The sequence below is a fragment of the Hamadaea sp. NPDC051192 genome (assembly GCF_040682475.1).
GTDB lineage: Bacteria > Actinomycetota > Actinomycetes > Mycobacteriales > Micromonosporaceae > Hamadaea > Hamadaea flava.
In genome coordinates, this window is record NZ_JBFBAZ010000032.1 from 1 (window position 1) to 57,671 (window position 57,671).

Consider the following 57,671-nt stretch of genomic DNA (forward strand, 5'->3'; position numbering starts at 1 on the left):
CCTGGCGGCTCGGCGGCGAGCCGGGTGACGGTCGCGCCGGCCGCCGCCAGCTCGGCCAGCCGCGCCTGGGCGTCGGCGAGCGGGCCGAGGTCCGCGCCGAGCGGGAGAAACGGCTCGCCCGACTCATAGCGAAATGCCCCATCCTGGGAGTGAATCGCCCCGCGCGCCGTCGGATCGGGGTCGACGTCCAACCCCAGCGGCGGACTCAGCTCCCGTCCGTGACTGGCCACCACCTGCCAGTGACCCGGCAGCGGCGGCGCGAACCGCACCCGCCACCCGGCCTCGTGGGGAAAGGCCGGCACCGCGGTGCTCAGTCCGGCGGGGCCGGTCACCGTCATGATCGGCTCTTCTTCCCCCATCTGGTACGCGGGACGCACCCCGTCCAGGGTGAACTCGGTCGGCCGGTGCACCGCGGTCTGCGCAGGCCCGGCGAGGATCAAGGTCACGGCGCAAACGATTTCATCGATCCACTGCAGCGGCAACCGCCGTTCGGAGGGTCCGCCTGTAGTGTCTGTGGCGTGGAGCTGCGTGATCAGGCTGAATCGGTCCTGCGTGAGCTGGTCGGCCCAGCAGGCAGTGGTGCTCCTCATGGGGGGCGCGCGGTCGGGGCGGCAGCCGGGGCGACGTTGCGGGAAGATCAGTGGACGGCGATCGAAGCTCTCGTCGTACGCCATCAGCGCGTGCTCTGTGTGCAGCGCACGGGCTGGGGCAAGTCCGCCGTGTACTTCATCGCCACCGCCCTGCTCCGGCGTACCGGGAGCGGGCCGACGGTGATCGTGTCGCCGCTGCTGGCGCTGATGCGCAACCAGGTCGCCGCGGCGGAGCGGGCGGGCATCCGCGCCCGGACGATCAACTCGGCGAATCTGGAGGAATGGGACCAGATCACCGACGAGATCCGGGCCGGGGCGGTCGACGTGCTGCTGATCAGCCCGGAACGGCTCAACAATCCGGACTTCCGGGACGGGGTGCTGCCGAAGCTGGCCGCCACGACCGGCCTGCTCGTCATCGACGAGGCGCACTGCGTCTCCGACTGGGGTCACGACTTCCGGCCCGACTACCGGCGGCTGCGTACGCTGCTCGGCGAGCTGCCCGGCGGCGTTCCGGTGCTGGCGACGACGGCCACCGCCAACGGCCGGGTCTGCGCCGACGTGGCCGAGCAGCTCGGCGCGGACGTGCTCGTGCTGCGCGGTCCGCTCGGCCGGGATTCCCTGCGGCTGTCGGTCATGTCGCTGCCGTCGGCGGCCCACCGGTTGGGCTGGCTCGCCGATCACCTCGACGGCCTGGCCGGCTCGGGCATCGTCTACACGCTGACCGTCGCCGGAGCGAGCGAGACCGCCGAGTTCCTGCGGTCGCGCGGCTACTCCGCCGCCGTCTACACCGGACAGGCCGAGGACGCCGAACGCCGGCAGGCCGAGCAGGACCTCCTCGACAACAAGGTCAAGGCGCTGGTGGCGACATCCGCGCTGGGCATGGGCTTCGACAAGCCCGATCTCGGGTTCGTCGTGCACCTGGGCGCGCCCGCCTCGCCGATCGCGTACTACCAGCAGGTCGGCCGGGCCGGACGCGCGGTGGAGTCGGCGGACGTCGTGCTGATGCCGGGCAAGGAGGACACCGCGATCTGGCGATACTTCGCCTCGCTCGCCTTCCCGCCCGAGGAACAGGTACGCCGCGTGCTCGACGTCCTCGATCAGGCCGGCCGACCGCTGTCGACGCAGGCGCTCGAACCGCTCGTCGACCTTCGGCGTACGCGGCTGGAGATGATGCTCAAGGTCCTCGACGTCGACGGCGCAGTCCGCCGCGTACGCGGTGGGTGGTGTGCGACCGGTGAGAAGTGGTCCTACGACACCACCCGGCTGGGTCGCGTGGCCGACGCCCGGGAGTCCGAACAGCGGGCCATGCTGGCGTACGCCTCCACTTCGGACTGCCGGATGCACTTCCTGCGGCAGCAGCTCGACGATCCCGCTGCCGCGCCCTGTGGACGCTGCGACACCTGCGCCGGGGAGTTCCTGGCGTCCTCGGTCAGCGAAGAGGCGCTCGCGGCGGCGACGGCGTACCTGCATCGGCCGGGCGTCACGATCGAGCCCCGGCGGCAATGGCCGACCGGGCTGGCCGCCATCGGCCTCGACCTGTCCGGCCGCGTACCCCCCGACGAGCAGGCCTCGGCCGGCCGGGCCATCGGCCGGCTGTCCGACCTCGGCTGGGGGCCCCGGCTGCGGTCGCTCCTCGACGCCGGGGACGGACCGGTCCCGGACGACGTCCTGAAGGCGCTCGTGGAGGTGCTGAAGGACTGGGCCAAGGGCGACGATCCCTGGCCGGTACGCCCAGCCGGCGTGGTCGGCATCGGCTCCCGCCGCCGCCCTAAGCTCGTCGCGTCGGCCGCGGCCCGGATCGCCGAGATCGGCCGCCTGCCGTTGCTCGGTCTCACGACTCCGCTCGGCCCGCTGTCCCCGGTGGCGGGCGGCAACAGCGCGCAACGGCTGCGCCTGGTCCACGGCTCGATCGAGATCGGCGCGGACCTCGCCTCCGCATTGTCTACTGTCGACGGACCCATCCTGCTGGTGGACGACGTCGTCGACAGCGGCTGGACGGCGACGCTGGTCGCCCGCGAGCTACGCCAGGCCGGCGCGTCCGCGGTCTACCCCCTCGCCCTCGCCCTCAACGCCTGACCCGTCCTCAGGTGCGGATCACGGTTACGCAGCTGATCCCGGCCGGTTTCAGCCTGCGTAACCGTGATCCGCAGCCAACGGAGGCAAGGCGGCTCACCAGGTCTGGGAGCCGGCCTGCTGGCGTGTGGTGGCGTTGACCCGGTTGTAGAAGTTGGTGGTGGCGATCCACAGCACCAGCGCGGCCAGCTCCTGCTCACCGTAGTGCTTCGCGGCCGCCTCCCACACGTCGTCCGGAACGGCGTCGGCCCGGTCGGCGAGGCGGGTCATCGACTCGCTGAGCGCCAGGGCGGCCCGTTCGGCGTCGGTGAAGTACGGCATCTCGCGCCAGGCGGCGACACCGTGGAGACGCTCGTCGGTCTCGCCGGCCTTCTTCGCGCTCTTCACGCCGTAGTCCACGCAGAAGCCGCAGCCGTTGATCTGGCTGGCCCGCAAGTGGATCAGCTCCAGCACCGAGCCGGGTACGCCGGTCGCCTGGACCGACTGGCTCAGCGCGTACACGGCCTTCAGCGCACCGGGAACGACGGAGACGGGGTTGGTCATCCGAGCCTGCATTGTTTCTCTCCTTCACAACGGTTCGTCATTGCACTGACGGGTGCGAAGGAGCGGATGTGACAGCTGTGGCAGCCGTCACACGAAGCGGGCCGACAAGACGAAACGGCGCCCGGGGGCAAGCCCGGACGCCGTTCGCGGAACAGGTGAAGCAGGTGCGGTGCGTCAGGAGGTGACGCGGATCTTGATCGACGTGCCGCTCTCCGAGAGCACGCGGATCTTGACCCCCGCCGCCGGCAGGACGACGCCGTGGTTCGGCAGTTCGGCGTACCAGTAGGTCTTGGTGTCGTCGAACAGCGGCTGCGCCGCCTGGCCACGGACGTAGTTCGCCACGCCGTTGATGTGCAGCGTGAACGAGTCCGCCCGAGTCAGGCTGAACGGCGCGTCGTAGACCTGGACGCGAGCCCGCCACGGAACCCCGTTGAGGTTGTACAGGGGAACCGGGTGCGAGTCGATGTACAGGTTCCGGCCGGAGCCGGGGTGGGCGAAGGTGTCGTTGTCGGCGTACGACGTGTCCCAGTAGGAGATGAGCAGACCCTGCTGGTACGCGTAGTGGTCGACCTTGTCCGGCTGCGTGTTCAGGTAGCCGAAGTAGTACGGCCCGGTCTTGAGGTACTTGTCGTAGGAGACGTAAGACCGGTGCCCGGCGATGTAGTAGTTGTCGAAGAACGCCGAGATGGACGTCCCGACGGCGGAGAAGTTCGCCGCGGTCCAGCCGTTGTCGCCGCTCTCCGCACCGTCACTGAAGATCGCCGAACCGTTCGCCGTGATGGCGACCTCGTCCACGAAGATGCCGTTCGGCACCGCCGAGTCGTTGCCGGCCACCGCGCCGTCCGTGGCGTAGCGGATCCGCAGCGAGACCGTCTTGCCGGCGTACGCCGACAGGTCGAAGGTCGCCGGGGTCCACGCCGCCTGCGTGCCGTCGATACCGTTGCCCTCGGCCGCGTTGGCGATGCTGCCGGGGATGGCCTTCCAGCCGGTGCCGTCGTCGACCTCCACGTACGCGTAGTCACACGCGTCCGGGCCGCAGTCTTCGATGTCGTACCGAGCCTGGAAGGACAGCGAGGCCGTGCCGGCCGGCAGAGTCACCTGCCGGGCCAAGGAGGCCGCGTAGTCGTCACCGGAACCGCTCCACCACTGCTTCGATCCAGCGGCGGGAGCGCCCAACGCGGTGAGGACTTCCTTCTTCGGGAGTACGACCACGAGGCCTTGAGCCTTGTCCGAGTTGTACTCCTGCGGGCCGAGCGTCAGCGTCTTGTTCCCGCCGACTCCGGCTCCCGCCACCACCGTCTCGTAGTCCAGCCAGCCCAGCTGCAGCTTGTTCCAGGCTCCGAGGTCGCCGGCGCGGTCGCCGATGAACTGCTCGCCCTTGGCGCCGAGTCGGCTCTGCGCCATGAGCGTCCAGTGCTCGTTGTTGTTGTCCCCGCCGTAGATGTTGTTGTAGTCGTCCGGCAGGCCGAGGTCGTGACCGAACTCGTGGAAGAACACGCTCCGGCCGCCGTTCTCCGGCTGGATCGTGTAGTCGCCGATCCACAGACCCGAGGTGCCGATCTGGGTGCCGCCGAGGAGGTTCCCCGACGGGCCCTGCGAGCCCGCGAGGTTGGTGTACGCGTACCAGCGGTGGCTCCAGATGGCGTCCTCACCCTGCTGCGGGTCGCCGTCGGCCTGGTCGCCGCCGGCGTGGACGATCTGGAAGTGGTCCATGTACCCGTCGGGCTCGTTGAAGTTGCCGTCGCCGTCGAAGTCGTAACGGTCCCACTTGTCGAACGTCGCCAGTTCCGCCTTGATCTCGGCATCGGTGCGGCCGAGGGCGACCTGGTCGGCGTACCACTGGTTGGCCGCGTCCTTGATCAGCGCCCACGTGTTCGAGCAGACGTTGCTGGCGCACGGGTAGCCGTTGGACCGGCCGTAGCGCGCCTCGTTGTACTGGACCTTGACCCAGTCCGTGACCGTTCCGTCCACGCTGTACCGCCCGGACGACTGCGTCTCGTAGTAGGTCTTGAGCGACTCGACACCCTTGCCGGTGCCGAAGTACATCTCCTGGTAGTGCTCCCGGTTGTAGTCGGGCTGCCACACGGTCGAGTTGTCGGCCGCGCGGTCCGGTTCTGGGATCGAGTTGACCAGAGGACCCTCGAACGTCGCCGGACCTGCGGTGTTGGCGTCCGTGTCCTGGTCGGGGTAGCTGGGGTGCCGCTGGTCGCCGAACTCGGCCAGGATCACGAAGACCCGGTCGGTCGTCTCGCGGGCCAGCTCCACGTACTGGTCCTTCTTACCTTTCCCAGAGGACGTGCTGCGGGAGCCGGCGGCCGTCTGTCCGACCTTGACGACCGTGCTCGCGCCGCGTTGCTCAGCCTTCCGCTCGCCGTTCAGAACGGCGGTGAGGCCTTGCTCGCGCAGCTCCCTTCGCTTGTCCTCCAAGGGGTTGGGCAGCTCGTCTGCGCCCGGCGCACTGTCACCGGTCGCTTCCGTGCTGACGGGGGAAGCCGGCTGAGGCGCCGCCAACGCAGCCGAACCCAGCGTGGTGCCGAGTCCGGATGCCAGCGACAAGCCGAGCAACCCCGCGACGATTCTGCGCATGTCCACCTCCGGTAGGGGAGTCGCCCGCCACCGTTCGGATGATCCGGTGTCGAGCGTGGGGGTACGCCTCTCGATCGGAGAGCCGACATGCAAGCTAATCCAGATATCCGGAAATCGGAATACCAGGTTCATCGATAACTATTAGCCGAGCGTACGGTTTCGGTTACCGTACGAGGGCGTACGCCTCCCGCAGGTCGCCCCCGGCATAGACATGCGTTGCGAGTGTGCGCACATGGTGGTCACCGTTGACAGCCACCCGCACGGGCACCGCCGCGAACAGCGCACTGTCCGATTTGGAGTCTCCATACGCGACACAGTCGTCCCTGGTCAGACCGTATCGGGCAGCCAGCTCATCGGCGATCGTCACCTTCGACTGGGGGTTCAGCACACCGCACACGTCGAGGGTGGTCCCGGCCGGGAACGGCACGTCCGGGAAGACCGCCGCGCGTACCTCGTGCACGCCCCAGGAACTCAGCCGGCGGACGAAGAAACTCGGCGACAAAGATATGACAGCGCAGTGCTCACCGCGCTCGGTGATCTCGGTCCAGACGTCGCGGATGCCCGCCAGCCACGGCGCCCGGGCGAAGGCGTCGGCCACCACGGCCTCCGTCAACGCCGACCACATCGCGTACGCCTGGCGCGCGTACTCGGCCGAATCGACCACGCCGGTGGCGAACTGGCCGTCCAGCGATCGAAACTCGTCCACCTTGCCGATGACCTTGGCCAGCTCGATGTTGGCCGAGGAGTCGCGGATCAGCGTGCCGTCCATGTCGAACAGATGCAGCCGGCTCATCGCGCCCTCCCTTCGAATCTCGCCTGCTCAGGGGGCCTTTCTGCGAGCAGGGGAGATGAAGGATAGCGCTGAGGGCGGTCCCCCGCCAGGAAAACCGCCCTCGAAACGCCTAAATCCGGGTGAACTATTCGCCCTGGTCTCGCCGCGAATGCTCAGCCAGGAACTTCTCCAGCTCGGCGCCGAGCTCGTCGGCGGTCGGCAGCGGCACCGGATCGGTCAGCAGGCTGACGTCCCGGCCGCGGGTGAACGCGTCGTACTGCTCCTCCAGCGCCTTCACGACCGCCGCCGCCTGCGGGTTGCTGACCAGCTGGCGTTCGATCTCGGCGCGTACGCGTTCGCCGGCCTCCCGCAGCTCGTCGGCGGGCAGCAGCAGCCCGGTCGCCCGGGAGACCGAGGTCAGCAGCAGCTCGGCCGCCGGCGGGTACTCCCCCTCGGCCAGATAGTGCGGAACGTGCGCGGCGAACCCGATCGCGTCCAGCCCGATCTGGCCCAGCCGGAACTCCAGCAGGTTCGTCACACTCGCCGGTACGCGTACCCGATCGATCCACGGCTCGTAACCCGCGATCAGCTCCGCGCGCGTGCCGTGCGCGGTGACCCCCGCCGGCCGCGTATGCGGCACGGACATGGGAATGGCGTGGATGCCGACGGTGACGCGGACGTTGAGCCGATCGATGAGCATCCTCAGCGCGGCGATGAACCGCTCCCACTGCATGTCCGGCTCCGGGCCGGTGAGCAGCAGAAACGGGGTGCCGTCATGGTCGCGCAGGGCGTGCAGCTCCAACCGGGGATCGTCGTAGGTCTCCCAGTGGTCGGCGGCGAAGTCCATCAGCGGGCGGCGCGCCCGATAGTCGAGCAGCTGGTCGATGTCGAACGAGGCGACCACCGACTGGCCCGGCAGCGCGGGCTCCAGCACGTCCAGCAGATGCTCACGGGCCAACCGGCCGGCCCCGCCGGCGTCGATGAACCCGCTCAGGGCGTGCAGCAGCACCGGCCGCCCGAGGTCAGCCGCCTCGGGCCCGGTCAGCTCGGGCGCCAGCTCGAAGAGTTCCTGCGGGTCTCGCACAGTCGTAAACCTCTCACGGTCCGCACACGTACAAAGCGCACAACGCGTGCGCTTCGTGATCCATTCCCGCCGCGGAGCGCGTATGCGAGCCGCCGGGAATGTGGTCGATGACGCCCCCGCACCCCCGATCACATCACACGGCGGCGAGCCGCCCTCGGGCCAGTCCATGATCAGGTTCAGTTTGACGTCGCTATGGCGACATGGAAGTGACCATGATCATGCCCCCCCGAGATGAGCGGCGAGCAGAAGCGGGTCACGAAAGGCGGGAGCGGGCGATGGCCGTCGCCGCTTCACGCGGAGGAACGCCGTCCGCGGCCGCGTGCGCGAGGACCGACCGGGTCAGCGTCCCGAGCACGGAGGAGATCTTGGCGTACGCCGCTCCGGCGGTCGGCGCGATGTCGCCGAACAGCGTCCACCACCACCACGCGTTGGTGGCGACGTTGGCCACGAAGTCGGGCAGCACGACGACGCCGCGAGCGTGCAGGGCGGCGGCAGCGGCGGGGGTGGTGGCGACGTTGGCCGCCTCGACCACCAACCGAGCTTGCACAGCGGAGGCGTTCGAGGAGTCGATGGCGTACGAGACGGCGGCGGGGACGAGGATGTCACAGGGCACGTCCAGCCAAGAGTCCGCCGAGACGACGTCGCCGGGCGCCAGGGCGGAGCGGTCGATCCTGCCGAAGCCGTCTCGATGGCGCAGCAGGTGCTCCACGTCGAGGCCGGACGGGTTGACGACGAGCCCGTCCGCGTCGGCGATCCCGACTACGAGCACTCCGGCTCGCGCCAGGAAGCGGGCGGTCGCCCCGCCCATCGAGCCGAACCCTTGAATCACCGCGCGCGGGGTGGACAAGCCAGCGGGCAGGGCGGTCAGGGCGCAGGTCGCGACCCCGTAGCCGCCGACGAGGTCGGCCAGGCTGATCCCGTCGACGTCGACGGCGAAGCCCGCCTTGACCTGCGCCAGCCCCGCTTCCGGGTCGGGCAGGAGCTGGAGAGCCGCCTCGATGGTGGACCGCAGTCCGATCTCCCCCGCCAGCTCGTCCAGCATGTCCTGGCGTACGCCGAGGTCTTCGCCGGTGGACCAGATCGTCTCCAGCAGCGGGCGCATCGCCTGGAGGTAGCGACGCAGCACGCCGCGCGCGTCCGGGTGGTGGGGCGAGCAGTCGATGCCGCCCTTGCCGCCGCCGAAGGGCTGGTAGCGGTCGCCGGGGACGCGGACGACCGCCTCTTTCAGGGTCATCCCCTGGGCCAGGTCGCGTACCTCGTCGAGGGTGCAGCCCGCGCGCATGCGCAGGCCGCCGCTGGACACGCCTTGGCGCAGCGCGTCCACGACCAGGTAGCCGCGGACGCCGGTGACCTCGTCGGTCCAGGTGACTTCCAGATAGGACACTAGGGGGCCTCTTCCTCCACCACGAGCAGGGTCGGCCCGGGGTGTTCCAGGCTCGCCTTGACCAGGCTGCGCAGCTCATCGGGCGTGCGCACGGCGAACCCTGCCCCGCCGAGCGCGGTCGCGAGCGCGATCAGGTCGGGCACCGGCAGGTCGACGCCGATCGGGTCGATCGACGCCGCGCGCATCTCGGCGCGGATCTCGCCGTATCCCCCGTTGACGAAGACGACGATCGGCAGGGCGACGCCTTCGGCCGCGGCGGTCGCGATCTCCTGACAGCTGAACATCAGGCCGCCGTCGCCGCACAGCGCCACGACCGGCCGGCGCGGCCGCGCCACCTTCGCGCCGATCGCCGCAGGCAACGCGTACCCCAGGGTGCCGAAGCCCGTGGGGAAGCCGAACGCGCCGGGCTCGTGCACCGGCAGGTTGCCCAACGCGCCGTAATACCCCGCCATCGCGTTGTCCGCGAGCACCAGCGCGCGCTTGGGCAAAGCTCCGGCCAGCGCGTCCATCCACGCCGTCCAGCGCGCGCCCTCGGCGCGGGCTTCCGCTCGAATCTTCGCTTGTACGCCGGAAGCAGCGGCCTCCACGGTGATCCCGTCGGCGGCTTTCAGCAGTGGCAGCAGGTCTTCGAGGGCGGCCGTGGCGTCGCCGCAGATCGGCAGGGCCGGGCGGGCGTTGATGAGCAGTTGGGTGGGATCGAGGTCGATCCGGATGACCTCCCCGCGCGGGGCGGGCGGCTCGTGCCAGAAGTCGCTGGGCGCCATCTCCGTCCCGACTGCGAGCAGCACGTCGCGCTCGGCCAGCCATTCGCCGGCGGCCGGCAGATGCGCGGCGGCGCCCAGGCTGAGCGGATGGTTCTCCGGCATGACGCCCTTGCCGTTGGCCGTCGTCAGCACTCCACAGTGGAGGAGTTCGGCGATCGCGATCACCTGAGCGGCGGCGCCCCGTGCGCCGCCGCCGGCCAGGATGCCGGGCCGCTGGGCGCCGTTGAGCAGCGTCGCCGCCCGGACGATCTGGGCTTCGTCGGCCCGGCGGCGCGCGATCCGCAACGGCGGCGCGATGCTGACCGGAGCGCTCTCGGCGAGCAGGTCGAGCGGGATCTCCAGATGGACCGGCCGAGGTCGCTCGGCGGCGAAGTCGGCGAAGATCTGGGCGACCGCCTCGGTCAGCTCGGCGTGGCTGCTCACCCGGTGCGAGTACCGCACGATGTTGGCCAGCGCCGCTCGCTGGTCGCGCATCTCGTGCAGCAACCCGGTCCCGCGCTGGGGGTGGCGTAGCGGCATGCCGGGCGACACGGCCAGCACCGGCACCGAGTCCGAGTACGCCTGCGCCAGCGCCGCCGTGATGTTGAGCAGCGCCGGTCCGGTCGTGACCAGCGCGACGCCGGGGCGACCCGAGGTCCGGGCGTACCCGTCGGCGGCGTATCCGGCTCCCTGCTCGTGGCGGGTGGTGACGTGCCGGATCTTCGAGCCCGCCAGATGCCGGTAGATCTCCAGGTTATGGGTGCCGGGGATGCCGAACACGGTGTCCACTTTGTGCGCGGCGAGGCTGGCCACCAGTGTTTCCGCACCGGTCAGCTGGGCACCGCCAGGCTGGCTCAGGCTATGAGTCATGAAACATTTTCTCCATGACAGTCCAGCGCCACAGCCCCCGATGATGTGACGAGTACCGGGTTGAGTTCCAGCGCGGCGAGCCCGGCCGTCCGGCAGATCGCCTGGGAGACCGCCTCGATCACGCTGGTCACCCCGGTCACATCGACGGCCGGTCGCCCGCGATGCCCGGCGAGCAGCGGGAACAACCGCAGTTCGCGCAGCATGTCGCCGGCCCGATACGCGTCGACGGGGGCGAGCGCGACAGCGGAATCCTGGAGCACCTCGGTGAGCAGCCCGCCCGCGCCGACCACGACGACCGGGCCGAAGCAGGCATCGATCCGAGCGCCGACCAGGAGCTCGATGCCCTCGGCGAGATCATGCTGCCGTTCGACGGCGTACGCGGAACTGGCGGGCAGCCGGCCGAACGCGGCGGTCACCGCAGCCGCGGTGCGCAGTCCGAGGACGACGCCGCCGTCGTCGGACTTGTGCGCCCGGCCCAACGCCTTGAGCACCACCGGATAGCCGATGCGCTCGGCCGCCGCGACCGCCTCGGCGGCGTCGCGTACCGGTTCGGCGTCGGCGAAGGCGACCTCGGGCAGGAGTGCCCGACCGGCGAAGTACCAGTCGCCCGGCGGCACCGCGTCCACTCCGGACGACGCTGCATCCACCGCGGACACCAACGGCGGTACGCCTCGCGCCGGGGTCGCCGCGTGGGCGAGCGCCCCGATCGCGTGCTCGACGGCTGGCCAGACCGGAATGCCGGCCGCCGCCAGCCGCCGTACGCTGGCCGACGGCCCGCTCGGCGGGAACCCGGCGAAGCTGTGCACCACCACCGGGACACCTCCGTCGGCGGCACCGTCGCTGATCTCGCCCGCCACCGCGAGTTCGGTCTCGGCCATGGCCGGATCGTCCGCGCTGTAGCCGCCGAAATAGCCGGTGAGCAGCACACAGTCCACGTCTCCGGTGGCTGCCAGGTCGCCGGCAGCCCGGGAGTACGCGGACATGTCCCGTTCGCCGGCGCCGGCCAGATCCACCGGCGGACGTGGGACGGCCAGCCCGGCGGCGATCGCCAGATCGGCGGCGAGGATGCCATGCCCGCCGCCGTCGCCGACGATCCCGACGCGGTTGCCCCGAAGCCTCGGGACGACCCGGCACGCCTCGATCAACTCCGTCGGCGTACGCACCAGCCGGATTCCGGCGTCCCGGCAGGCGGCCGCCAGAACGGCGTGATCGCCCGCGAGCGCGCCGGTGTGCGTACTGGCAGCGGCCGCACCGACGGCAGACCGACCGGCGGCCAGGAGCGCCACCGGGATTCCACTGTCGACGATCGTGGCGGCCCGGTCGATCAGCGTCCGGCCGTCGGTGAAGTCTTCGAGGTAGAGCGCGATCGCCCGCGCGCCGCCGTGTTCGGGCAGCAGATCAGCCGTACGCAGGCCGGCGCAGTCGCCCAGCGAGGCGAACCTCCGGAACCCGAGCCCGGATCGGCGCGCGATCACGCCGAGTTCCAGCGCCAGATTGCCGCTCTGGGAGAACAGCGTGACGTCGCCCGGCGGCAGCTCACCCCACAGGAGGCTCAGGCCGCTTCGTGAGTCGTAGACGCCGAGACAGTTGGGACCGAGCAGGGTCGCGCCCTGATCGCGTACCAGTTGGGCGACCTGATGGGACTCGGAGCGAGACAGGCCGGCGGTGATCCCGACGACGGATCGCGCGCCCGCGGCCAGGGCGACGTCGACGGCGGCCGCGAAGCCGACGGCAGGCACCGCGATGACCGCGAGGTCGATCGGCCGCTCCGGCGCGGGCGTGAACGCGACGGTATGCAGACGGCCGGGGCGGGGATTGACCAGCTGGACGTCCACACCGGACCGCAGCGCGCCCTCGGCGAGGTGACGGCCCCAGGACCCCGGCCGGTCGGAGGCGCCGAAGACCGCGATCGAGTCGGGGGCGAAGAGGGGGTTCACGGCAGGAACCTCGAAATGATCAAACGCTGGATGTCGGAGGTGCCCTCCTCGATCTCCTCCAGCTTGGCGTCGCGCATCCACTTCTCGGCCAGGAATTCTCGCGAGTAGCCCCACCCGCCGAGTGTCTGCACCGCCGCCCAGGAGCAGAACATGGCCGTCTCACTGGCGGTCAGCTTGGCCATGGCCGACTCCGCGGCGCACGGCAGCCCGGCGTCGAGGCGTTTGGCCGCACGCCAGGTGAGCAGCCGCGACGCCTCGATCTTGGCGGCCATGTCGGCGAGCCGGAAGGCGACCGCCTGGTGCTCGATGATCGGCTTGCCGAACTGGACCCGGTCGCGGGCGTAGCTCGTGGCCAGGTCCAGGCAGGCCCGCGCGAGCCCGGTGGCCGACGCGGCGAGGACGGTCCGTGAGATCTCGAAGGTACGCATCAAGCCGTGGAACCCGCGGCCCTCGTCGCCGAGCCGGTCCTCCTCGGGCACGAAGACGCCGTCGAGGAAGATCTCGGTGTTGGTGATCGCCCGCTGGCCCATCTTCCGCATCGGCGGTCCGAAGGTCAGCCCGTCCTTCGTGAGCAGGAACGCGGTCACGCCTTTCGAACGGCGGCCGGGATCGACGGTGGCGAAGATCACGTAGTACTCCGCGACGCCGCCGTTGGAGATCCACGCCTTCTGGCCGGTCAACCGGTAGCCGCCGCTGGTCCGTTCCGCGCGGGTGGTGATCGCGGCCGAGTCGGAGCCGACGCCGGGCTCGGTCACCGCCAGCGCCGTCATCGGCGGGTTCGGCCCGGTGAGCGGGCGCAGCCAGCGTTCCTTCTGCGCCTCGGTGCCCAGTTCGAGGACCGGGTCGGCGAAGAACCCGTTCGAGGTCAGCAGGTTGCCGATCGCGGCGTCGGCCGCACCCAGCTCCTCCTGCACGAGGCATTGCGTGAACACGTCGGTCGCGCCGCCTCCGCCGTACGCGGTGGGCAGCATGAAGTCCGTGATCCCAGCTGCGGCGGCCGTTCGCCACAGCGCCCAGGGCGTGACCGTGTCGGCCTCGTCGATCTCGCGGGCCACCGGCCTGATCTCGCGTACGCCGAACTCCCGGCAGAGGTCGAGGAGCGCCCGCTGCTCGTCGGTCAGCGGAACGAGTTCGGTCGGGAGATCCACGGCGGCCCCTTACTGATCGGTGAGTCAGTAGACCCGCTGGCCGCGACGCTGTCAACGCCGGTCGCCGGATACTCTCCATGACGTGCTGTTTCGGACCTGGGAAGCGTCGGCGGAGTCCTCCGTCGTGCGCCAGGGCGACCACATACTCGTCTCCTCGCACGCCCTCGTCCGCCAGGTGCTCGCCGATCCGGAGACCTTCGCGCCCGACAACGCGCTCGACGCGGTGACCTCGATCCCGGTCGCGGCTTTACGCGTACTGGCCGGGCACGGTTTCCGGCTCCCGCCGACGCTGGCCAACAACGGCACCCCGTCGCATCCGGCCGTCCGAGCCCTGGCGGAACAGGCGCTCCATCCGCATCGAGTGGCCGCGCAGGCCGACTGGCTGACCGGGATCGTCCGGCGACGGGTGGCCGCCCTGGCGACCCGGCTGCGGTCCGGCGAGACCGTCGACCTGTACGCCGACCTGACCTCGGACCTGCCGCTCCTGGTGCTCGGCCGGCTGGTCGACCTCCCCGACGACGACGTACGCGTGGTGAAGGAGTTCTCCCGGGCCGCCCTCGAACTGTTCTGGGCGCCCGTCGACCTCGACCGGCAGCTAGCCTTGGCCGAGACGGTCGGGCACTACCACGCCGTCCTCCGTAAGCACGCCGAGCAGGGCGAAGGCATGATCGCCGGGCTGCGCGCCCTCGGCGACCCCGATCTCGTCGTGGGTGCGCTGTTCTTCCTGCTCGTCGCGGGGCAGGAGACGACGTCGCAGTTCCTGACGCTGCTGCTGCACCGGCTCTCGACCGAGCCGGCCATCGTGACCGGGCTCGCGCGCGGAACCGTCAGCGTCGACGACGTCGTCGAGGAAGGGCTGCGCCTGGTGCCGCCGATCACCACCTGGCGGCGGGTCGCGACGCGTCCGGTCTCGCTGGGCGGCGTCGAGGTGGCGGCCGGGGCCTCGATCCTGCTCTGGCTGGCCGAAGCCGGGCGCGACCCGTCGGTGACCCCGCATCCGCAGGACTTCGTCCCCGGCCAGCGTGGCTCCCGGCGGCACCTCGCCTTCGGCGCGGGCGCGCATCGCTGCGTCGGCGCTCAGCTCTCCCGCATGGAGGCGGCCGTGGTCGTCGCCGAGGCCGCCGCCCTCGTCCGCGAGATCGACGTCGTCCGAGCGCCGTGGTGCCCCGACAACCTCAGCTTCCGGATGCCGGACGCCTTCCAGATCCGGCGATCATGACGGCGCCCACGGCCCCATGACGAACCGCCCGTCCACAGTGAACGGATACGGGTTGGGCAGACAGCCGTCGAGCGCGATCGTCTGGATCTGCATGACCGGCGCGAGCTGACCGGCGCCGGGGCACAGCATGTGGTCGAAGCCGAGGAAGTGCCCCATCTCGTGGCTGATCACCATCTGCCGGTACGCCGCCATGTCTCGGAAGTCGACCGCACCGTACAGCCAGCGACCCAAGTTGATCAGGATGTTCTTGCCATAGCGGCACGAGTAGACGCCCTCGGTGTCGACCCCCGCCGAGGCGCAGAGCCGATCGACGGTGTCGGGCGTCGCCAGCCGGACGCGTACGCCGTAGGACCCGTCGCTGACCCGCTGGAAGGACCAGGACTCGTTGCTCATCCCCTCGTCCGCGTCGGTGACCGGATGCGCGGCCGAGGCGATCCAGCCGCGCGGGTCGGCGAGGACTCCGTCGACGGCGGCGGCGAAGCTCGCCACGGTCCACGGCGACACGGTGCCCCAAGAGATGCCCTGCTCCAGCTCGACCTGGTACTTCACCAGCGTCTCGCCGCCGCCCACGATCCCCGTGCTGCCGGTGGCGATGGCGAAGGTGCCCGCGCCGTGCTGAGGCACCTCGAACTTGGGCGCCTGCGGCACGACGACGCCACGCTCCGACTTCGCCGGAAGCGTCGTCGACAGGATCTTGGCAGGACTGTGCCGAGGCAACGGGGTCGTCGTCCGCGTCGGAGTCACCCCGGGGGTCTCGGTCGCCGCACCGCCCAACGGGAGCTTCTCGGTGGCGGTCCTGCCGGCGCTCGTCGTCGCGACGGCGCTCGGCTCGGCGCCACCCGGCCCGCCGGCCAGCTCATCGGGTGCTGCCGGTTTGCAGCCTGCGAGCGCGGTCACGCAGACCAGCGCGGTCACCACTGGTACCCAGAATCGCCGCATCGCGTCCTCCCCGAACCAGATCCGCGGAGGTTACCACCATGCGAAAGCGGGAGGCGACCGATGACTCGGTCGCCTCCCGCTCGTGCCGTCGTGATGCCGCAGCGATGAAGGTCGCTAGTTGAGGGCTCCGGACAGGGCCACCACGATGGGACCCAGCAACGGCAGCACCACATTCGACAACGCGTACACGATGGTGTAACTCATCAACGGCGTGGCGTTGCCCGCCGCCTGCTGGACCGCCGTGGCGGCCGGGGTGGAGCACTGCTGACCGGCGACTGCGCCCAAGGTGAGCGGCGCGGGCAGCTTCATCAGCTTCCAGGCCACGAGCAGCGAGATCGAGGCCGGGATCAGGGTGACCAGGATGCCCGAGATCGGCAGCGCGAACCCGAACTTCTTGATCAGGTCGATCGCCTCCGGACCCGAGGACAGGCCCACCGCGCAGATGAACGTGGCCAGCCCGAGATCCTTCACGACCTGCGCCGCCGCCGGGGCGTACTGCCCGCGCTTCGGGTTCTTGGCCCGCAGCCAGCCGAACAGCAGACCGGACAGCAGACAGCCGCCGCCGGTACCGAGCGAGAGCGGGATGTCGCCGAGCGGCACCTCGATCTTGCCGATGAGCATGCCCAGGATGATGCCGATCGAGATGAAGACGATGTCCATCTTGACCGTCGGGTCGATCTTGAAGCCCACGCGCGGCACGAACTTGTTCAGGTCGCTCTTCATGCCCGTGAACTTGAGCGTGTCGCCGGTGTTGATCTGAGTGCCGTTCTGCACCGGCAGGTTGTGGTCCATCCGGGTGATGCCGGTGAGGAAGATGCCGTGCCGCTCCTTCTCCGGGATGTCCGCCCGGAGGTCGCCCAGCGACTTCCCGCCGTAGCCGGGCGCGGTGAGGATGGCCTCCTGGACGTCGAGGTCGACGTTGAAGCCGCTCACGCTGGCCCGCTCCGGCCCGATGATCTGGTCCGCGTCCAGCAGGCCTTCCCTGCGGCCGTTGAACAGCACCAGGTCGCCCGAGGCGAGCCGGGTGTCCGGTTGGACCGCGACCGCCTCGCCCTGCCGCTGGATGCGCTCCACGACCACGCCCCGGCCGAGGACGCCCTCGACTTGGCCGACGGTCTGCCCGGCCGCCATCGTCACCTCGTGCGCCCGGCCCACCACGTCCGGCAGCGCCGGAGTGGCGCCCTCCTCCTCCGAGCCGCCGCCCAGCTTCTTCCAGAGCTTGTCGGCCTCGTCGCGGAGGTTGATCCGCATGATCGCCGGCGCGATCTGGCTGGTCAGCAGCACGATCGTGATCAGGCCCATGATGTAGGAGATCGAGTACGCCGTACCGACGTTGGCCTGCAACGTGCTGATCTGATCGGCTGGTAGATCGAGTTTCCCGATCGCGTCGGTGGCCGTACCGACGACCGCCGACTCCGTCGCGCCGCCGGCGAGCAGGCCGGCCGCGGTGCCCTGGTCGAGTCCGAGGATGACGGTCGCCAGGCTCACCACCACCAAGATGGTGACCACCTCGATGAGCGTGAAGACGCCGTACTTCAGGCTGGCCTTGTTGAGGCTGGCGAAGAAGGACGGGCCGCTCATGTAGCCCAGAGTGAAGATGAACATGGCGAAGGCGATGTTCTTCACCTGGCTGTTGAGCGTCACGCCGAGCATGCCCACGAAGATCGCGACGATCAGCGTACCGGCGACGCCGCCGAGCGAGATCTTCCAGAACTTGATCTTCCCGATCGCGAAGCCGAGCGCCAGGCAGACGAAGAGCACCAGCCCGTCGACCGACTTGAAGAGATCGGTCAGCCAGTCCTTCACCGCTTCGACCCGGCCTTGGCCGGAGCCTTCTTGGCTGTGGTCTTCCGGGCCGTCGACTTCTTAGCCGTCGTCTTCTTGGCCGGAGCCTTCTTCGCCGTCGCCGTCGCGGCCTTCTTCGCGGGCGCCTTGGCGACGGCCTTCTTCACCGGGGCCCGCTTCGCCGCCGCCTTCTTGGTGGCCGCGGCCTTCGTAGCGGTGGACTTCGTGGCTGCGGCCTTCGTGGCTGAAGCCTTGGTGGCTGCCGCCTTGGTGGCTACGGCCTTCTTGGTGCCGACGGCCTTTCGGGCGGGCGTGCCCGCCGAGGTCTTCTCGAACTCGGCGTAGTAGTCCTCCATGATCTCCCGGAGCCACTTGCCGATGTCCTGATAGGACTCGTAACGCAGGTTCGCCAGGCTCACCCGGACGCTCCACTCCGGACCGTCGAAGCCGCCGCCGTTGAGCAGGACGACCGAACCCTTCTCGGCCAGCCGGAAGACCGGGTCAACCGGCTCGAAGTTCTGCGCCAGCCAGCTCGCGAACTCCGGGCTCACATACCGCTCGGCGTAGTTCATCAGGTCCAGCTCGACGTAGTAGTGCGCCGCGTGCGGGTCCTTGGGCAGCTGCACGCCCATCCCCTTGACCAGCGCGTGCATCCGCCGGGCGATGATGGTCTGGCAGGTCTCCTGGTAGGTGCGCTGCTCGTCCAGCAGGTCGAACAGGGCGAACAGCCCCATCTGGATCTGCTGCGGCAGGGAGAGCCCGGCCGTGTGGTTCAGCGCGACCTGCCGGGAGTCGGCCACGAGCCGGTCGATGAACTTGAGCTTCTCCGGCTCCAGCGTGATCGAGGAGTAGCGCTCGTTCAGCTGCGCCTTGCGCTTGGCGGGCAGCTTCGCCAGCTTGCCTTCGAAGATGTTGTCCCGGTTGACCGCGATGACGCCGAGCCGCCAGCCCGTGCAGCCGAAGTACTTGCTGAACGAGTACACCCCGATGGTGTTCTTCGGCACCGTCGACATCAGCGACTCGAAGCCGTCGACGAAGGTGCCGTAGACGTCGTCGGTGATGACCGTCAGGCCCGGGTTCGAGGTCTCGGTGATCCGCTTGATGTGCGCCCGCGACTCCGGCGACAACGCGACCGACGGCGGATTCGACGGGTTCACCAGGAACAGCGCCTTGACCTTCGGGTCGGCCAGCTTGTCCAGCTCGCTCGGGTCGTACTGCCAGGTGTGGAAGCCCTCGGAGTCGAACCGGGACGCCTTCAGCTCGACGACGTTGAACTGGTAGCGCTCCAGATGCGGGATCTCCAGATAGGGCGTGAAGATCGGCGTCATGATCGCGATCGTGTCGCCCTTGTTCAGGATTCCGTTGATCAGCGCCGAGTCGAACAGGTAGCACATCGCCGCCGTGCCACCCTCGACGGCGTACAGGTCGAAGGGCTGCTTCGGCGCCTTGCCGCCGCACATCGCCTGCACCAGGTACGCGTGGACGACCTTCTCCATGTGGGTCAGCATCCGGTCCGGCTCCGGATAGTGGTCGCCGATCACGCCGTCGGCCAGCTCCCAGGCGTACGCGTCCGGGTCGAACTTGAGCTTCTTGACGCCGTAGTCGAAGCTGCGCTGAAGCAGCGAGGCGCCCGGCTCGTTCCGGTTGGCCTGCAGGAAGGCCCGGTAACGCTGGGCGATCCCGGCCTTGGCCGGCATGCCGCCGACGCCGTCCCACTCGTCCCAGTCCCGCCGGGACTCCTCGATGCCGAACCTGCCCAGCAGGAAGAAGGCCTCCCGGGGTTCGGTCGCGATCCAGTTCGGGTTGCCCCGGCCGGCGTTGAGCATGGTGACCGCTTCGAGCTTCACGTTGTCGTTCGCCAGCTCGATCAGCGAGTTCTTCAGCTCGAACGGGCTGAGCGACTCCAGTCGCTTCTGTTCGGCCCTCGACGTAGCCATTTCTCTTCCCCCCGTTGTGCGTTGCCAGATGCTGTTGCCAGCTGCTTTGCCAGATGGTGTTGCCGGCTGCTGCTGCCGGTTAGGACAGCAGGGCGACGATGACCGCGCCCCAGATCGTGAGCAGGGTGTTGCCGATCGCGTACGGGACCGTGTAACCGAGCACCGGCACTCGGCTCTTCGCCGTGTCGCAGACCGCCCCGATCGACGCCGTCGTGGTGAACGTGCCGGCCGTCGAACCGAGGTTCGTGGCAGTGGGCCACTTGTAGAGCCACTTGCCGAGGAACAGCGTCAGGAACATCGGCAGCAGGGTCACGACGAGACCGGCGAAGAGCAGCCCCAGTCCCTCGCTCTTGACCCCGGAGATGAAGTCCGGGCCGGACTGGATGCCGACGATGCCGACGAACATGCACAGGCCGCCGGTGTCCATCAGCCACTCCGCGGCCGGCGGGAACCGGCCGAAGGTCGGGTTCCGCGAGCGCAGCCAGCCGAAGATCAGGCCCATGATGAGCGCGCCGCCGCTGGTGGTCAGGCCGATCTTCGCGCCCGCGATGGCCACCGTCGGGATGCCGATCAGGCCGCCGAGGAAGATGCCGAGACCGACATAGGAGTAGTCGGTCTCGTCACTGCTCCGGTTGGGCTTGCCGAGCACCGGCACGGCCTGCTCGACCAGTTCTTTCGGGCCCTCGACGGTCAGCTCGTCGCCCTTGTGCAGGACGGTCGTCAGGCCGAACGGGATCTCGACGCCGGCCCGCACGATCTTCTTGACGAAGAGGTTGCGCGCCTCGTCCTCCTGCGCCAGCTCGGCGAGCGTACGCCGCTCGAGCTTCTTGTTGATCAGGACGACCGAGAGCGTCTCGACGTCGTAACCGAGCAGCTCGGGGTCGTCGACCTCGGTGCCGACCGCGTTCATCTCGCCGTGGATGAAGTCGCTGTGGTTCGCCGTGACGGTGACGACGTCGCCCGCCCGCAGGACGGTGTCGGGTGTGGTGAAGGCCAGCTCGTCCCCGCGCCGGTAGCGCTGGAGATAGATCCGGCGGCCCCGGCTCTTGGCCAGCGCCTCCTCCGCCTTGACGGTACTGCCGTCGAGTTCCGAGCCCTCGGACACCCGGAAGGTCCGCCGCACCACCTGCCGGTACGCGGGCTGGCTGTCGGGGTCCTTGAACGTGCCGAGCTTCTTCTCCAGCTCGGCGCACTCGGCCGCGAGGTCCTTCGTGCCCAGCATCCGCGGCGCCAACTGCGACAGGAAGTACGCCGCAGCCGCCGTCCCGAAGAGGTAGCAGACGGCGTACCCGACCGGGATCTGGTTGACGAAGGTCTGCTTCTGATCGTCGGGGATGCTCGACGAGCCGTTGATCGCGTCGGTCGCGACGCCGATGACCGCCGACTGCGTCAGCCCGCCGGCCAGCAGTCCAGCGCCCCAGCCGGGGCCGTAGCCCATGATCTTCGCCATGACGTAGGCGACGATCAGGCCGAACACGCAGCCGATCACCGCGATCACCAGCTGCGGTACGCCGTCCTTCTTCAACGCCGCGAAGAACTGCGGCCCGACCCGATAGCCGAGGGCGAACAGGAAGGCGATGAAGGCCACCGTTTTGACGAGGTCGGGGATCTGGATGTCCAGCTGCCCGACCAGGACACCGGCGAGCAGCGTACCGGTGACCGAGCCGAGGGTGATGCCCTTGACCTTCAGGCGGCCGATGGCGAAGCCCAGGGCGAGGGTCAGGAAGATCGCAAGCTCGGGATGAGCTTGCATCGACTCCTTGAACCAATGCCACATACCAGGCAAATTACGGCAAATGCCCTACCCGGAGGAGGTGATTCGAAAAGATCAGTAATCGTCCTCGGCGAGCAGCCGGGGATCGTCGCAACTGCCGTAGAGCGTCTCCGTCAGCCACCCGGCCGCGCTGCGCCGGAACACGCCCGGTTCCATCGAACCGGCCCCGTCTGGAAGCAGGCCGTGCAGGTCACCGGGCAGATCGTCGAGGTTGGTCAGATGCACCAGCTCGACCTCGGCCGGCCACGCGCCCAGCACCACCAGACCGGCGACACCCCGCCGCTCGAGCGCCTCCAAGGTGAGCGCCGTGTGGTTCAGCGTCCCGAGTCCGGCGCGCGCCACGACGACGGCCGGGGCGCCCAGGTTCACCGCGAGGTCGGCGACCGTCCACGCGCCGCCGCCGGGAATGTCGGCGAGCCGGGGACCCATCGGGACCAGCAGCCCGCCCGCGCCCTCGACCAGGACGAGATCGTGCTCGGCCGCCTGCCGCTTGACCTCGTCCAGCACGGTGTAGAGGTCGAGCGGCGGCAACTGTGCGACGCGGGCCGCCGCGAGCGGGGCGAGCGGATCGGGGTACGACGCCAGCGTCCGAGTGGTGGCCGGACCCGCCAGGCGGCGAATCACCTCCTCGTCGGGGACCTCCCCGTAGGCCGGGTCGACGCCGGTCTGGCCGGGTTTGACGACGGCCACCCGCAGTCCGCTCGCGGTGGCACAGGCGGCGATGGCGGCCGTCACGACGGTCTTGCCGACTCCGGTGTCCGTCCCGGTGACGATGACCGGACCGGTGACGGGGGTGGTGAGGGGGGTGTTCATGGTGCTGCCTCTACGACTTTCTCCAGCGCTTGCTCGAAGGCCGCCCGGGGCACCCCGACGTTGATCGTCAAGCGCAGCCGGGACACATGGTCCGGAGTGGACGGTGGCCGGAAGCACCCTACCGCCACCCCGGTCCGCCGGCACTCGGCGGCCCAGGTCGCCGCCAGTTCGGCCGACGGCGCCTCCACCGACACGATGCCCCCGGCCGGTCCGCTCACTCGGGCCGGGGGTGCGGACGCAGGATCGGCCGACGCAGCCGCTGGGCGTACGCGGAAGCCGGCGTCGGCCAGCCGGCGGTGTGCGTACAAGCTGCGCGAACGGAGCTCGACCCGCAGCTCGGGCGAGGTGATCGCGAGGCGGGCGGCCACGCGGACGCCGGCGGCGACGGCCGGCGGGAGCGCGGTGTCGAAGATGAAGGTGCGGCCGGTGTCGATCAGATGCCGGACCAGCGCGGACGGTCCGGCGACCACGCCACCCGCGCCGCCGAGGGCCTTGGAGAGGGTGGCGGTGATCACCACGTCGTCGGCGCCCGCGAGCCCGGCGGTGGAGTCCTCGACCACCCCGAGGCCGTGCGCGTCGTCGATGAGCAGCAGCGCGTGATGCGCGCGCGCGACGTCGTGCAGCTCCCGCAGCGGCGCGAGGTCCCCGTCGACGGAGAACACCGACTCGGTGAGCACCACTGCCTTCCTGTGCTCGCCGAGCAGGCTCGCCAGATGGTCCGGGTCGGCGTGCCGATAGGTGACCGTCCGCGCCCCGGCCAACCGGCAGCCGTCGATGAGGCTGGCGTGCACGTGCTCGTCCGCGATCAGCACCGTCTGCGGTGTGACGAGGGCCCGGACGACGCCGAGATTCGCAAGATAACCGGATGAATACACCAAGGCGTCGGCGGCGCCGATCCAGGCGGCCAGCTCCTGCTCCAGCTCCGTGTGCAGCTCGGTGGTGCCGCGGACCAGTCGCGAACCGGTCGCACCCAGCCCGTACGCGTCGAGCGCCGCGCTCGCGGCGGCGATCACCTGCGGGTGACGGGACAGCCCGAGATAGTCGTTGCCGGCGAGGTCCACCATCGGCTCGGCGGCCGGGCGGGGACGCAGCTCGCGCCGCAGGCCGGCCCGGTCCCGCAGCTCGGCCTTACGCGCGAGGGTGGCCTGCCAGTCGGACACTGCGCGGGTCCCCTTCCAGGTGAGCGTTGGTTAAGGCACCTTGTAGGGTACGGCCATGACCGACATCCCCAGTGACATCCTCGTACGCGCGCGAGAGCAGGTTCTCGAGCGGGGCGTCGGCCTCGACGAGACCGACGTGCTGGAGATCCTGCGGCTGCCGGACGAGCGCATCGCCGACGCCCTGCAGCTCGCGCACGAGGTACGCGTGCGCTGGTGCGGGCCGGAGGTCGAAGTCGAAGGCATCGTCTCGCTGAAGACCGGCGGGTGCCCGGAGGACTGCCACTTCTGCTCCCAGTCGGGGCTGTTCTCCTCCCCGGTGCGCGCCGTCTGGCTGGACATCCCGTCACTGGTCGAGGCGGCCCGGCAGACCGCCGCCACCGGCGCCACGGAGTTCTGCATCGTGGCCGCCGTCCGCGGCCCCGACACCCGGCTCATGACGCAGATGCGCGAGGGCGTGAAGGCGATCAAGGAAGCCGTCGACATCAACGTCGCGGCCAGCCTCGGCATGCTCAGCCAGGAGCAGGTCGACGAGCTGGTCGAGATGGGCGTGCACCGCTACAACCACAACCTGGAGACCTGCCGGACGTACTTCCCGAACGTGGTCACCACCCACTCGTGGGAAGAGCGCTGGGGCACCCTCAAGATGGTCCGCGACTCGGGCATGGAGGTCTGCTGCGGCGGCATCCTCGGCCTCGGCGAGACCGTCGAGCAGCGCGCGGAGTTCGCGGTCCAGCTCGCCGAACTGGACCCGCACGAGGTCCCGCTGAACTTCCTGAACCCCCGCCCCGGCACGCCCCTGGAGGACCAGCCGGTCCTCGACCCCAAGGACGCCTTGCGCGCCATCGCCGCCTTCCGGCTCGCGATGCCGCGGACGATCATCCGGTACGCGGGCGGCCGCGAGATCACCCTGGGCGACCTGGGTACGCGCGACGGCCTGCTCGGCGGGGTGAACGCGGTGATCGTCGGCAACTACCTGACGACGCTCGGCCGGCCGGCGACCCAGGACCTGGAGCTGCTCGCCGAACTGAAGATGCCGGTCAAGGCGCTGTCGGCGACGCTATGACCCCCTTTTGCGGTCGATGCGGTCAGCCCGCCGTCGCAGATCACGGGGGGTGCGCGACGGCGTTGGAGCTGGAGCCGCCGCGATACTGCGCCGAGTGCGGTCGCCGGATGAAGGTGCAGGTGGTCCCGACCGGCTGGTCGGCGACCTGCGTCGAGCACGGGGAGCGGTCCGGCGCCTCTTCCTAACGCGAGGGTTACTCACTAGTATCCGCGCATGCCCGTCCCTGACCTGCCCGATGTCGTCCTCTGGTCGATCCCGGCGTTCATCCTCCTGACCCTGCTCGAGGCGATCTCGTACCGGCTGCACCCGGACGACGACGAGCTGGGGTACGCCGCCAAGGACACCGCCACCAGCCTGTCCATGGGATTGGGCAGCCTCGGGTTCGACCTGCTCTGGGGCATCGTCCCGGCGTTGGCGTACTCGGCGATCAACCTGGTGACCCCGCTGCACGTCCCGATCACCTGGCAGTGGGTGCTGGTCTGCCTGCTCGCCCAGGACTTCTTCTACTACTGGTCGCACCGCAGTCACCACGTGATCCGCGTCCTGTGGGCGTCGCACGTCGTGCACCATTCGAGCCGCCGCTTCAACCTCTCCACCGCGCTCCGGCAGCCGTGGACCGGGTTCACGAGCTGGCTGTTCTACCTGCCGATGATCGCGTTGGGCGTACACCCGGCGGTGCTGGCCTTCTGCAGCTCCGTCAACCTCGTCTACCAGTTCTGGATCCACACCGAGCGGATCGACAAGCTGCCCCGGCCCCTGGAGTTCCTCCTCAACACGCCGTCGCACCACCGTGTGCACCACGCTTCGCAGGGCGGCTATCTCGACCGGAACTTCGGCGGCATCCTGATCGTCTGGGACCGGCTGTTCGGCTCGTTCGCCCCCGAGATCGAACGGCCCGTCTACGGGCTGACCAAGAACATCGGCACCTACAACCCGCTGCGCGTCGCCTTCCACGAGTACGCCTCGATCGGCCGGGATCTGCGCGCCGCGCGTACCTGGCGGGAGCGGCTCGGCCGGATCTTCGGCGGACCGGGCTGGGAACCGGCGGCGCCCGCCGAGTCCGAGGGGGCCGGCAAGTGATCCTCGCGCTGTACGCCGTCCTCGCGGTGACACACATCGTCGTCTCCGCCTTCGACGTCACCTGGGCGGAATGGGCCACCAAGCCGCTGCTCATGCCGCTCCTGGCGCTCTACGTCGTGCTGCGCCGGGGACCGCGGCTCGTCGTCGCCGCCCTGCTGCTGTCGGCGGCCGGGGACGTGGCGCTCCAGTTCTCCGGGCCCGACGTCCTCTTCCTCGTCGGCATGGGATTCTTCGGGGCCGCGCACGTCTGCTACATCGCGTACTTCGTGCGGCGGGGGACCTTCGCCGGGAAGACGTGGATCGCCGGCGTCTACGCCGTCGTGTGGATCGGCTTGATCGCCTGGCTGTGGCCCGATCTCGGGGGGTTGCAGATCCCGGTGGCCGCCTACTCGCTGCTGTTGTTCACAACCGGAGCGACCTCCGCCCGGCTGGGCCTGCGGGCCGGACTCGGCGGGGCGTTCTTCGTCTTGTCCGACACCCTCATCGCCATGGGCCTGGCCGATCACGACCTGCCGGGGCCGGACGTCTGGGTGATGGTCACCTATGCGTTAGCGCAGGTCCTGCTCGCAACGGCGGCAACCCGGACAGACCAGTCGCACAAGGTGTCCGCCATGGACAACTCATCGTAACCCTTAAATGACCGGATGAGCCCGGCCCCCGGTTATCGCGACGCCCCCCTCACTCAGTTCCACAACGAGCCAACGGATCCGGACGAGGCGGAAGACTTCCTGCGACAGCTGTACGCCGAACAACCCAGGCTCGGCGTGGACGCGCGACTCGTCGCCGCCCGCGTCGAGCAGGTACGCGAACAGATCGACGCGCTCGGCACGTACGCGCACACCCGGACGGAACTGGTCCACGGGGCCCGGATGGCGTGGCGCAACTCGAGTCGCTGCATCGGCCGCCTCTACTGGAACAGCCTGGTGGTACGCGATCTGCGCGGAGTGTCCGGTGTGGACGCCACCGCCGAGCAGCTCGTCCAGCACCTGCAGATCGCTGCCGGCCAGGGTAAGAACCGCGGCCGGCTCCGTCCGGTCATCTCGATCTTCCCGCAGGCCGTGCCGGGCCGGTCGCGTACCGTGCTGTGGAACGAGCAGCTGATCCGCTACGCGGGCTATCGGGACGGCACCGGCGATCCCCTGTACGCCGACTTCACCGAGGCGGTCACCGAGCTCGGCTGGAAGGGCAAGCACAGCGCGTTCGACATCCTGCCGCTGGTCCTGCAGGAGACCGGCCAGGAGCCGCGCCTGTTCGAGCTGCCCGAGCACGCCGTGCTGGAGGTGCCGCTCACGCATCCCGACCTGGCCTGGTTCGCCGAGCTGGGCCTGCGTTGGCACGCGGTGCCCGCGATCAGCAACATGCGGCTGACCATCGGCGGCGTCAACTATCCACTCGCGCCGTTCTCCGGCTGGTACATGGGCACCGAGATCGGCGCGCGCAATCTCGCCGACGCCGATCGCTACGACCAGCTCCCTATCATCGCGGAGCGGCTCGGCCTCGACACCACGCGCGAGTCCAGCCTGTGGCGCGACCGCGCGCTGGTCGAGCTGAACCGCGCGGTGCTGTGGTCCTTCGAGCGGGCCGGGGTGAAGATCGCCGACCATCACACCGAGTCCCGGCACTTCCTCACGCACATCGCCAAGGAGGAGAAGGCCGGGCGGACGGTCCCGGCCGACTGGTCCTGGATCGTCCCGCCGCTGTCCGGTGGCGCCACTCCGGTCTTCCACCGGTACTACCCCGAGGCCGACCTGAAGCCCAACTTCTACCTCGACGAGAGCGCCAAGGATCTCTCCCGCTGCCCGTTCCACGCCGCGGCCAGCGCCTCGGTCGCCCCGCCCGGGGCTCACTCGCTTCCCGCGCAGCGCACTCGAGATCACCCAGCGGTACGCCCAGCGGCGCCGGACTATGACGACATCACTCGGGAGGTGCCCATGTTGGCCGAGTCCCTGGCGTTGGGCGGTCCCGACGCCGGGCCGATGCGCAAGGGCTGGCTTCGAGGCAACCGCAAGGTCTGACCGGACCGGTCAGACGAGCTGCGCCTTCTCCTTGTTCTGCTGGACCCGGCTGATGAGGTCGTGGACCGGCTTCGTCCCGCTGCCCACGATCAGGCCGGTGATCAGCGAGTCGACCCAGGCGGGCACGGCGTCCCACTGCGGGTTCTCCGCGAGCATGTGCAGGAGGTAGAAACCGCCGCTGGCCGACATCACGGTGGCCAACCCGGTGGCCAGGCCCCAGGCGATGATGCCCTTGTCCGCCTTGGCCTGCTCCAGGTCGGCCTTCGCCTTGGCGGTCGCGGCGGTAGTGCCGGCGCCGTTCTCCATCGCGGCGAGCGCCCAGTCGTAGCGGTGCTGCGCGGTGCGGCCCGGCAGCCACCGCGTGAACGGCTCCAGTACGCGTTCGACAGCGGCGGTCACCACGACCAGACCGGCGAAGATGGACCCTTCGCTGGTGGCGCGGAAGGTGTTCACCGCACCGTTCGCCCAGATCGCCCAGGCGGCGAGCAGGCCGCCGCCGACCAGCGCCAGCCCGACCCCGAAGGCCCAGAGGTGGGCCGGCATCGTCGGGACCGCCGCGGTCTCGGCGTCCGCGGGTGCGGTGGTCTGCTGCCCGCTGGTGTCCTTGGGCTTCGCCTGCTGCGGGATCGTGCCGGTACGCCGTACCACGGCCATCGTCGGAACCAGCCTTCTGTCGTCCGTCTTACTCAGCCTTACTCAGCGCGGCGAGCCTAATGCCCGGCCCCGACCCTGCGGAAGCGCGCCGACTGTCGGGAACCCGGCGAAGCTGACGCTGAGTAATTCTTTCATCGCCATATTTACAAACCTGCCATACCTGAGCATCCTTCTGTTCAGCCGTCCTGGCCTACCGGCCGATGGACGACTAACCCGGACGGACCGTGGCGAGGTAGCTCAGCCCCGGTCCGCCTGACCAAGGGAGGAAAACCTTGTCCATCCGCCGGATCACCCCCGTCTTGGGTGCCGCGGTCGCCGGAGTGGCGTTGTTCGCCGCCGCTTCGCCGGTCGCACTCGCCGCCCCCGCAGCACCCAGTCCCTTCAGCCGAGCCGTCGCCCAGCTCAAGAACCACGCGGCGCCGGGCGCTGTCACCAATGGACAGTCGTTCTCGCTCCGGAACGTGCAGACCGACGCGGACGGCACCGAGCACGTCCGTGTCAACCGGTACTACCAGGGCCTGCCGGTCCTCGGTGGGGACACCGTCGTCCACCTCGGCAAGGGCAACTCCTGGAAGGGCGTCAGCCACGCGTTGCGCGGCGGCTTGACGCTGTCCACCACACCGTCGCTGTCCGCGGCGCAGGCCGCGACCGCCGCCCTGAACGCGTCGCGCGCGGCGTCTCGGCATGTCGACGGCACTCAGCTCGTCGTCGACGCGGACGGCGCCGACACCGCGTTGGCGTACGAGGTCGTCGTGAGCGGGGTGGCCGCCGACCGGCTCCCGAGCGAACTGCACGTCCTGGTCGATGCGAAGACGGGCGCTGTCCGTGACGCGTGGGACACCGTGCAGACCGACGGCGTCGGCCACGGTTTCCACAACGGCGACGTCGCGGTGGGCACAGTGCTCAGCGGCAGCGCGTACCAGCTCAACGACTCCGCCCGGGGCGGCCACAAGACGTACGACCTGTTCGGGGCGACCACCGGCACGGGCACGCTGGTCACCTCGACCAGCAACGTCTTCGGCAACGGCACGCTGAGCGACCGCAACTCCACGGCCGTCGACGCCCACTACGGCGCGGCGATGACCTGGGACTTCTACAAGAACACGTTCGGCCGCACGGGCATCCGCAACGACGGCGTGGCGGCGTACAGCCGGGTGCACTACAGCAGCGGGTACACCAACGCCTTCTGGAGCGACTCCTGCTTCTGCATGACCTACGGCGACGGCGGCACCGGCTGGACCCCGCTGACCTCGTTGGACGTGGCCGGGCACGAGATGAGCCACGGCGTCACGAGCAACACCGCGGGCCTGCGGTACAGCGGCGAGTCGGGCGGCCTCAACGAGGCGACCAGCGACATCTTCGGCACCCTGGTGGAGTTCTACGCCGGCAACGCCAACGACCCCGGCGACTACCTCATCGGTGAGGAGCTGCGGACCAGCGGCGTACCGCTGCGCTACATGGACCAGCCGTCGAAGGACGGCGCGTCCGCCGACTGCTGGTCCAGCTCGGTCAAGCGGCTCGACGTGCACTACTCGTCGGGCGTCGCCAACCACTTCTTCTACCTGCTGGCGGTCGGTAGCGGCACCTCCTCGTGGGGCACCAGCCCGACCTGCAACGGTGCGACCGTCATCGGCATCGGCAACGCCAAGGCCGGCGCGATCTGGTACCGCGCGCTGACCGTGTACATGACCACGCGCACCGCGTACAGCGGCGCGCGTACGGCCACCCTGTCCGCCGCGGCCGACCTCTACGGCTCCGGCTCGACCGAGTACGCCACCGTCGCGGCCGCCTGGTCCGCCGTGAACGTGTCGTAAGGCATCACTCTGTGCGACTCTGTGCGGCCCCTGGGACCTACCTGGGGGCCGCACGTGTCAGCGGCGTACGCCAGAATGACGCCGTGACCGAACGCCCCAAGATTGCTCCCGAGTCCGGCCATGGCCTGGAACGCGTCATCTTCTTCTCCGACGCCGTCATCGCCATCGCCTTGACGTTGCTGGCCATCGAGCTGCCCGTGCCGAGCGGCGACGAGTGGGTCCACCAGCTCCAGGAGTACCTGGGCTCGGACTACGTGGCGTTCCTGATCAGCTTCGCCGTGATCGCCACGCTCTGGTTCAACCATCACCGGATGTTCCAGCAGATCGCGCGGCTGACCTACGGCATGATCTGGCTCAACATCCTGGGCCTGTTCACGATCGTCCTGATGCCCTTCGCCACCAAGATCCTCACCGGGCTCGGCGACCTCCCGGCCGGGCCGATCTTCTACTCCGGAGTGATGGTGCTGTGGGCCGTCGTCTGGATCCTCATGGTGCTGACGGCGACGCGCCAGAAGCTGTGGAGCGAGGACGCGCCCGCGACGGCTCCGGGCAACATGATCTTCGGTGCGTCCGCGCTGCTGGTCGCGTTCGGCCTGTCGATTCCGATCGCGTTCGTCAACTCGGACTGGGCGACCTTCTTCTGGATCAGCGCCTGGCCGATCTCCAGCGTCGGCATGCGGATCCGCCGGAGCCGCCTGGAGCGTGCGTCGGCTCAGTAGCATCACTGCGCGCACCTCACCGCGGAGGTCGTCACCCCGGAAAGTCGTCCCGGAAGGGAAGTCATGGCCGACATCTCCCGCAGGTTCTTCCTGCGGCACCTGCGCAGCACCCCGACCAACTGGGTTCGGCATCACGCCAAGGGCAAGGTGAAGCGCGAAGGAGTCGGGCTGTCCTTCTGGTATCGCCCGCTGACCGCGGTGCTCAGCGAGGTGCCGGTCGACGATCGGGAGCTGCCGCTGCTGTTCCACGCGCGGACCAGTGACTTCACGGACGTGACCGTGCAGGCGACAGTCACCTATCGGGTCGCCGAACCAGCGGTGGCCGCGTCCCGGCTGGACTTCTCCATCCACCCGCAGACCGGCGTGGCGAGTTCCCGGCCGCTCGACCAGGTCGCGACGCTGCTCGCCGAGCTGGCTCAGCAGCCCGCGCTGGACCTGCTGGCCCGGTTGCCGCTGGCCGAGGCGCTGACCGCCGGCATCTCCCCGGTACGCGAGGCGGTGTCGGCCGCGCTCGCCGACGACCCGCGGCTGGCCGACCTCGGGGTGGCCGTCGTGAGCGCCCGCGTCGTCGCCATCCGGCCGGAGCCGGAACTGGAGCGGGCGCTGCAGACGCCGACCCGGGAGACCGTGCAGGCCGAGGCCGATCGCGCCACGTACGCCCGCCGCGCGCAAGCGGTCGAGCAGGAGCGGGCGATCGCGGAGAACGAGCTGCAGAACAAGATCGAGCTGGCCCGCCGGGAGCAGCAGCTCGTGGAGCAGCATGGCGCGAATTCGCGGCGGCAGGCCGAACTGGACGCGGCCGCGCAGCTCGCCGCCGCCCAGGGTGCGGCCGAACGGGAGCGGGTCGCCGCGACGGCCCAGGCCGAGCAGGAGAAGCTGCTCGCCGACGCCCGCGCCAACGCCGTACGCGTCGTCGGCCTCGCCGAGGCGGAGAAGGAAGCCGCCCGGGTCGGGGCGTACCGCGATCTGCCGCCGGGCGTGCTGCAGGCGTTGACGGTGCAGGAGTTCGCCGGGCAGCTGCCCGACATCCAGTCGCTCACCATCACGCCGGACGTGCTCACCCAGCTGCTCGCGAAGCTGTCGGGCGGCACGGAGTCCCGATGAGTTACGCCGGGGAACGCTTGCGTGAGCCGCCAGGAGTGCGGTCAGTCACGCTCGCACCTCGGGTGGTGGTCGTCTCCCGGCGCAGCGAGCTGGCCGAGCTGCTCGATCGCCACGGTACGCGCGGCGCAGCCGGCTACTTCCTGCGCCAACGTGGCCGCAGCCTGGACGAGGTGCAGGCCCGCCACGACGCGCTGGACGCGGCGCTGACCGAGGTGAGCGCCGCGATCCCGGCCGACTGGCGGCGTGGCGCGGTCGACCGTGCCGACCTGCCCCGGTTCCTGTTCAGCCCGGAGGACATCGTCGTCGCGGTCGGCCAGGACGGCCTGGTCGCCAACGTCGCCAAGTACCTGTCCGGGCAGCCCGTCGTCGGCGTCGACCCCGAACCCGGCCGGAATCCCGGCGTACTGGTGCGGGTCACCGCCGACGCCACCGCCCAGCTGCTCCCGTCGGTCGTCACCGGGACGGCCAGGGTCGAGTCCCGAACCATGGCCGTCGCCGTCCTCGACGACGGGCAGCGGCTGACCGGGCTGAACGAGATCTACTTCGGCCACGGCTCCCACCAGTCGGCCCGCTACTCGGTGTCCACACCGGAGGGACGCCGCGAACGGCACTCCTCGTCGGGCGTCGTCGTGGGCACCGGCACCGGCGCGACCGGCTGGTGCGCCTCGATCTCCCGAGAACGGTCCGGCTCGCCGACGCTGCCCGCACCACAGGACCGCGAACTGACCTGGTTCGTCCGCGAGGCCTGGCCCTCCCCCGCGACCGGCGTCACCCTGACAGCCGGCTCGCTCGGCGCCGGCCAGCAGCTCGAACTGGTCAGCGAGGGCGAACAGCTCGTCTGCTTCGCCGACGGCATCGAAACCGATCACCTCACCCTGACCTGGGGCCAGCGCGTGTCGATCGGCCTGGCCGAGCAACACCTCAACCTCGTCGTCGCATGACCCACCTCGCCGTTCGCGCCCCCGCTCCGCTCGCGCCCCCGCTCCGCGTTTCCGCTGGATCAGGGATCTGAGTCGAATCATGGCCCAAGATTCGACCCAGATCCGTGATCCAGCGCTGAAGGGTGGGGCGAGCGAGCGGCCGCGAGCGGGGTGGGGCGAGCGAGCGAGCGGGGGCGCGAGCGGAGCGGGGTGGGTCAGCGGGCGGCGCGGTCGTAGACGTCGCGCATCGCGGCGGCGTACCGGGTGGGGGTGTGCAGCAGCGCACGTTCCCGGGCCGCCAGGCCGAGGCGGCCGGCCGCTTCGGGGTCGGTGAGCAGCTCGGCCAACGCCCGTCCGTAAGCCTCGGGCGTGGGCTCGGCCAGCTTGGTCGCGCTGCCCAGCGCCCCGGTCCGGTGCAGCTGCGCGTCGGCGAGCACGCTCGGCACCCCGGCCAGGGCGGCTTCCTGCAACACCAGCCCCTGGGTGTCGGTACGCGACGGGAAGGCGAAGACGTCGGCCGAGGCGTACGCGGCGGCGACCTCCTCGGGCGGGAGCTGGCCGGTGACCACCACTCGGTCGGCGACCCCGGTCGACTGGAGCAACCCGGCCAGCCACCGGCGTTCGTAGACCGCTCCGATGAGGACCAGCTGGGCGGCGGGCAGCGTACGCGTGATCGTGGCGAACGCCTCCAGTAACAGGTCGACGCCTTTCTCCCGGTTCACCCGGCCGACGAAGAGGACGAGGGGTCCATCGTGGACGCCCTGACGGCGGCGGAACTCCGCGACGTCCGCCGCCGACGGCGTACGCGGGGCGACCCCGGCCGGGACGAGGAAGATCCGCTCGTCGGGGACGGGCAGCCCGCCACGGGCGAGCACGGCCGGCGTCGGGACGACCACCGCCGCCGCGTCGTCGAGCAGCAGCCGGTTCAGCCCGTCGATCGCCGCATGCCGCCGGGACCGGGCCGGATCCGGGTTCGGCGGCTCGACACCGATGCGGTTGGCGTACCAGGTCAGGCCCAGTTCGATCGCACGTGCCGGAATCCGGTACGCGTCCGCGTACGCGTACAGGTCGGTGTGATAGCTGTGGACAAGCGGCAGGCCGAGCCGTCGCGCGGCGATGGTCCCCAGCAGACCCATGGGGCCGGGCGTGTGCACGTGGATGAGGTCGGGCCGCCACGCCGCGAATCGTTCGAGGTGTACGCGGCGCGGCCACCCGCCGAGCCGGAGATCGGCGACGCCGCACGGCACCGAGCCGAGGGTGAGCAGCTCCGGGCACGGATTCTGGGACCGGTGCCGGGGCGCGACCGTTACGGTCTCACAGCCGTCCGCCGTCAGCGCGTCGCACAGGGTTCGCAGCGATGTCACCACCCCGTCGCGGCGCGGGAGGTAGGTGTCGGTGAAATGGGCGACCCGCTGAACCCTGGCGACCACCGGTACCGGGGCGATGAGCTGCTGCGTCATGTCGCTTTTGGTACGGGTTCCCGGCGTTGTGCGGGTAGCGCGCAAGTGTGCGGCGGCGAAACTTCTCGCATCGTCCTTCCCGTCAGATCATGGATGTGCAGGCTTCCGGGACCCGAGGAAGCCTGCACATCCATGATCTGGGCCTAACGGGCGGGGACGCGGCTCTCGGTGAGGGCGAGCGTGACGCTCACGAGCGCGCCATCCCGGTCGTACGCCGGCTCGATGCTGAACGCGTCGGCGATCCGCCGCACCGTACGCAGCATCGCGGTGTTCTCCGCCTGCGTGTGCACCAGGATCGCCGCGAACTCGGCCGGGCGGGCCAGCGAGATCAGCCGCCGCAGCAGCGCGGTGCCGAGACCACGACGCTGCCAGGCGTCCGCCACCAGCAGCGCCGCCTCAGCGATCTCTCCCTCGCCCACCAGGTTGGCGAGGGCCACGACCCGGCCGTCCGAGTCGACCGCCACCAGCGCGCAACCACGCTGCGGCTCCAGCAGCCGAAGCAACTGCGACGCCGACGGTCCCCGCGAACCGCTGAGATAACGGCGGTACAAGCTCTCCGGCGAGCACCGCTCGTGCAGGGCGACGACCTCGTCCAGGTCGGCCCGGGTCGCCGGACGCAGCAGCAGTTCGGCGCCATCCGGCAACAGCAACGTGGCCTGGGCCAACTGCGTACGCGTCACCTGCCCGGCGACGTCGGCCAGCGCCTGCGCCCGCGCGAACTCGGCCGGCGTGAACACCGGAGTGGACCGGGTCAGCACCAGCGTCCCCCCGTACGGATCGGCCACCGTCAGCTCGCTCGACGAAAACCGCTGCGGCTCCCGGAACGGTCGCCAAGCAACCTCGCACCCGAGCAGCCCAGCGAGCGTCTCGCCCAGGTTCTCCGGAGCGGCGATCAGCCGAGCCGCCTGGCCGAGCGCCTGCGTCGGCGGGTCGACCAGCCCATGTGCGTCCGCCGGGCTGATCCAGGCATCCCGGCCCCTGCCCTTCTCCACCGCCGCGCGCAGATCAGCCTCCGTCAACCGGTCCGGGGCGTCGATCAGGAAGTCGTCGACCGCGCCCGCCTCGGTCGTGTGCACCTGCACCGCCAGAATGTTCACTGACCGCAACGCCAGACTGGCGGTCAGCACCGCGAGATAGCCCGGCCGATCGTCGATCGTCGCTCGCACCCGCCACAAGGTCATCGCCGCCCCCTCGCAGGGTTTCGTCACCTCGGAGCCGCGTCGCTCCCCTCCCCTAAACCCTCATGGTCCGCTGTTACACCCCGGTTACCAGGGGAAATCGCCAAGCTGCTGTGCTTGATCTCACCCAGAGGCCGATTCGTTCCCGGATGGGGCAGTCACGTCGCTCGTCCTCGCCGCGGGCGGCCCGGTTCCGTCCTTTCGCTGGCTGGCGGGCGGGTCACTACGCGACAGGCCGGGCGGGTCACTACGCGACGGGCCGGGCTGGTCATTTCGCGACGGGTAGGGCGGGTCACTTCGCGACGGGTGGGGCGGGTCATTTCGCGACAGGCCGGGCGGGTCACTTCGCGACGGGTGGGGCTGGTCATTTCGCGACGGGTAGGGCGGGTCACTTCGCGACGGGTGGGGCGGAGACGAGGTCGAGCTGGTCGCCGAGGACCAGCGCCGCCGCGCGGACGAGCTGCGCGATGCGGTCGACCTCGGTGGCGTGGAACGCGGCCGCGACCGGCGCTGGCAGCGCCTCCGCTTCGACGGTCACGAGGCCGAACGAGGGCTCCGGCTCGGGCGGCATCTCGACCCCACCCCGGGCCACCACCAGCACCAGTCCAGCGCGGCCGAACGGGGCGACGGCGTACCGGGTGTCGTCGGGGCCGGTCAGCGCCCGCGCTCGCAGCGGCGTCACCTCCGGCAGCCGGGGCGCTTGCGGGGCACGCCAGCTGGCATGGGCGACGGCCGGCTCGGCGCGGCCGATCGACGCGCTCAGCGCGGTCAGGCCCTCGGTGCCGCTGCCGTTGCGGACCGCCCAGTCGGCCGGGACCACCAGCACGGCGGCCCACTCCGCAGCGAGCAGGGTCGGAACCGCGTCGACCAGCGTGCCCAGTCCGTCGAGCGGGTTCACGGCGATCTGGGCGAGCAGCTCGGCGTCGTTGCCGCCGTGCACGGGCGCTCCGATCGCCTGCCACACCCCGTCCACGCGTACGCCCGGCATCGCGCCGAGGCCGGCCAGCAGCCGGCGTACGCTCGCCCCGCTGGGCCAGACCACGGTGAAATCGTCGACGGCCCGGCCGCCCGCGCGCTCCAGTACGACGACCTGCACGATGTCAGCCCCCGCGACGCCCAGCGTCCGAGCCACCTGTCCGAGGGAGCCGGGGCGATCCGGCAACGCCACCCTGATCCGCAGCAACATGGCGCATATTGTCGCGCCGGCTCGTTTCAGGACAGTTGCGACACTGTGTCCCAGCCCACTTGGCACACTGCTCCGCTCACCTCGCCGCCCGCCCGCCGTGGCCACGACCACGGCCGCGGTCGCGGCGTTGATCATGGTGTTTCCGGTGCCGACACACCGACGAGACCACAGTTAACTCCATGATCAACGCGGAGAGGGGGTGGGGGTGGGGTGGGGAGGTGGGGTGGGGTGGGGTGGGGGGAGGGTGGGGAGAGGGGTGGGGTGGGTTAGGTGGAAGAGCGGTGGACCAGGTGGGTGTCCAGCAGGACCGTGCGCGGCGGTTCCTCGCCGCGGATGAGGTCGACGAGCATCCGGGCCATCTGCCGGCCCATCTCCTCGACCGGCTGGAAGACGCTGGTCAGCTGCGGTTCGGTCTGCCGGGCGATGACGGAGTCTTCGAAGCCGACCACGGCGACGTCGCGGGGGACGACTCGGCCGGCTTCGCGCAGCGCCCGCAGGGCGCCGGCTGCCATCAGGTCGGAGGCGGCGAAGACCGCGTCCAGCTCCGGTACGCGAGACAGCAGTCCCCGCATGGCGTCGTACCCACTGGCCTCGGTGAAGTCACCGCGCGCGATGAGCTCGTCGCGGACGGGGAGGTTGGCCTGCTTGAGCGCCTGCTCGTAGCCGGCGAGCCGGTCGACACCGGGCGAGATGTCGGCGGTACCGGCGATGGTGGCGATCTTGGTCCGGCCCGAGTGGATCAGGTGTTCGGTGGCGATCCGGCCGCCGCCGACGTTGTCGACGTCGACGTAGTAGCCGTCGCCGTCGGCCGGGCGCGGCGCGATGACGGCGGGCAGGCCGCGTTCGGCCAACAGATCCGGCAGCGGGTCGGCGTAGTGCAGCGAGAGCAGCAGTACGCCGTCCACGTGCTGGTCGGTGAGGTGGTGTTCGACGCGCTGCCGCTCGGCCGGCGACTGAGCCATCGCCAGCCAGAGCTGCAGCTGCGTCTCGGACAGGGCGGCGCTGATGCCGCGCAGGATCGCCGCGAAGAACGGTTCGGCGAACAGCCGTTCACCGGACTCCGAGACGACCAGCGCGACCGAATCCGTACGCTGGGTGACCAGCGCGCGGGCCGCCCGGTTAGGCACGTATCCCAGCTCGGCGATCGCCTTCTCCACCACCGCCCGGGCTTCCGGGCTGACCTGTGGCGAACCGTTGACGACGCGCGACACCGTCCCGCGGCCGACGCCTGCGTGCGCGGCGACCTGGTCGAGCGTGGGGCGCCCGGCTGACCGGGCGCGCGGGGAACGTGCCATAACCGTGAACTCTACTTCCCGGTACCGTCGGCGGTGATCAGCGAGTTCGCCTGGATCACATCGGCGTACCACGAGGCGCTCGCCTTCGGCGTGCGTACCTGCGTGGTGTAGTCGACGTGGACCAGGCCGAACCGCTTCTCATAGCCCCAGGCCCACTCGAAGTTGTCCAGCAGTGACCAGGCGAAGTACCCCGCGAGCGGGATGCCCTCGCCGATCATGCCGGCGACCTCGGCGAGGTGCCGGCCGATGTAGTCGATCCGCTCCGGGTCGGCCACCGTGCCGTCGGCCCCGATCTCGTCCGCGTAGGCCGCGCCGTTCTCGGTGATGTACAGCGGGATCGGCCCGTACTCCTGGTGCACCCGGCGCAGCAGCGCGGTGAGCCCCTCGGGGTCGATCTCCCAGCCCATCTGGGTCACCGGCAGGCCGCGCCGGTGGAACTCCACCTGCTCGCTGCCCGGCCATGCGCCGCTGTGCGAGTCGGTCTCGCCCGAGCCCGAGGGGCCGGACACGACCTGACGGCTGTAGTAGTTCACCCCGAGGAAGTCCAGCGGAGCGCTGGTCACCGCGAGGTCGCCCGGCCGCACGAACTCCAGATCCGTCAGATGCGCCACGTCCGCGGCGACGTCCTCCGGGTACGCGCCCCGCAGCACCGGGTCGAGGAACACCCGGTTGCCGACGCCGTCGATGCGGCGTACCGCGTCGAGGTCGGCCGGCGAATCGGTGTGCGGCAGGAGTGAGTGCAGGTTGAGCGTGAGCCCGATCCGGGCGTCGGCGTCGGTACGCAGCGCTCGGACGGCCAGGCCGTGCCCCAGGTTGAGGTGGTGCGCGGCGGCCAGCGCGTCGACCGGGTCGGTACGCCCAGGGGCGTGGTGCCCGTTGCCGTAGCCCAGGTACGCCGTGCACCACGGCTCGTTGAGCGTGATCCAGTGCTTGACCCGGTCGCCGAGGGCGGCCTGGGTCAGCGCGGCGTACTCGCCGAACCGCTCGGCGGTGTCGCGGTTGGGCCAGCCGCCCGCGTCCTCGAGTTCTTGCGGCAGGTCCCAGTGGTAGAGCGTGACCCAGGGCTGGATGCCCTGCTCGAGCAGCTCGTCGACCAACCGCGAGTAGAAGTCGATGCCGTCCGGGCTGACCGGACCCCGGCCGTGCGGCTGGATCCGCGACCACGACGTGCTGAACCGGTACGCCTTCAGCCCGAGCTTGGCCATGAGGGCGACGTCCTCGCCCATCCGGTGGTAGTGGTCGCACGCCACGTCGCCGGTGTCCCCGTTGACCGTCCGGCCGGGCGTGTGGCTGAACGTGTCCCAGATGGAGGGGGTGCGACCGCCTTCGGCGACGGCCCCCTCGATCTGGTACGACGCGGTCGCCGCACCCCACAGGAAGTCGGCCGGAAAGTCGGAATTGCTGGTCACGCCTTCAGAGCACCTTCCATGATGCCGCCGATGATCTGACGGCCGAACACGATGAACGCCGCCAGGAGCGGCAGGATTGACAGCAGCGTACCCGCGAAGACCTGCGCGTAGTCGTTGTAGTACCCCGTCGAGAGGTGCTGCAGCGAGATCTGCACGGTCGGGTTGGACGGGTCGCCCATGGCCAGTGAAGCCCAGAAGAACTCGTTCCACTGTGCCATGAAGGTGAACAACGCCAGGACGGCGATGGCCGGGCGGAGCGCCGGAAGCACCACGCTCCAGTAGATCCGGAAGGTGTTGCAGCCGTCGACGCGGGCCGCCTCGATCAGCTCGTCCGGCACGGACTGGCTGACGTACTGCCGCATCATGAACACGCCGAACCCGTTGACGAGGAACGGAACGATCACCGACGGCAGGTGGTTGGCCCACTGGAGCTTGGCCATCATCATGTACAGCGGCACCACGCCGAGCTGCGCGGGCACCATCATGGTGACCAGGATCGACAGCATCAACGCGTTGCGGCCGCGGAATCGCAGCTTGGCGAAGGCGAACCCGGCGAGCGTCGACAGGAACACGACCGAGACGGTGAGCGTCAGCGAGATGATCGCCGAGTTCACCATGCCCGTCATGAACGCCGCGTTCTCGTTCGACAGCAGCCGGCCGATGTTGTCGCCCAGGCTGCTGCCCGGGATCAGGGGCGGCGGCACCGAGCTGGTCGCGCCTTGCTCACGGGTCGCCACGACGATCATGTAGTACAGCGGGAAGATCGACAGGACGACCGTCGCCAGCAGCATCACGAAGGTCAGCGGGGTCGCCTGGAAGACGTCCCGGCCGCGGCGCCGAGGCTTCGCCGCGGGCGGGGCCGGCGGACGGTCGACGGAGACGGCGGTCATTTCTTGCCTCCACGCTTGCCGGAGGACTCCAGCCGTGCGGTGATCAGGTAGTTCACGCCGCTGAAGATGAGGATCAGGAAGAAGAGCAGCCACGCGACGGCGGCCATGTCGCCGTACTCGAACTTGTTGTAGAACTGCTCCATCAGGTACATCGTCACGGTCTGCGACTGGCGCAGCGTGCCGCCGAGGAAGGCGCTCGCTCCCCCGGTGAACAGCAGCGGCTCGGCGTACAGCTGGAAGCCGCCGATGGTGGAGATGATGACCGTGAAGATGATCGTCGGCCGCAGCATCGGCACCGTGATCGACCAGAACTGGCGACGCGACGACGCGCCGTCCAGGGCGGCGGACTCGTAGATGTCCTTGGGGATCGACTGCATCGCGGCCAGGTAGATCAACGCGTTGTAGCCCATCCAGCGCCAGTCCACCATGGTCGAGATGGCGAGCCAGGCGGTCCATTTGTGCGCCTGCCAGTCGATCGGGCTGACCCCGACGAAGTGCAGCAGCCAGTTGATCAGGCCGAAGTCGCGGGCGAAGAGCTGGCTGAACAGGATGGCGACCGCGGCGACCGAGGTGATGTTCGGGACCAGTACGCCCATCCGCAGCCACATCCGCCCACGCATCCGCTTGTTCAGCGCGTTGGCCAGCATCAGCGCCAGCAGCAGCTGCGGAATGGTCGACACCACGAAGATGCCGATCGTGTTGAAGACGGCGTTCCAGAAGTAGTTGTCGCTGAGGATCTTGACGAAGTTGTCGAGGCCCACGAAGGTGTGCGTGTCCGCGCCCACCTCCCAGTCGTTCAGCGCCACGTATCCGGTGTAGATCAGCGGGAAGAGCCCGAAGATCCCGAAGATGACGAAGAACGGAGCGATGTAGACGTAGGGCGAGGCCTTGGTGTCCAGGCGGCTCCACCGCGACGCGCGTACCAGGAAGGACGACGGCGAGCGGGGGGCCCGGCCCGGCTGCGGGGGCACTTCGGCCGAATGTGCCGGAGTAGTGGTCGGCAGGCTCATGGTGACTCCAGGAAGCTCGGCGCCGGTGCGCGGCCGAGACCGCGCACCGGCGCTGGCTGGCTAAGCCGCTTACGCGGCCTTCTTGCCGTCGGCGACCGCCGTCGCCCAAGCGGCGTCGGACTTCTTCTGGCCCTGCTCGACCGAGCGGAGCGCGTTCTCCACCGCCGTACGCACCGGGACGTTCTTCGCGCCCAGGTAGACCGGCTTGAGAGCCTTCGCGCTGGTGCCGTAGATGGCACCGGTCGGCGCGTTGCTGAAGTACTCGTTCACCGCGGCCTTGACCGCCGGGTCGTCCAGCGCCTGCGGCGAGGACGGCAGGTTGCCCTTCGACTTGAAGGAGGCGATCTGACCGGCCGGGTTGGTCAGGAACTTGGCCAGCTCAGCGGCTTCCTTCTGGTGCTTGCTCTGCTTCGGCACGGACAGCCAGGAGCCGCCCCAGTTGCCGCCGCTGCCGGGGACCGTGGCGATGTCCCACTTGCCCTTGCCCGCGTCGCCGTTCTGCGAGGTGATGTAGCCGGTCATCCAGGCGGGGCAGGCGATGGTCGCGAACTGCGCGTTCTTGAAGCCCGCGTTCCACTGGTCGGTCCAGGCCTGGAGCTTGGCCGACAGGCCCGCCTCGAGGATCTGGTTCGAGATGTCCCAGGCCTTCTTGACGGCCGGGTTGGTGTCGGTCACGTACGCGTTCTTCGTGTCGAAGTACGTGTAGCCGGTGGTGTTGCCGGCCTCCTGCATCAGGATGCTGTTGTAGGTGTTCGTGACCGCGTCGATGAAGCCGGCCTTCGGCACCCTGGTCTTGAACTGCTTGCCGACGTTGATGTAGTCGTCCCAGGTCGGCCAGAGCTTGGAGACCTCGTCGCGGTTGGTCGGCAGACCGGCCTGCTTGAACAGGTCGGTGCGGTAGCACATGGCCATGCCGCCGACGTCGGTGCCGAGGCCGATGAGCTTGCCGTCGTCGGTCTTGGCCGCCTCGTACTTCCAGGGCAGGAAGTTGCCGGACAGGTCCTTGGCGCCGTACTCGTTGAGGTCGACGAAGGCGGAGCCCTTCGACTTCATGTCGATGATCATGCCCTCTTCGATGGCGATCACGTCGCCGAGGCCGCTGCCGGCCGCGAGGCGCTGCGTCACCTGCTGGGTGTAGTCACCGAGCTGGCCGCCGGTGCCACGCTCCACGATCTTGATGTTCGGGTGCGCGGCCTGGTACTGCTTGTAGAGCTCCTCGTAACCGAAGTTGCCGAAGACGTCGACGTTCAGGGTGATCTGCTCGGTGCTCGAACCGGTGCCGTCCTTGTCGTCGCTACAGGCGGTCAGGCCGAGCGCTCCAATCGCAAGGACGGCGACCGCCGCGAGGGCGCGGCGGCGCGAGGTGACGCCCATCGATGACCCCTCTCAGGTCGTTTTCAGTGCAGGTGGGGGGTGGTGCAGACTGCCCGGGTTGTGGTCTGGACCACACCGCCGGGAGCGCTCCCATGAGATTGCCGTGACGTTACGGGGAAGTCAAGCGAGGGATGGGAGCGTTCCCAAGTTGTTATCCGGGTCTATCCCCGGCCGAGCAGCGCTTCCACGCTCAGCCGTGACGACGGCCTCCACCGACCGGGCTACGGCAAACGGGCCGAACGGCCCATGCCCGGTGGTGCACCGGGCAGCGGGCTCAGCGCGTACCTGCTAATGTCCGCCAACCTGAGAGGACAAGCGGTGCAGCTGACGACGGCTCCGGCCGATTCGCGGGCCCACGAATCTCGGCCCAGCACGCCGGCGGGTGACTTCGCGGAGTTCGTGACCGCGCGGTCGGCCCGCCTGCTGCGCGTCGCGTACCTCCTCACCCGGGACTGGGCGCTGGCCGAGGATCTCCTGCAGTCCTCGCTGGCCAAAGCCTGGACGGCCTGGCGGCGTATCGAAGGCGATCCCGAGCCCTACGTCCGGCGGATCCTGGTGAACACCTACACGAGCTGGTGGCGGCGGCGCTGGCACCACGAACGCCCCATCGGCGAGCTGCCCGAACAGGCCGGTCCGGACGAGCACCGCGGTTACGACGACCGCGACCAGCTCGCCCGCGCGCTCGGCCGGCTGCCCCGGCAGCAGCGCGCGGTCCTCGTCCTGCGCTACTACGAAGACCTCTCGGAGGCCCAGATCGCGGACGTGCTCGGCATCTCGCCGGGCACCGTCAAGAGCCACGCGGCCAAGGCCATCGCCAAGCTCCGGGTCGACCCCGGGCTCACCGGCATCCAACCGGATTCCGAACCGCCCGCCGGCGCCGCGCGCCTCGCCGCCGTCCAGGAGCGCATCCAGCAGGCCCGCCAGCGTCGCGTCGTCTCGATCGCCTCGGTGTGCGCGGTGGTCCTGGCGCTCGTCCTCGGGTACGCCATCAATCCGGCCCACCACGTCGTCCCGGCTCCGGTGGCGTCCGCGACGTCGAGCCTGATCAACGGATTCCCCGAGTACGCCCTGGGCAACCGACTCGTGGCGACCGGCACCGCGACCGACGAGAAGATGCCCACGAAGCTGTCGTGGATGGCCTCCACCAGCGACTTCTCCGTCTACATGCGCTGCCGTGCCTCGGCCGCGACGGAAATCCGGATCACCTTCGAGACCACCGGCGGCGAACTGGGCCAGATGGAGTGCGACGCCACTCCGGACAGTCCGCGTACGGGGCTCGGGACGGTGGAGAGCTGGCCGGTCGAGAAGGTGATGAACGCCGGCGTCACTGCCGGGGCGTACGTGGTCATGACCGTCAGCCTGGCGATCACGAAGCGTCCGGTCCCCGAGGACGTCGCTGTGGATGTCGCCGTCGGCGAGCGGATGGCCTGGTCGGACTACCCGTTCCCGGCGAAGCCCAAGGTCCTGCAGGAGCTGGACTCCAACCGGCTCGACCTATCGCCCAAGGCGCTCGAACTCCGCCCGCCCGCCGCCGATGCGAGTCAGACCATACGAACGGTCGGCCTCACGTGGGGCGCCCAGTACGCGATCCACATAAGTCAGCGAGCGCCCGGCATACTCCGGCTGATGGTGGCCGGGGTGGAGGTGATGAGCTGCGGCAACTGGAGCTGGGAGACCGGCGGCTGCGGGTACACCCTCGATCCGAAGGACCCCGATCTGCTCGCCAAGCTTCCGGCGCTGAGGCCGGGTGAAGAGTTCGAGATCGCGATCGTGCCCGAACACGTCTCGGCGGACTGGGCGGCGTGGATCGCCCCGGTGGAATAACCCGGCAAACGGCCCAGGACTCCCTACAGTGGAGCCATGGACCAGGGCGCGTTCGGCGAGGCCGACCAGGGCGGCGTACGCCTGCCGGGGCGCCACCCGGGCGATCCGCTGCGCCAGATCTGGCGGCGCATCGCGTACGCCGTCCTGATCCTGGCCGCCGTCGTGGTCATCGTGATGCTCGACCGGGACGGCTACAAGGACGCGAACCGGCCCGAGCTGACCTGGCTGGGCGCGTTCTACTACGCCACCGTGACCCTGTCGACGACCGGCTACGGCGACATCGTGCCGGTCAGCGACGCCGCCCGCGTGGTGAACATCTTCCTGATCACGCCGCTGCGGGTGGCCTTCCTGGCGATCCTGGTCGGCACCACGTTCGAGGTGCTCACCCGGCGTACGCGGGAACAGCTGCGCCGTAGCCGCTGGAGGTCCACCTTGATCGAGCACACCATCGTCGTCGGGTACGGCACGAAGGGGCATACGGCGATCCAGACGTTGCTCGCCGACGGGTCGCCGAAGACGGCGTTCGTCGTCATCGAGCGTTCGACGAGCCTGGCCGAGGAAGCCAACCGGGACGGCTTCGCGGTCGTCGTCGGCGACGCCACCCGCAGCAGCGTGCTGCGGAAGGCGGCGGTGGAGACGGCCGAGCGCGTCGTCGTCGCGACCGACCGGGACGACACCGCGGTCCTGGTCGCCTTGACCGTCCGCCAGATCAACCAGGGGTGCACCATCGTCGCCTCGGTCCGCCAGGCCGAGAACGAGCCGCTGCTGTTGCAGTCCGGGGTGGACGCCGTCATCACCACGTCCGAGGCGGCCGGCCGGCTGCTCGGGGTGGCCGCCCGCTCCCCCGCGATCAGCGAGGTCTTCAACGACCTGCTCATCCACGGCGCCGGTCTCGACCTGGTCGAACGCCCGGTCAAGCCGGAGGAGATCGGGCGTACCCTCCGCGAATGCGCGGAGCCGGTGATCGCCGTGCTCCGAGGCGGTCACGCACTGCCGTACGGCCAGGTCACCACGTTGCAGACCGCCGACCGGCTGGTCCTCGTGACCTCCCCTGAACTGCCATGATGCTGCGGTGACGATCGACGAGGAGTTGCTGCGCCGGTACCCGCGTACGGCGGGCCTCCGGGTCAATTTCGTGACCAGCCTGGACGGGGCGGCCGCCGTCGACGGGCTGTCGACCGGCCTGTCCAGCGTCGCCGACAAGCAGGTCTTCCGGCTGCTCCGGATGACCTGCGACGCGCTGCTCGTCGGGGCCGGCACGCTGCGCGACGAGGATTACCGGCCGCTCACGCTCGACCCCGAACGACGGTCCTGGCGTCTCGCGTCCGGGCTTTCGGCGTATCCCCGCTTGGTGATCTTCAGCCACGCGCTGGCGCTGGACCCCGGGCATCGCGCCCTCCGCGATGCGCCGGTCCGGCCCCTGGTGGTGACGCCCGCCGATCCGGGCGACCACCCGCTGCGCGAGGTCGCGGACGTGCTGGTCGCGGACCTGGGCGAGGCGCTGACCCGGCTGCGCGCCGACGGCCTCACTCACCTGCTCTGCGAGGGTGGCCCGACCCTGCTAGGCGCGTTGACCAGCGCGGACCTGGTCGACGAGCTGTGCCTGACGCTGTCACCGGTGCTCGCCGGGCCCGGCGCGACCCGGATGGCCGTCGGCCCCGAACATCCATCGAGGCCAATGCGCCTGATCCACGCTCTGCCCGCTGACCAGGCGCTTCTGCTCCGGTACAGTCGCGCGCATGATTGATCTGGGGGAGATCGCTCCCGAGGAGCCTCCCGCGCCCCGGGCACGCGTGGTCCGCGCCTGGCTCGCGCGCCACAAGCGGTGGGTCGCCGCCGGATCCGCGCTGCTCCTGCTCGCCATCAGCGTGTACGCCGTCCTCCCCGGCCTGCTCCGGAAGGAGCCGACGCCGCAGCCGTCGCCCGCGCCGATGAAACGCATCGAGGGCTTTCCCGAGTACGCCAACGGCGCCCGCGTGGTGGCCGCCGCCAGCGCTCCTCTCGCCGCGGCCGAGGCGACGACGACCTGGACCGTGACCGATTTGGGCGTCACTGTCTTCGATCGCTGCGAGTTCCTCGCCCCGGACGGCACCCAGCTGAAGGTGCGGTTCATGGTCCGCGGCGACGTCTGGTGGGAGTCCAGCTGCGGACCGGACGGCGGGGCCGGCACGAGCCGCTACGGAGCCGAGGCCTGGACGACACACGGGATCGGGATCGGCGACACGGTCCGGATCACGATGCGGATCGGCGGGGCCACCCGGTTCGACGCGGCGACGCAGAAGACGGTTGACGCCGAGACGCCGAACGTCGGCACCATCGGTGTGGCGATCGGGGTGCCGGTGCCGTTCGAGGAGTATCCGCTGCCGGTGCGGCCCAGCACGCTGCCCGCGCTGCAGCTCCCCGTCAACGGGGACGGCGGCGACGGCTCCTCACGGTCCTATCTGCGTGGCGACACGGACGCGCTGGAACCGATCACGGTCGACCTCGCGTGGGGGTCGTACGACCTGTCGATGTCGTCCGCCACGCCCGGCGCCCTGCACGTCACCATCGACGGCGTCACCGTCACGGACTGCGAAATCTGGTCCTACGAGGGCGACAGCTGTGGTCTCGGCTGGACGATCGCCGACCGGAACGGCTTCGACTGGCAGTCCCAGATAACCGCGCGACCAGGGGAAACAGTGCACCTGACCATCACACCCACCCATGTGACCGGGCCCTGGGGCGTACGCATCACACGGTCCTGACCTCCCCTGAACGGGGGTCCCTCTCCTGTCGCGCACACGACTCGGCACCCTTGCGTACCGGGGTCTTGTCGCAGGATGCCGTTAGGGTCTGAGAGCGTGAGCTTCCCCGCACACTCCCCCGGCGACCAGACCGGCCCCGGCAGTCCCGTCGGCCGCGTCCTCGGTACGCAGGACGCCAGCCCGCTGACCTTCTGGGTGGCCGTCGGCTCCGACGCCTACCTGCAGCTCGACGACGTCGTGGTGACCCAGCGCGACCTGCCCGATCGGGGCACCGTCACGATCTCCGGCGTCGTCACCGCCGTCCGCGCCCGGCACGAGGGCGCCGCGTTCGAGTCCGACGTCTTCGCCATCGCCGACGGCATGCTGCCCGCGATGGTGCAGGAGGCGGCCGAGATCACGGTGACCCGGGTCGAGCCCGAGATCTACGTGCCGCCCGCGCCGGGTGCGGTGGCGTACCGGGCGCACGGCGAGACCCGTGACGCCGCGCTGAGCTTCGACCGGATGCAGCGGCGGCTGCCGATCGGCATCGGCCGCGACGGCGCGCCGCTGTACCTCAACACCGACTTCCTCGACGGCAGCCGGGGCGCGCACGTCAGCATCTCCGGCATCTCCGGGGTCGCGACGAAGACGAGCTTCGCCACCTTCCTGCTCTACTCCATCTTCACCTCGGGCGTCCTGGGCTCGAAGGCGGAGTCGGCCAACACCAAGGCGCTCATCTTCAACGTCAAGGGCGAGGACCTGCTCTTCCTCGATCACGAGAACAACCGGCTCGACGAGCCGACCCGGGAGGCGTACCACAAGCTGGGCCTGGACGCGGGGGCGTTCAAACAGGTCACGGTGTTCGCACCGGCGCGGGCCGGGGACCCGTCCGGCAGCCCCGACGTGGCGAGCCGGCTGACCGGGGTCGACCCGTTCTACTGGACGCTGAGCGAGTTCACCGAGCAGCGCCTGCTGCCTTATGTCTTCGCCGACGCCGACGACGAGCGCCAGCAGTACACGATGGTCGTGCACGCGGTCGCCGCCCACCTCGCCCGCGAGGCGCAGCCGGCCGGGGGCGGCATCAGCCTGGACGGCACCCGGCTCGGCAGTTACGACGATTTCGTGGACTACATCGTCGAGCAGCTCAACGACGACGAGACCCGGTCCACCTGGGCGGGCAGCTCGGTCGGGCTCGGCACGGTCAACGCCTTCGCCCGCCGCCTGATCTCCAGCAAGCGGGACCTGTCCCGGCTGATCCGGGGCGACCTGCCCGGCGGCCGGGCGCACCAGATCAGCACCGCCGACGCCGGTCAGGTGACCGTGGTCGACCTGCACAACCTGCCCGACCGGGCGCAGCGCTTCGTCGTCGGCGTGACGCTGAAGACGGAGTTCGAGCGCAAGGAGAAGGCGGGCACGGCCAAGCCGCTGCTGTTCGTGGTGCTGGACGAGCTGAACAAGTACGCGCCTCGCGACGGCACGAGCCCGATCAAGGAGGTGCTGCTCGACATCGCCGAGCGCGGCCGATCGCTGGGCGTGATCCTGATCGGCGCCCAGCAGACGGCGTCGGAGGTCGAGCGCCGGATCGTGTCCAACTCCGCGATCCGGGTGGTCGGCCGGCTCGACCCGGCCGAGGCCTCGCGACCCGAATACGGCTTCCTGCCGCCCACCCAGCGGCAGCGGGCGCTGCTCGCCAAGCCGGGCACGATGTTCGTGGCGCAGCCGGAGATCCCGGTCCCGCTGGCCGTCGAGTTCCCGTTCCCGGCCTGGGCCACCCGGCCGTCCGAGGCGGGCGCGGCCCCGCGCGCCACGCTGGCCAGCATGGTCAGCGCGACCGACCCGTTCGCGGTGGTCGGCTCGACGCGCGACGGTGGCATCGACGACGACGAGATCCCGTTCTAGCAGCCGGAGAGGGCTCTGCCGTGAAGATCCTGCACACCTCCGACTGGCACGTCGGTAAAGTCCTGAAAGGACAGCCGCGGGCCGAGGAGCAGCTCACCGCGCTGGCCTCGGTCATCGAGGTCGCCCGCGGGGAGCGACCCGACCTGATCATCGTCGCGGGCGACCTGTTCGACACCGCCGCTCCGACGCCCGAGGCGCAGAAGATCGTCTACCGGGCGCTGGCGGCGCTCCGGCGACTCGCCGAGATCGTGGTGATCGCCGGCAACCACGACAACGGCCCGGCGCTGGACGCCCTGCGGGTGTTCGCCGAGTCGGAGAACCTGCACCTGCGCGGCCGGGTCTCCGACAAACCCGCCGACCACCTGATCACCGGGGTGACCCCGGGCGGCGAGCCGTGGCGCTGCATCGCGCTGCCCTTCCTCTCTCAGCGGTACGCCGTCCGCGCGCTCGACATGTTCGAGCTGACCCAGGCCGAGGCGCACAGCACGTACGCCGATCACCTGTCGCGCCTGCTCGAGGCGATCGCGGCGGAGAGTTTCACCGACCCGAGCGCGGTCAACCTGGTCACCGCGCATCTGACCGTCGTCGGCGCGGCGATGGGCGGCGGCGAGCGGGAGGCACACACGATCCTCGGCTACGCCGTCCCCTCGACGGTGTTCCCGCCGAACACGCACTACGTGGCGTTGGGCCATCTGCACCGGGCGCAGACGCTCCCCGGGCACTGCCCGGTCCGCTACAGCGGCAGCCCGTTGCCGGTCGACTTCGGCGAGGAGGAGAACCCGCCGTCGGTGACGATCGTCGAGGCCACCGCCGACACCACGGCGCTCGTCCGGGAGGTTCCGCTGCCGTCCGGGCGGCGGCTGCGTACGCTGCGGGGCACCCTGGAGCAACTGTCCGAGATGGACCCGGGAGACGACTGGCTGCGTGTCGTGGTGAGCGAGAAGCCCCGCGCCGGGCTGCGCGAGCAGGTGCAGGAGATGCTGCCGCGCGCCCTGGAGATCCGGATCGACCCGGCGATGCTGGAGACCAAGCGCCCCGACCGGCCGGCTCGGGCCGAACGGTCGCCGGTCGCGTTGTTCGCCGACTACCTGGCCGACCGCGGTCATGACGACCCCGCCACTCAGAAGCTCTTCGAGGAGCTCTACCAGGAGGTGAGCTGAGTGCGCCCGCTCCGGCTGGACCTGCGCGGTTTCGCGATCTTCCGCGAGCACACCGTCATTGACCTGACCGACGCCGACTTCTTCGCGCTGGTCGGCCCGACCGGCTCGGGGAAGTCCACCATCCTCGACGCGATCTGCTTCTCGCTCTACGGCCAGGTGCCGCGCTGGAGCGGCAAGACCGTCGTGAACGCCCTCGCGCCGTCCGGGATCGAGGCGGCGGTTCGGATGATCTTCGAGTCCGGCGGCCGCCGCTACGCCGTGACCCGGGTCGTCCGCCGGGACGGCAAGGGCCGGGTCGCCACGAAGCAGGCGGGGCTGCAACTGCTGCCTCCGACGTTCAACGTGGCCGTGCTCGACGGGGACGAACCCGTCGAAGAGCTGGGCCAGACCCTCGCCGGTACGCCGGTCGAGCTGGACGCGGCCGTGGCCGACGTCGTCGGGCTGCCCTACGACCAGTTCATCAAGTGCGTGCTGCTGCCGCAGGGCGAATTCGCGGCGTTCCTGCACGCCAAGCCGGCCGAGCGCCAGGAGATCCTGGTGAAGCTGCTCGGGCTGGAGGTCTACGAGCAGATCCGCGAGAAGGCCGCCGAGCGGGACAAGGCCGCCGCCCATCAGCTCTCGGCGACCGAACGGCTGCTCGCCGATCTCGCCGCCGAGTCCGACGACGGGCTGCTGGCCGCCGCGCAGGAGCGGGTGGACGCCGTCGAGGCGCTCGCCGCCCGGGTGGTGGCCGAAGCACCGGGGTTGTCCGCCCTCGACGCCCAACGCCGGGCGGCGGTCGAAGCGCTGGCCGTGGTGGACGGGCGGCTCACCGCGCTCGGCCGCATCGCCGCACCCGCCGACGCCGGCGCGCTGGCGACGGCTGGGCAACAGGCCAAAGCGAGGCTCGCCGGTGTCGCCGACGAGCTGACCGCGGCCGAGGAGCACGAGGAGAAGGCGCGCGCTCGCCTCGAAGCGACCGTCGATCCGGCCGACGTCAAGCGCACGCTGGACGGGCTCGCCCAGCTCGCCGCGCTGCGCGCCCGGCAGGGCGACGGGGCGACCGCCTTGACGCAGGCCGACAAGGCGCACGCGGCCTCGATGCGTACGGTGGAGCAGGCGACGAAGCTGGCGAAGGGCAAGGCCGACGAGGTCGTCCACGCCCAGCACGCGCTGGAGGAGGCGCGCAACACCGACCGGGTGGCGGTGCTGCGGCCGTTGCTCCAGGTCGGGCATGCCTGCCCGGTCTGCGAGCAGTCGGTCGCCACGTTGCCCGCACAGCGCGAGGTCGGAGCGACCGTCGCCGCCCAGGATCGGCTGAAGCGCGTACGCGCGGAGGCGGAGAAGGCCGACCGTGATCGGCAGACCGCCGACGACGCCGCCCGGGACACCGATCGCCGGCTCGCCTCCATTCGCGCCCGCAAGGAACAGCTCGACCAGGAGATCGTTCAGCTGGCCGAGGTGCTCGCCGGGGCGCCCGAGGAGGCGGAGCTGCACGCCCAGCTCGCCGCGCACGCGCAGGCGAAGCAGGCGCTGGACCGGGCCGGGGCGGCTCGCCGCCGCGCGATGGAGCAGCAGCGCGCCGCCTTGGCCGAGGTGCAGCGGGTCGACGACCGGCTGCGGGCCGCCTGGCGAATCTTCGACACCGCCCGCGACTCGGTCGCCTCCGTGGTGCCGGGCGGACCGGTCGTCGCCCCGCCGCCGGTCGACCGCGAGGACCTGCAGGCCGCCTGGGCCGGGCTCGCCGAGTGGGCGAAACAGGCCGGGCAGCAGCTCACCACGCTGCGGACGGAGGCCGACCAGGCCGCCCGGCAGGCCACCGCCAGCGAGGAGACGGTGCTCGACCGCATCCGGGACTGGTTCGACGAGGCCGAGGTCGCGATGCCGCGCGAGATCGCCGGGCTCGACCGCGCGGTCACCGTCGCCGTCGAGCGCGCCGCCGCCGCCCGCGACAAGATCCTGGACGCTCGCAAGCGCGCCGACGATCTGCGGAAGCAGCGCAAGCAGATCGAGACCGAGCGAGCCGTCGCGGCGACGCTGGCCCAGCACCTGAAGGCCAACAACTTCGAGGCGTGGCTGCTCGAAGAGGCACTGGACGCCCTGGTCGCGGGCGCCTCGGAGATCCTCCGGGAGCTGTCGGCCGGGCAGTACGACCTGATGCACCGCAATCGTGAGTTCTTCGTGGTGGATCATCACGACGCCGGGCTCACCCGCCCGGTGCGTACGCTGTCCGGCGGGGAGACCTTCCAGGCTTCGCTGGCCCTGGCGCTCAGTCTGGCCGATCAACTGGCCGGGATGGCGCACGCGGCCAGCCTGGATTCCATCCTGCTGGACGAGGGGTTCGGCACGCTCGACTCGTCCACACTGGACGTTGTCGCGGCGACGCTGGAGAATCTCGCCGCCCGGGGCGATCGGATGGTGGGTGTGGTGACGCATGTGGCCGCGCTCGCCGAACGCATTCCGGTCCGTTTCGAGGTACGCAAAGACGCCCGCACCGCCCGAGTGGACAGGATAGGGTAGAAATCTGGCTATGAGCTTCCACGTCGATGCATGGGACCCGTCCTACGGCGCCAGCCTCGACGCGTCCGCCTCTGGCCCGGCCGACGGACTCGACGTCGAGGTCGAGCTGCCCGCTGAGCAGTGGCGACCGCTCGACGCCCCGGCCGGGCTGAAGCCGCCGGCGACCGTGCTGATGGTCGACGGCGTACGCCGGATCGACGCCCGGATCTGGACGGCCGGGATCGGCGGCACCCCGCCGTCCCCCGGGCTGGCCTGTTCCTACGCCGCCGGGGTCGTCCGCTGCGCCACCGGAACCGCGACCGTCGCCGCCGCCACCGTCGAACGCTCGATCTTCACCTCCGCCGCCGATCAGTCCGATGTAGACGCCGGAACCACGGTGCGCTACAAGGCGGTCCGCATCGAGGGCGCGCAGGACGCCGATCTGATGGCGGCGATGCAGACCGCCTTGATGCAGCTGGAGCAGCGGACGACCACCGACGTGCTCGCCACCCTCAGCGGGGGCGACGAGCTGATCGTGGTCGACGGCCCGCTGCGGGGACCCGGCGCGCCCCCTCGCGTCATCGGGTACGCCAAGACCCAGCAGAAGCAGTACCTGCCGGACCAGCTGCTCCCGGTGGTCGGAGCGCTGTCTCCCGGGCAGCGCACGCCGGTCTTCCGCATCGGCGGGCGCTGGAGCCGATACACCTGGTACCTGCGTCAGCCGGGCGGCATCCCGATCCCGTGGTCCGGCGTCGTCCGCCTGGAATGCTCGGCCGAACTGGCCCCGGCGCAGGCGATCGAGCTGGCCGAGTTGTCCTGCGTCACCCTCCCCCGGTACGCCTCCAGTGCCGTCAAGGATCCGCGCGCTCCCCAGCAGCTCGTCCCGATCGGGGGGCTCGAACAGCGGCTGCGCCGGATGCTCGGCGACACCAAGCTCCTCCAGCGGGCCCTGGCGGCTGCGTCCGCGCGGGCGTGACCAGGCACAATACAAAGGTGTTAGAGAGACGGCTGGACCTGCCCGCGAGGTACGACTTCGCGGGCACCCTGGGTCAGCTGTCCATGGGCACCCATGATCCGTGCCGCCGGTTCATCGACGGCGTGTTCTGGCACGCCGCGCGTACGCCGGACGGCCCGGGCTCCCTGGGGCTGCATCGGGACGGCCGGGCCGAGGCGTACGGGCCGGGCGCGGAGTGGCTGCTCGACCGGGCTGACGCCGTCTTCGGACTGCGGGACGATCTGGGCGGGTTCCGGGCACTCGCTCAGGCCCATCCGGTCGTCGCCGACTTGGCGCACCGGCATGGAGGTCTCCGACTGCCGGCGACCGGGCAGGTCTTCCCTCACCTCCTCCGCGCGGTATGCGAACAGAAGGTCACCGGCAAGGAGGCGTACCAGGCGTACTCGGCGATCGTGCGGCGCTTCCGGGAGCCCGCGCCGGGCCCGCATCCGACCTTGCTGCTGCCGCCGTCGGCGGAGCAGGTCGGTTCGCTGCGCTACTACGACCTCCACCCGCTCGGGCTGGAGCAACGGCGGGCGGACACGTTGCTGCGCGCCGCGCGTGCGCCATGGCCGGACCGCGAGCCGGAGGCGACCGCCCGCCGGATGCTGGCGCTGGTGGGGATCGGGCCGTGGACGGTCGCGGAGGTCATGCGCAACGCGCACGGAGATCCGGACGCCGTCAGCGTCGGCGACTACCACATCAAGAACCAGGTGGCCTGGGCGCTGGCCGGGGAGCCCCGCGCGACCGACGAACGGATGCTGGAGCTGCTCGAACCGTTCCGCGGCCATCGCGGGCGCGTCTGCCAGCTGCTGACCCGGGCCGGGATCGGCGCGCCGAGGTACGGTCCCCGCGCGCCGATCCGCTCCTTCCGCAGCTACTAAGCGCTCAGCCTCCGAGCTGCTGAGCGCTCGTGACCCGGGCTTCGTGATCAGGGTCAATTCCATGTCGCTATAGCAGCGCAGAAATGACCCTGATCATGGCAGCGCCACCGAAAGCCGGGAGCATGGCAGCCCGCCGAAAACCGGGAGCATGGCAGCGCCACCGAAAGCCGGGAGCATGGCAGCCCGCCCGAAGGGTCACGAGCGCACAGCGGCGCGCACGGGAACCACCGCGAGATCCGAGCGCCGACGCAGCAGCCACCCCCGCAACCCCAGGCAGGCAGCCCCCGCGATCACCCCGAAGACGGCGCCGCCGAGCCAGATGAGCAGCGACCCGGCGAGGAGCGAAGCGACGAGCGGGGCCGCGACGGCGGCCAAGCCTTGCGTACCGCCCCACACTCCGAAGTAGACACCGCGGAGGTGTTCCGGCGCGATCGTCGCGACCACCCCGGGAGCGGCGGTGAGGAAGGCGACCTCACCGGCGACCCACAGCGGGATCGTGAGCGCGGCCTGGCCGAGCGAGCCGGACAGGCCGGTCAGGGCCAGCCCGATGCCGACCATCCCCGCGCCGAGCGCGCACACCACCAACGCCGGCGTACGCAGCAGCCACTGCTGGAACAGCAGCTGGACGACGACCACCACGAGCGGGTCGAGCGCCAGGAGCAGGCCGTAGTCCAGGGGTGTCGCGCCGACCGAGCTGAACACGATCGGCAGGCTCACCATGCTCTGCATGTGGACCGAGTAGAACACCGCCGTGATCGCCGTGAAGCCGATCAGCGCGGGGTCCCGCAGCGCCGCCCCGAAGCCGACGTTGCGTGCGGACGTGCCGGACGACGCGGGCAGCCGGAGGGCCAGAAGTCCGAAGAGGACGTTGACGGCCGCGTTCACCAGGAACAGCACGAAGAACGCGCGCGAGGCGAGCAGCCCGCCCAGGACGCAGGCGACCATGCGGCTGACGTTCATCACGAGGTAGAGCAGGCCGAGCGCCCGTTTCCGATGCTCGCCCGGGACGACGTCGGTCAGGAACGCCTGCACCGCCGGGCGGTAGAGGTCGAAGGTGAGCCCGGTCGCGAAGGCCAGCCCTGCTGTCCACAACAGACCCTGAGCGCCACCGATCGCCACGTACGTCACCGCCGCCCCGAAAGCGCTGGAGACGATCACGAGGCGGCGGCCGAGCCGGTCGGCGAGCCAGCCGCCGAGCGGCATCGACAGCGTCCAGCCCAACCCGAACGCGGTCATCACGACGGCCGCCTGAGCCGCGGTGAAGTGCCGGTCGGCGACCAGCCAGAAGGTCAGGAACGGCACGGCGAAGAAGCCGAGCCGGGCCAGCCCGACGCCGCTCATCAAGCCCCAGAACGCGCGCGGAAGGCCGCCGAACCGGCGTTGCCACCATCCCATCAGGCCTCGACCTCGATCTCGTACCGCTCGGTGACGAGGTCCATCAGCGCCAGCACTTCCTGCGGCGTGTCGCCGTGCAGCCAGGCGTACCCGGCCAGACCGCCCCACTGTCCCGAGCCGGTCAGCCCGCCCTCGCCGCCGACCTGCGTCACGACGCTCGCGTCGACCACGCCCGGCTGCCGCAGCACCTCGTCCCGGCTCGCGATGTGCACGACCCGGCCCGGCGGGACATACGGCCCGGCCCAGCCCCAGACTCCGGGTTCCGGGCGAGGCTCGACCCGCACCGGCTCACCGGCCCCGAACTGACCGAGCATCTCCGGCACGTTCACGTGGTACGCGTGGAGCAGCGCGTGCTGAATGCCGCCCCCGCCCGGCCGCGCGGCGATCTCCCCGAGCAGCCAGCGGCCTTCGGTGTCGAGGTAGATCTCGGCGTGGGTGAAGCCGTCGTGGATGCCGAGCGCGCGAGCGGCCTGTTCGGCGAGTTCGGCGACGGCCATGCCCTCCGGCGACGTCGGGTCGAGCAGGACCGAGCCGAGCGTGCCGCCCATGCCCCGCAGCGGCGGGACGTTGTAGCGGCCAGGGATCTGGTAGACCGAGTCGCCACCGGCCCAGAACGCGTCGCAGTGGTACTCGTTGCGGATTCGCACGAACTGTTCCACGACGAAGCCGCCCTGGTCGTCGAGCGGCCGGAAGGCCGGCTCCGCCCGGAAGAACGCCGAGGCGTCCAGCCGCCGGGTGAAGATCTCCGCCCGCATCCGCTCCAGATCGCGCCGGTCGCGGATGACGTGGGTGTTGGTCGAGCCGAAACCGGTGAGCGGCTTGACGACGACCGGGAAGCCGCCGAGTTCGGCGGCGGCCGCCGGGATCTCCGAGGCCTCGTGGACGACGCGATGCGCCGCGACGGGTACGCCTGCCGCGTGCAGGACGGACTTCATGACGGCCTTGTCGGTGAACCGGACCGCCTCGGCGGTCGGCTGACCGGGCAGGCTCATCAGGTCGCGGAGGAAGCCGGCGGCGACCATCGCCCCCTCCCACAGCGTGGCGACGGCGTCGACCCGGCCCCGCAGGTCCCGGGCCAGCCCTGCCAGCTCGGTGAAGTCGGTCCAGTGGGTCACCGACCGGATCGGATAAGGCGGGTTCTGCGCGGCGCGCAGCGCGGCGTTCGGCTTGGACAGGCAGACGATCACCTCGTGACCGGCGGCCAGCAGGGCCTGCTCCATCACCGCGGTGTGGTTGGACAGGACGAGCACCCTCATCGGTTCTCCCTCGCAGTTGGCACGTTCAGGGCAACCGCTAAAACGTAATATGTTTTTGAGAGTGAATGCCTCCTCCGTTCGTACACATGTTCGGGTAAGCTGAACGCTTCCATTGCGGGACTTGGGGGGATAAGCCTTGCTCTATGTGACGAGCGCCGTCCGGACACATGTCGTGCCGAAGGGAGCGATGCGGCGGCTGGCGTTGCGGTTCCCCGGCACACTCACCGCTACCTGGTGGCCGGAGTCGGAGCGGCCGCTGCTGGTCGCGGAGGTCGAGGACCCGATCCTGGCCCGGCTGCGCCCGTGGTTCGCCCGGCAGCTCGACGACCACGTGGAGATCCCCCGCCACCCCGACGCCCACGTACGCTCGGGGCTGCGGCAGGCGTACCTCCATATCGGACACACAAGGGTCGGCCGGGCGGTGGTGGCCGAACGTCGCTGGCTGGCCGAGCCGTCGTGCACGGTCGGACTGCTGTCCAGCGGACTGACCAGCGACCGCTGGACGGTCGGGGCGCAGTTCGCGGTGCTGC

The 57,671-nt window shown here is 70.3% G+C and carries 47 protein-coding genes (1 of these 47 running past the window's edge); 21 read left to right on the forward strand and 26 right to left on the reverse strand.

Annotated features, from left to right (window positions below):
* On the reverse strand, positions 1–446 hold a 446-nt coding region (locus AB0M47_RS16195; RefSeq protein WP_363413610.1), incomplete at its 3' end, for a hypothetical protein.
* Positions 447–518: 72 nt separating this feature from the next.
* Between AB0M47_RS16195 and AB0M47_RS16200 the strand changes: the two genes are divergently transcribed.
* A complete protein-coding gene (locus AB0M47_RS16200) occupies positions 519–2,666 on the forward strand; it encodes a DEAD/DEAH box helicase (RefSeq protein WP_363413613.1) in 2,148 nt (715 codons plus the stop codon).
* A 93-nt stretch (positions 2,667–2,759) separates the two neighbouring features.
* On the opposite strand, the gene AB0M47_RS16205 is transcribed toward AB0M47_RS16200, so the two are convergent.
* From AB0M47_RS16205 to AB0M47_RS16240, 8 genes are all read right to left on the reverse strand, one after another.
* A complete protein-coding gene (locus tag AB0M47_RS16205; RefSeq protein WP_363413616.1) occupies positions 2,760–3,206 on the reverse strand; it encodes a carboxymuconolactone decarboxylase family protein in 447 nt (148 codons plus the stop codon).
* A gap of 174 nt (positions 3,207–3,380) precedes the next feature.
* Entirely contained in the window at positions 3,381–5,792 is a 2,412-nt protein-coding gene (locus AB0M47_RS16210) for an immune inhibitor A domain-containing protein (RefSeq protein WP_363413619.1), read from the reverse strand.
* Between the two features lie 163 nt (positions 5,793–5,955).
* Positions 5,956–6,585, reverse strand: coding sequence for an HAD family phosphatase (locus tag AB0M47_RS16215; protein WP_363413622.1), 630 nt, complete (start codon positions 6,583–6,585; stop codon positions 5,956–5,958).
* A 124-nt stretch (positions 6,586–6,709) separates the two neighbouring features.
* Positions 6,710–7,648, reverse strand: a complete 939-nt coding sequence (locus AB0M47_RS16220) for a PAC2 family protein (RefSeq protein ID WP_363413625.1) — start codon at positions 7,646–7,648, stop codon at positions 6,710–6,712.
* Positions 7,649–7,901: 253 nt separating this feature from the next.
* On the reverse strand, positions 7,902–9,032 hold the full coding sequence (locus AB0M47_RS16225; protein ID WP_363413628.1) for a Glu/Leu/Phe/Val dehydrogenase dimerization domain-containing protein: 1,131 nt from the start codon (positions 9,030–9,032) through the stop codon (positions 7,902–7,904).
* Positions 9,032–10,645 (reverse strand): 5-guanidino-2-oxopentanoate decarboxylase, encoded by a 1,614-nt coding sequence (locus AB0M47_RS16230; protein WP_363413635.1) that lies wholly within the window; start codon positions 10,643–10,645, stop codon positions 9,032–9,034. The genes AB0M47_RS16225 and AB0M47_RS16230 overlap by 1 nt, the downstream gene beginning before the upstream one ends.
* Positions 10,642–12,582, reverse strand: coding sequence for an acetate--CoA ligase family protein (locus AB0M47_RS16235; RefSeq protein ID WP_363413638.1), 1,941 nt, complete (start codon positions 12,580–12,582; stop codon positions 10,642–10,644). The genes AB0M47_RS16230 and AB0M47_RS16235 overlap by 4 nt, the downstream gene beginning before the upstream one ends.
* The gene (locus AB0M47_RS16240) at positions 12,579–13,730 is read right to left on the reverse strand and encodes an acyl-CoA dehydrogenase family protein (protein ID WP_363413641.1); all 1,152 of its coding nucleotides are present in this window, start codon (positions 13,728–13,730) and stop codon (positions 12,579–12,581) included. Before AB0M47_RS16240 ends, AB0M47_RS16235 begins: the two co-directional genes overlap by 4 nt.
* An 85-nt stretch (positions 13,731–13,815) precedes the next feature.
* Between AB0M47_RS16240 and AB0M47_RS16245 the strand changes: the two genes are divergently transcribed.
* Entirely contained in the window at positions 13,816–14,949 is a 1,134-nt protein-coding gene (locus AB0M47_RS16245; protein ID WP_363413782.1) for a cytochrome P450, read from the forward strand.
* Here AB0M47_RS16245 and AB0M47_RS16250 read toward each other — a convergent pair.
* The 6 genes from AB0M47_RS16250 to AB0M47_RS16275 form a co-directional block, all read right to left on the reverse strand.
* Entirely contained in the window at positions 14,944–15,888 is a 945-nt protein-coding gene (locus AB0M47_RS16250; RefSeq protein ID WP_363413644.1) for a DUF3152 domain-containing protein, read from the reverse strand. The genes AB0M47_RS16245 and AB0M47_RS16250 overlap by 6 nt on opposite strands.
* Before the next feature lie 114 nt (positions 15,889–16,002).
* Positions 16,003–17,694, reverse strand: coding sequence for an aspartate-alanine antiporter (aspT, locus tag AB0M47_RS16255; protein WP_363413647.1), 1,692 nt, complete (start codon positions 17,692–17,694; stop codon positions 16,003–16,005).
* A complete protein-coding gene (locus AB0M47_RS16260) occupies positions 17,691–19,610 on the reverse strand; it encodes a bifunctional aspartate transaminase/aspartate 4-decarboxylase (RefSeq protein WP_363413649.1) in 1,920 nt (639 codons plus the stop codon). Before AB0M47_RS16260 ends, aspT (AB0M47_RS16255) begins: the two co-directional genes overlap by 4 nt.
* A gap of 79 nt (positions 19,611–19,689) precedes the next feature.
* Positions 19,690–21,387, reverse strand: coding sequence for an aspartate-alanine antiporter (aspT, locus tag AB0M47_RS16265; RefSeq protein ID WP_363413652.1), 1,698 nt, complete (start codon positions 21,385–21,387; stop codon positions 19,690–19,692).
* Positions 21,388–21,438: 51 nt separating this feature from the next.
* Entirely contained in the window at positions 21,439–22,197 is a 759-nt protein-coding gene (gene bioD / locus AB0M47_RS16270; protein ID WP_253756367.1) for a dethiobiotin synthase, read from the reverse strand.
* Positions 22,194–23,357, reverse strand: coding sequence for an 8-amino-7-oxononanoate synthase (locus AB0M47_RS16275; protein ID WP_363413655.1), 1,164 nt, complete (start codon positions 23,355–23,357; stop codon positions 22,194–22,196). The genes bioD and AB0M47_RS16275 overlap by 4 nt, the downstream gene beginning before the upstream one ends.
* A gap of 55 nt (positions 23,358–23,412) precedes the next feature.
* Here AB0M47_RS16275 and bioB point away from each other — a divergent pair, with 55 nt between their 5' ends.
* Genes bioB through AB0M47_RS16300 form a run of 5 tightly spaced genes read left to right on the forward strand, consistent with a single transcriptional unit; the run spans position 23,413 to position 27,515 of the window.
* Positions 23,413–24,420, forward strand: coding sequence for a biotin synthase BioB (bioB, locus tag AB0M47_RS16280; protein ID WP_363413658.1), 1,008 nt, complete (start codon positions 23,413–23,415; stop codon positions 24,418–24,420).
* The gene (locus tag AB0M47_RS16285; RefSeq protein ID WP_363413660.1) at positions 24,417–24,605 is read left to right on the forward strand and encodes a hypothetical protein; all 189 of its coding nucleotides are present in this window, start codon (positions 24,417–24,419) and stop codon (positions 24,603–24,605) included. Before bioB ends, AB0M47_RS16285 begins: the two co-directional genes overlap by 4 nt.
* A 28-nt stretch (positions 24,606–24,633) precedes the next feature.
* Positions 24,634–25,500, forward strand: a complete 867-nt coding sequence (locus tag AB0M47_RS16290) for a sterol desaturase family protein (protein ID WP_363413663.1) — start codon at positions 24,634–24,636, stop codon at positions 25,498–25,500.
* On the forward strand, positions 25,497–26,129 hold the full coding sequence (locus tag AB0M47_RS16295; protein ID WP_363413666.1) for a lysoplasmalogenase: 633 nt from the start codon (positions 25,497–25,499) through the stop codon (positions 26,127–26,129). The genes AB0M47_RS16290 and AB0M47_RS16295 overlap by 4 nt, the downstream gene beginning before the upstream one ends.
* A gap of 15 nt (positions 26,130–26,144) precedes the next feature.
* Positions 26,145–27,515 carry a nitric oxide synthase oxygenase gene (locus AB0M47_RS16300; RefSeq protein WP_363413669.1) on the forward strand — a complete coding sequence of 457 codons (1,371 nt, stop codon included), beginning with the start codon at positions 26,145–26,147 and terminating at the stop codon, positions 27,513–27,515.
* A 9-nt stretch (positions 27,516–27,524) separates the two neighbouring features.
* Here AB0M47_RS16300 and AB0M47_RS16305 read toward each other — a convergent pair whose 3' ends face one another.
* On the reverse strand, positions 27,525–28,169 hold the full coding sequence (locus AB0M47_RS16305; protein ID WP_363413672.1) for a hypothetical protein: 645 nt from the start codon (positions 28,167–28,169) through the stop codon (positions 27,525–27,527).
* 272 nt (positions 28,170–28,441) lie between these two features.
* On the opposite strand from AB0M47_RS16305, the gene AB0M47_RS16310 reads away from it, so the two are divergent.
* The 4 genes from AB0M47_RS16310 (at position 28,442) to AB0M47_RS16325 (ending at position 32,747) form a co-directional block, all read left to right on the forward strand.
* Positions 28,442–29,983, forward strand: a complete 1,542-nt coding sequence (locus tag AB0M47_RS16310) for a M4 family metallopeptidase (protein WP_363413675.1) — start codon at positions 28,442–28,444, stop codon at positions 29,981–29,983.
* Positions 29,984–30,066: 83 nt separating this feature from the next.
* Entirely contained in the window at positions 30,067–30,702 is a 636-nt protein-coding gene (locus tag AB0M47_RS16315) for a TMEM175 family protein (protein ID WP_363413678.1), read from the forward strand.
* Positions 30,703–30,765: 63 nt separating this feature from the next.
* Complete coding sequence (locus AB0M47_RS16320) at positions 30,766–31,806, forward strand: SPFH domain-containing protein (protein WP_363413681.1); 1,041 nt, start codon at positions 30,766–30,768, stop codon at positions 31,804–31,806.
* Positions 31,803–32,747 (forward strand): hypothetical protein, encoded by a 945-nt coding sequence (locus tag AB0M47_RS16325; RefSeq protein WP_363413684.1) that lies wholly within the window; start codon positions 31,803–31,805, stop codon positions 32,745–32,747. Before AB0M47_RS16320 ends, AB0M47_RS16325 begins: the two co-directional genes overlap by 4 nt.
* Positions 32,748–32,941: 194 nt before the next feature.
* On the opposite strand, the gene AB0M47_RS16330 is transcribed toward AB0M47_RS16325, so the two are convergent.
* From AB0M47_RS16330 to AB0M47_RS16365, 8 genes are all read right to left on the reverse strand, one after another.
* Positions 32,942–34,186: a glycosyltransferase gene (locus AB0M47_RS16330; RefSeq protein WP_363413687.1), complete on the reverse strand. Its 1,245-nt coding sequence runs from the start codon at positions 34,184–34,186 to the stop codon at positions 32,942–32,944.
* 143 nt (positions 34,187–34,329) lie between these two features.
* Complete coding sequence (locus tag AB0M47_RS16335; RefSeq protein WP_363413690.1) at positions 34,330–35,367, reverse strand: GNAT family N-acetyltransferase; 1,038 nt, start codon at positions 35,365–35,367, stop codon at positions 34,330–34,332.
* 385 nt (positions 35,368–35,752) lie between these two features.
* Positions 35,753–36,550 (reverse strand): amino acid-binding protein, encoded by a 798-nt coding sequence (locus AB0M47_RS16340; protein ID WP_363413693.1) that lies wholly within the window; start codon positions 36,548–36,550, stop codon positions 35,753–35,755.
* Between the two features lie 266 nt (positions 36,551–36,816).
* Positions 36,817–37,845: a LacI family DNA-binding transcriptional regulator gene (locus AB0M47_RS16345; RefSeq protein WP_363413698.1), complete on the reverse strand. Its 1,029-nt coding sequence runs from the start codon at positions 37,843–37,845 to the stop codon at positions 36,817–36,819.
* Positions 37,846–37,856: 11 nt separating this feature from the next.
* Positions 37,857–39,254, reverse strand: coding sequence for a GH1 family beta-glucosidase (locus AB0M47_RS16350; protein WP_363413701.1), 1,398 nt, complete (start codon positions 39,252–39,254; stop codon positions 37,857–37,859).
* The gene (locus AB0M47_RS16355; protein WP_363413785.1) at positions 39,251–40,045 is read right to left on the reverse strand and encodes a carbohydrate ABC transporter permease; all 795 of its coding nucleotides are present in this window, start codon (positions 40,043–40,045) and stop codon (positions 39,251–39,253) included. The genes AB0M47_RS16350 and AB0M47_RS16355 overlap by 4 nt, the downstream gene beginning before the upstream one ends.
* 95 nt (positions 40,046–40,140) lie before the next feature.
* Positions 40,141–41,154: a sugar ABC transporter permease gene (locus AB0M47_RS16360; protein WP_253756401.1), complete on the reverse strand. Its 1,014-nt coding sequence runs from the start codon at positions 41,152–41,154 to the stop codon at positions 40,141–40,143.
* Between the two features lie 69 nt (positions 41,155–41,223).
* Positions 41,224–42,528 carry an extracellular solute-binding protein gene (locus AB0M47_RS16365; RefSeq protein WP_363413704.1) on the reverse strand — a complete coding sequence of 435 codons (1,305 nt, stop codon included), beginning with the start codon at positions 42,526–42,528 and terminating at the stop codon, positions 41,224–41,226.
* Positions 42,529–42,846: 318 nt separating this feature from the next.
* Between AB0M47_RS16365 and AB0M47_RS16370 the strand changes: the two genes are divergently transcribed.
* The 9 genes from AB0M47_RS16370 (at position 42,847) to AB0M47_RS16410 (ending at position 54,490) form a co-directional block, all read left to right on the forward strand.
* Positions 42,847–44,352, forward strand: coding sequence for a SigE family RNA polymerase sigma factor (locus tag AB0M47_RS16370; RefSeq protein WP_363413707.1), 1,506 nt, complete (start codon positions 42,847–42,849; stop codon positions 44,350–44,352).
* A 36-nt stretch (positions 44,353–44,388) separates the two neighbouring features.
* Positions 44,389–45,417, forward strand: coding sequence for an NAD-binding protein (locus AB0M47_RS16375; RefSeq protein ID WP_363413710.1), 1,029 nt, complete (start codon positions 44,389–44,391; stop codon positions 45,415–45,417).
* A 7-nt stretch (positions 45,418–45,424) separates the two neighbouring features.
* Positions 45,425–46,099: a dihydrofolate reductase family protein gene (locus tag AB0M47_RS16380; RefSeq protein WP_363413713.1), complete on the forward strand. Its 675-nt coding sequence runs from the start codon at positions 45,425–45,427 to the stop codon at positions 46,097–46,099.
* Positions 46,092–47,096: a hypothetical protein gene (locus AB0M47_RS16385; protein WP_363413716.1), complete on the forward strand. Its 1,005-nt coding sequence runs from the start codon at positions 46,092–46,094 to the stop codon at positions 47,094–47,096. The genes AB0M47_RS16380 and AB0M47_RS16385 overlap by 8 nt, the downstream gene beginning before the upstream one ends.
* A gap of 75 nt (positions 47,097–47,171) precedes the next feature.
* Positions 47,172–48,974 (forward strand): ATP-binding protein, encoded by a 1,803-nt coding sequence (locus AB0M47_RS16390; protein WP_363413719.1) that lies wholly within the window; start codon positions 47,172–47,174, stop codon positions 48,972–48,974.
* 20 nt (positions 48,975–48,994) lie between these two features.
* Complete coding sequence (locus AB0M47_RS16395) at positions 48,995–50,134, forward strand: exonuclease SbcCD subunit D (RefSeq protein WP_363413722.1); 1,140 nt, start codon at positions 48,995–48,997, stop codon at positions 50,132–50,134.
* A complete protein-coding gene (locus AB0M47_RS16400; RefSeq protein WP_363413725.1) occupies positions 50,135–52,633 on the forward strand; it encodes an SMC family ATPase in 2,499 nt (832 codons plus the stop codon).
* A gap of 10 nt (positions 52,634–52,643) precedes the next feature.
* A complete protein-coding gene (locus AB0M47_RS16405) occupies positions 52,644–53,588 on the forward strand; it encodes a hypothetical protein (RefSeq protein ID WP_363413727.1) in 945 nt (314 codons plus the stop codon).
* Positions 53,589–53,605: 17 nt separating this feature from the next.
* Complete coding sequence (locus tag AB0M47_RS16410) at positions 53,606–54,490, forward strand: DNA-3-methyladenine glycosylase 2 family protein (RefSeq protein WP_363413730.1); 885 nt, start codon at positions 53,606–53,608, stop codon at positions 54,488–54,490.
* Between the two features lie 195 nt (positions 54,491–54,685).
* On the opposite strand, the gene AB0M47_RS16415 is transcribed toward AB0M47_RS16410, so the two are convergent.
* Positions 54,686–55,885: an MFS transporter gene (locus AB0M47_RS16415; protein ID WP_363413733.1), complete on the reverse strand. Its 1,200-nt coding sequence runs from the start codon at positions 55,883–55,885 to the stop codon at positions 54,686–54,688.
* A complete protein-coding gene (locus tag AB0M47_RS16420) occupies positions 55,885–57,141 on the reverse strand; it encodes an ATP-grasp domain-containing protein (protein ID WP_363413736.1) in 1,257 nt (418 codons plus the stop codon). The genes AB0M47_RS16415 and AB0M47_RS16420 overlap by 1 nt, the downstream gene beginning before the upstream one ends.
* Positions 57,142–57,286: 145 nt before the next feature.
* Between AB0M47_RS16420 and AB0M47_RS16425 the strand changes: the two genes are divergently transcribed.
* Positions 57,287–57,671, forward strand: the 5' portion of a protein-coding gene (locus AB0M47_RS16425; protein ID WP_363413738.1) for a hypothetical protein. 44 nt of this gene lie beyond the right edge of the window; 385 of the gene's 429 nt are visible here — the first part of the coding sequence; its start codon is at positions 57,287–57,289; its stop codon lies beyond the right edge, outside the window.

Coding starts and splice junctions, on each gene's coding strand:
- AB0M47_RS16205 (WP_363413616.1), bottom strand. CDS start 3,206: ATGACCAACCCCGTCTCCGTCGTTCCCGGTGCGCTGAAGGCCGTGTAC.
- AB0M47_RS16210 (WP_363413619.1), bottom strand. CDS start 5,792: ATGCGCAGAATCGTCGCGGGGTTGCTCGGCTTGTCGCTGGCATCCGGA.
- AB0M47_RS16215 (WP_363413622.1), bottom strand. CDS start 6,585: ATGAGCCGGCTGCATCTGTTCGACATGGACGGCACGCTGATCCGCGAC.
- AB0M47_RS16230 (WP_363413635.1), bottom strand. CDS start 10,645: ATGACTCATAGCCTGAGCCAGCCTGGCGGTGCCCAGCTGACCGGTGCG.
- AB0M47_RS16250 (WP_363413644.1), bottom strand. CDS start 15,888: ATGCGGCGATTCTGGGTACCAGTGGTGACCGCGCTGGTCTGCGTGACC.
- AB0M47_RS16260 (WP_363413649.1), bottom strand. CDS start 19,610: ATGGCTACGTCGAGGGCCGAACAGAAGCGACTGGAGTCGCTCAGCCCG.
- aspT (WP_363413652.1), bottom strand. CDS start 21,387: ATGTGGCATTGGTTCAAGGAGTCGATGCAAGCTCATCCCGAGCTTGCG.
- bioD (WP_253756367.1), bottom strand. CDS start 22,197: ATGAACACCCCCCTCACCACCCCCGTCACCGGTCCGGTCATCGTCACC.
- bioB (WP_363413658.1), top strand. CDS start 23,413: ATGACCGACATCCCCAGTGACATCCTCGTACGCGCGCGAGAGCAGGTT.
- AB0M47_RS16285 (WP_363413660.1), top strand. CDS start 24,417: ATGACCCCCTTTTGCGGTCGATGCGGTCAGCCCGCCGTCGCAGATCAC.
- AB0M47_RS16290 (WP_363413663.1), top strand. CDS start 24,634: ATGCCCGTCCCTGACCTGCCCGATGTCGTCCTCTGGTCGATCCCGGCG.
- AB0M47_RS16300 (WP_363413669.1), top strand. CDS start 26,145: ATGAGCCCGGCCCCCGGTTATCGCGACGCCCCCCTCACTCAGTTCCAC.
- AB0M47_RS16305 (WP_363413672.1), bottom strand. CDS start 28,169: ATGGCCGTGGTACGGCGTACCGGCACGATCCCGCAGCAGGCGAAGCCC.
- AB0M47_RS16320 (WP_363413681.1), top strand. CDS start 30,766: ATGGCCGACATCTCCCGCAGGTTCTTCCTGCGGCACCTGCGCAGCACC.
- AB0M47_RS16325 (WP_363413684.1), top strand. CDS start 31,803: ATGAGTTACGCCGGGGAACGCTTGCGTGAGCCGCCAGGAGTGCGGTCA.
- AB0M47_RS16330 (WP_363413687.1), bottom strand. CDS start 34,186: ATGACGCAGCAGCTCATCGCCCCGGTACCGGTGGTCGCCAGGGTTCAG.
- AB0M47_RS16335 (WP_363413690.1), bottom strand. CDS start 35,367: ATGACCTTGTGGCGGGTGCGAGCGACGATCGACGATCGGCCGGGCTAT.
- AB0M47_RS16340 (WP_363413693.1), bottom strand. CDS start 36,550: ATGTTGCTGCGGATCAGGGTGGCGTTGCCGGATCGCCCCGGCTCCCTC.
- AB0M47_RS16345 (WP_363413698.1), bottom strand. CDS start 37,845: ATGGCACGTTCCCCGCGCGCCCGGTCAGCCGGGCGCCCCACGCTCGAC.
- AB0M47_RS16355 (WP_363413785.1), bottom strand. CDS start 40,045: ATGCTGCTGGCGACGGTCGTCCTGTCGATCTTCCCGCTGTACTACATG.
- AB0M47_RS16360 (WP_253756401.1), bottom strand. CDS start 41,154: ATGAGCCTGCCGACCACTACTCCGGCACATTCGGCCGAAGTGCCCCCG.
- AB0M47_RS16365 (WP_363413704.1), bottom strand. CDS start 42,528: ATGGGCGTCACCTCGCGCCGCCGCGCCCTCGCGGCGGTCGCCGTCCTT.
- AB0M47_RS16375 (WP_363413710.1), top strand. CDS start 44,389: ATGGACCAGGGCGCGTTCGGCGAGGCCGACCAGGGCGGCGTACGCCTG.
- AB0M47_RS16385 (WP_363413716.1), top strand. CDS start 46,092: ATGATTGATCTGGGGGAGATCGCTCCCGAGGAGCCTCCCGCGCCCCGG.
- AB0M47_RS16390 (WP_363413719.1), top strand. CDS start 47,172: ATGCCGTTAGGGTCTGAGAGCGTGAGCTTCCCCGCACACTCCCCCGGC.
- AB0M47_RS16405 (WP_363413727.1), top strand. CDS start 52,644: ATGAGCTTCCACGTCGATGCATGGGACCCGTCCTACGGCGCCAGCCTC.
- AB0M47_RS16415 (WP_363413733.1), bottom strand. CDS start 55,885: ATGGGATGGTGGCAACGCCGGTTCGGCGGCCTTCCGCGCGCGTTCTGG.
- AB0M47_RS16420 (WP_363413736.1), bottom strand. CDS start 57,141: ATGAGGGTGCTCGTCCTGTCCAACCACACCGCGGTGATGGAGCAGGCC.